48 protein-coding genes, 1 tRNA gene and 1 pseudogene (1 of these 50 running past the window's edge) are annotated in these 56,723 nt (G+C 62.7%); 31 read left to right on the top strand and 19 right to left on the bottom strand.

The features are described from left to right. The 3 genes from ACVOMF_RS05070 to ykgO form a co-directional block, all read right to left on the bottom strand. Positions 1 to 906, bottom strand: partial view of an agmatine deiminase family protein gene (locus ACVOMF_RS05070; RefSeq protein WP_481508289.1) — the 5' portion only. 132 nt of this gene lie to the left of the window's left edge; 906 of the gene's 1,038 nt are visible here — the first part of the coding sequence; it begins with the start codon at positions 904 to 906; its stop codon lies off the left edge, out of view. Positions 907 to 975: 69 nt separating this feature from the next. Further along, positions 976 to 1,305, bottom strand: coding sequence for a hypothetical protein (locus tag ACVOMF_RS05065; RefSeq protein WP_481508288.1), 330 nt, complete (start codon positions 1,303 to 1,305; stop codon positions 976 to 978). A gap of 197 nt (positions 1,306 to 1,502) precedes the next feature. Further along, on the bottom strand, positions 1,503 to 1,628 hold the full coding sequence (ykgO, locus tag ACVOMF_RS05060; RefSeq protein ID WP_057628212.1) for a type B 50S ribosomal protein L36: 126 nt from the start codon (positions 1,626 to 1,628) through the stop codon (positions 1,503 to 1,505). A gap of 191 nt (positions 1,629 to 1,819) precedes the next feature. Between ykgO and cmk the strand changes: the two genes are divergently transcribed. The 8 genes from cmk to galU all read left to right on the top strand — a co-directional run bounded on the left by cmk (position 1,820) and on the right by galU (position 10,131). Next, positions 1,820 to 2,494, top strand: coding sequence for a (d)CMP kinase (cmk, locus tag ACVOMF_RS05055; protein ID WP_481508287.1), 675 nt, complete (start codon positions 1,820 to 1,822; stop codon positions 2,492 to 2,494). Between the two features lie 193 nt (positions 2,495 to 2,687). Beyond that, positions 2,688 to 4,373 (top strand): 30S ribosomal protein S1, encoded by a 1,686-nt coding sequence (rpsA, locus tag ACVOMF_RS05050; RefSeq protein ID WP_481508286.1) that lies wholly within the window; start codon positions 2,688 to 2,690, stop codon positions 4,371 to 4,373. 87 nt (positions 4,374 to 4,460) lie between these two features. Beyond that, the gene (locus tag ACVOMF_RS05045) at positions 4,461 to 4,766 is read left to right on the top strand and encodes an integration host factor subunit beta (RefSeq protein ID WP_057628209.1); all 306 of its coding nucleotides are present in this window, start codon (positions 4,461 to 4,463) and stop codon (positions 4,764 to 4,766) included. Positions 4,767 to 4,862: 96 nt separating this feature from the next. Next, a complete protein-coding gene (locus ACVOMF_RS05040) occupies positions 4,863 to 5,162 on the top strand; it encodes a lipopolysaccharide assembly protein LapA domain-containing protein (protein ID WP_481508285.1) in 300 nt (99 codons plus the stop codon). Between the two features lie 6 nt (positions 5,163 to 5,168). Further along, positions 5,169 to 6,347, top strand: coding sequence for a lipopolysaccharide assembly protein LapB (gene lapB / locus ACVOMF_RS05035; RefSeq protein ID WP_481508284.1), 1,179 nt, complete (start codon positions 5,169 to 5,171; stop codon positions 6,345 to 6,347). Beyond that, complete coding sequence (locus ACVOMF_RS05030) at positions 6,348 to 7,322, top strand: MraY family glycosyltransferase (RefSeq protein ID WP_481508283.1); 975 nt, start codon at positions 6,348 to 6,350, stop codon at positions 7,320 to 7,322. A gap of 14 nt (positions 7,323 to 7,336) precedes the next feature. Further along, positions 7,337 to 9,253, top strand: a complete 1,917-nt coding sequence (locus ACVOMF_RS05025) for a polysaccharide biosynthesis protein (RefSeq protein ID WP_481508282.1) — start codon at positions 7,337 to 7,339, stop codon at positions 9,251 to 9,253. Then, complete coding sequence (galU, locus tag ACVOMF_RS05020; RefSeq protein WP_481508281.1) at positions 9,253 to 10,131, top strand: UTP--glucose-1-phosphate uridylyltransferase GalU; 879 nt, start codon at positions 9,253 to 9,255, stop codon at positions 10,129 to 10,131. The genes ACVOMF_RS05025 and galU overlap by 1 nt, the downstream gene beginning before the upstream one ends. Before the next feature lie 309 nt (positions 10,132 to 10,440). On the opposite strand, the gene ACVOMF_RS05015 is transcribed toward galU, so the two are convergent. The 3 genes from ACVOMF_RS05015 to ACVOMF_RS05005 form a co-directional block, all read right to left on the bottom strand. Continuing rightward, positions 10,441 to 11,649, bottom strand: coding sequence for an acetyl-CoA C-acyltransferase (locus tag ACVOMF_RS05015; RefSeq protein ID WP_481508280.1), 1,209 nt, complete (start codon positions 11,647 to 11,649; stop codon positions 10,441 to 10,443). A gap of 79 nt (positions 11,650 to 11,728) precedes the next feature. Beyond that, positions 11,729 to 14,101 carry a 3-hydroxyacyl-CoA dehydrogenase/enoyl-CoA hydratase family protein gene (locus ACVOMF_RS05010; protein ID WP_481508279.1) on the bottom strand — a complete coding sequence of 791 codons (2,373 nt, stop codon included), beginning with the start codon at positions 14,099 to 14,101 and terminating at the stop codon, positions 11,729 to 11,731. Between the two features lie 34 nt (positions 14,102 to 14,135). Next, positions 14,136 to 14,789, bottom strand: coding sequence for a TetR/AcrR family transcriptional regulator (locus tag ACVOMF_RS05005; protein ID WP_282267645.1), 654 nt, complete (start codon positions 14,787 to 14,789; stop codon positions 14,136 to 14,138). Between the two features lie 209 nt (positions 14,790 to 14,998). Between ACVOMF_RS05005 and ndk the strand changes: the two genes are divergently transcribed. From ndk to guaA, 12 genes and pseudogenes are all read left to right on the top strand, one after another. Further along, on the top strand, positions 14,999 to 15,424 hold the full coding sequence (gene ndk, locus ACVOMF_RS05000; protein ID WP_481508278.1) for a nucleoside-diphosphate kinase: 426 nt from the start codon (positions 14,999 to 15,001) through the stop codon (positions 15,422 to 15,424). Positions 15,425 to 15,439: 15 nt separating this feature from the next. Further along, on the top strand, positions 15,440 to 16,645 hold the full coding sequence (rlmN, locus tag ACVOMF_RS04995) for a dual-specificity RNA methyltransferase RlmN (protein ID WP_481508277.1): 1,206 nt from the start codon (positions 15,440 to 15,442) through the stop codon (positions 16,643 to 16,645). 7 nt (positions 16,646 to 16,652) lie between these two features. Further along, on the top strand, positions 16,653 to 17,423 hold the full coding sequence (gene pilW, locus ACVOMF_RS04990; protein ID WP_481508295.1) for a type IV pilus biogenesis/stability protein PilW: 771 nt from the start codon (positions 16,653 to 16,655) through the stop codon (positions 17,421 to 17,423). A gap of 6 nt (positions 17,424 to 17,429) precedes the next feature. After that, positions 17,430 to 18,269 carry a helix-turn-helix domain-containing protein gene (locus ACVOMF_RS04985; protein ID WP_481508276.1) on the top strand — a complete coding sequence of 280 codons (840 nt, stop codon included), beginning with the start codon at positions 17,430 to 17,432 and terminating at the stop codon, positions 18,267 to 18,269. A gap of 55 nt (positions 18,270 to 18,324) precedes the next feature. Then, positions 18,325 to 18,966 carry a YfgM family protein gene (locus ACVOMF_RS04980; protein ID WP_481508275.1) on the top strand — a complete coding sequence of 214 codons (642 nt, stop codon included), beginning with the start codon at positions 18,325 to 18,327 and terminating at the stop codon, positions 18,964 to 18,966. Further along, positions 18,966 to 20,162, top strand: a complete 1,197-nt coding sequence (gene bamB, locus ACVOMF_RS04975; RefSeq protein ID WP_481508274.1) for an outer membrane protein assembly factor BamB — start codon at positions 18,966 to 18,968, stop codon at positions 20,160 to 20,162. The genes ACVOMF_RS04980 and bamB overlap by 1 nt, the downstream gene beginning before the upstream one ends. Before the next feature lie 12 nt (positions 20,163 to 20,174). Continuing rightward, entirely contained in the window at positions 20,175 to 21,575 is a 1,401-nt protein-coding gene (gene der, locus ACVOMF_RS04970; RefSeq protein ID WP_481508273.1) for a ribosome biogenesis GTPase Der, read from the top strand. Between the two features lie 216 nt (positions 21,576 to 21,791). Continuing rightward, the gene (gene moeB, locus ACVOMF_RS04965) at positions 21,792 to 22,931 is read left to right on the top strand and encodes a molybdopterin-synthase adenylyltransferase MoeB (RefSeq protein ID WP_481508272.1); all 1,140 of its coding nucleotides are present in this window, start codon (positions 21,792 to 21,794) and stop codon (positions 22,929 to 22,931) included. 80 nt (positions 22,932 to 23,011) lie between these two features. Continuing rightward, a complete protein-coding gene (locus ACVOMF_RS04960; RefSeq protein ID WP_481508271.1) occupies positions 23,012 to 24,871 on the top strand; it encodes a monovalent cation:proton antiporter-2 (CPA2) family protein in 1,860 nt (619 codons plus the stop codon). A 62-nt stretch (positions 24,872 to 24,933) separates the two neighbouring features. After that, positions 24,934 to 25,833, top strand: a pseudogene (gene folD, locus ACVOMF_RS04955) (bifunctional methylenetetrahydrofolate dehydrogenase/methenyltetrahydrofolate cyclohydrolase FolD). Between the two features lie 241 nt (positions 25,834 to 26,074). Beyond that, positions 26,075 to 27,532, top strand: coding sequence for an IMP dehydrogenase (guaB, locus tag ACVOMF_RS04950; protein WP_481508270.1), 1,458 nt, complete (start codon positions 26,075 to 26,077; stop codon positions 27,530 to 27,532). A gap of 104 nt (positions 27,533 to 27,636) precedes the next feature. Then, the gene (guaA, locus tag ACVOMF_RS04945; RefSeq protein WP_282272199.1) at positions 27,637 to 29,202 is read left to right on the top strand and encodes a glutamine-hydrolyzing GMP synthase; all 1,566 of its coding nucleotides are present in this window, start codon (positions 27,637 to 27,639) and stop codon (positions 29,200 to 29,202) included. A gap of 277 nt (positions 29,203 to 29,479) precedes the next feature. Here guaA and ACVOMF_RS04940 read toward each other — a convergent pair whose 3' ends face one another. Next, positions 29,480 to 30,283, bottom strand: a complete 804-nt coding sequence (locus ACVOMF_RS04940) for a class I SAM-dependent methyltransferase (protein ID WP_481508269.1) — start codon at positions 30,281 to 30,283, stop codon at positions 29,480 to 29,482. Between the two features lies 1 nt (position 30,284). After that, entirely contained in the window at positions 30,285 to 30,776 is a 492-nt protein-coding gene (locus ACVOMF_RS04935; RefSeq protein WP_481508268.1) for a DUF2938 domain-containing protein, read from the bottom strand. 78 nt (positions 30,777 to 30,854) lie between these two features. Here ACVOMF_RS04935 and ACVOMF_RS04930 point away from each other — a divergent pair, with 78 nt between their 5' ends. Beyond that, the gene (locus ACVOMF_RS04930; RefSeq protein WP_481508267.1) at positions 30,855 to 31,298 is read left to right on the top strand and encodes a helix-turn-helix domain-containing protein; all 444 of its coding nucleotides are present in this window, start codon (positions 30,855 to 30,857) and stop codon (positions 31,296 to 31,298) included. A gap of 192 nt (positions 31,299 to 31,490) precedes the next feature. Here the strand turns inward: ACVOMF_RS04930 and ACVOMF_RS04925 are convergent, their stop codons facing one another. From ACVOMF_RS04925 to ACVOMF_RS04910, 4 genes are all read right to left on the bottom strand, one after another. Beyond that, positions 31,491 to 32,552 (bottom strand): fimbrial protein, encoded by a 1,062-nt coding sequence (locus ACVOMF_RS04925; RefSeq protein ID WP_481508266.1) that lies wholly within the window; start codon positions 32,550 to 32,552, stop codon positions 31,491 to 31,493. A gap of 8 nt (positions 32,553 to 32,560) precedes the next feature. Beyond that, the gene (locus tag ACVOMF_RS04920; RefSeq protein WP_481508265.1) at positions 32,561 to 35,053 is read right to left on the bottom strand and encodes a fimbria/pilus outer membrane usher protein; all 2,493 of its coding nucleotides are present in this window, start codon (positions 35,051 to 35,053) and stop codon (positions 32,561 to 32,563) included. Positions 35,054 to 35,205: 152 nt separating this feature from the next. Further along, complete coding sequence (locus ACVOMF_RS04915) at positions 35,206 to 35,883, bottom strand: fimbrial biogenesis chaperone (RefSeq protein ID WP_481508294.1); 678 nt, start codon at positions 35,881 to 35,883, stop codon at positions 35,206 to 35,208. A 152-nt stretch (positions 35,884 to 36,035) separates the two neighbouring features. Further along, entirely contained in the window at positions 36,036 to 36,566 is a 531-nt protein-coding gene (locus tag ACVOMF_RS04910) for a fimbrial protein (protein WP_481508264.1), read from the bottom strand. A 1,215-nt stretch (positions 36,567 to 37,781) separates the two neighbouring features. On the opposite strand from ACVOMF_RS04910, the gene ACVOMF_RS04905 reads away from it, so the two are divergent. Next, the gene (locus tag ACVOMF_RS04905; RefSeq protein ID WP_481508263.1) at positions 37,782 to 39,887 is read left to right on the top strand and encodes a putative bifunctional diguanylate cyclase/phosphodiesterase; all 2,106 of its coding nucleotides are present in this window, start codon (positions 37,782 to 37,784) and stop codon (positions 39,885 to 39,887) included. Positions 39,888 to 39,890: 3 nt separating this feature from the next. Here the strand turns inward: ACVOMF_RS04905 and ACVOMF_RS04900 are convergent, their stop codons facing one another. Continuing rightward, positions 39,891 to 40,778 carry a LysR family transcriptional regulator gene (locus ACVOMF_RS04900; RefSeq protein ID WP_481508262.1) on the bottom strand — a complete coding sequence of 296 codons (888 nt, stop codon included), beginning with the start codon at positions 40,776 to 40,778 and terminating at the stop codon, positions 39,891 to 39,893. Between the two features lie 82 nt (positions 40,779 to 40,860). Here ACVOMF_RS04900 and ACVOMF_RS04895 point away from each other — a divergent pair, with 82 nt between their 5' ends. Both ACVOMF_RS04895 and ACVOMF_RS04890 read left to right on the top strand, forming a co-directional pair. Then, entirely contained in the window at positions 40,861 to 41,268 is a 408-nt protein-coding gene (locus ACVOMF_RS04895; RefSeq protein WP_481508261.1) for a CidA/LrgA family protein, read from the top strand. Next, positions 41,258 to 41,977: an LrgB family protein gene (locus tag ACVOMF_RS04890; RefSeq protein WP_481508260.1), complete on the top strand. Its 720-nt coding sequence runs from the start codon at positions 41,258 to 41,260 to the stop codon at positions 41,975 to 41,977. The genes ACVOMF_RS04895 and ACVOMF_RS04890 overlap by 11 nt, the downstream gene beginning before the upstream one ends. A gap of 17 nt (positions 41,978 to 41,994) precedes the next feature. Here the strand turns inward: ACVOMF_RS04890 and ACVOMF_RS04885 are convergent, their stop codons facing one another. The 6 genes from ACVOMF_RS04885 to amaB all read right to left on the bottom strand — a co-directional run bounded on the left by ACVOMF_RS04885 (position 41,995) and on the right by amaB (position 47,748). Continuing rightward, entirely contained in the window at positions 41,995 to 42,882 is an 888-nt protein-coding gene (locus ACVOMF_RS04885) for a DMT family transporter (protein WP_481508293.1), read from the bottom strand. A gap of 32 nt (positions 42,883 to 42,914) precedes the next feature. Then, entirely contained in the window at positions 42,915 to 43,958 is a 1,044-nt protein-coding gene (murB, locus tag ACVOMF_RS04880; RefSeq protein ID WP_481508259.1) for a UDP-N-acetylmuramate dehydrogenase, read from the bottom strand. Next, positions 43,955 to 45,010, bottom strand: coding sequence for a quinone-dependent dihydroorotate dehydrogenase (locus ACVOMF_RS04875; RefSeq protein WP_481508258.1), 1,056 nt, complete (start codon positions 45,008 to 45,010; stop codon positions 43,955 to 43,957). The genes murB and ACVOMF_RS04875 overlap by 4 nt, the downstream gene beginning before the upstream one ends. 4 nt (positions 45,011 to 45,014) lie before the next feature. Then, complete coding sequence (locus ACVOMF_RS04870) at positions 45,015 to 45,785, bottom strand: class I SAM-dependent methyltransferase (protein ID WP_481508257.1); 771 nt, start codon at positions 45,783 to 45,785, stop codon at positions 45,015 to 45,017. Positions 45,786 to 45,792: 7 nt separating this feature from the next. Beyond that, positions 45,793 to 46,089 carry a DUF4190 domain-containing protein gene (locus ACVOMF_RS04865; RefSeq protein WP_282269011.1) on the bottom strand — a complete coding sequence of 99 codons (297 nt, stop codon included), beginning with the start codon at positions 46,087 to 46,089 and terminating at the stop codon, positions 45,793 to 45,795. 126 nt (positions 46,090 to 46,215) lie between these two features. Beyond that, the gene (gene amaB / locus ACVOMF_RS04860; protein ID WP_296250624.1) at positions 46,216 to 47,748 is read right to left on the bottom strand and encodes an L-piperidine-6-carboxylate dehydrogenase; all 1,533 of its coding nucleotides are present in this window, start codon (positions 47,746 to 47,748) and stop codon (positions 46,216 to 46,218) included. Positions 47,749 to 48,013: 265 nt separating this feature from the next. Between amaB and kdsA the strand changes: the two genes are divergently transcribed. The 7 genes from kdsA (at position 48,014) to thrC (ending at position 56,508) form a co-directional block, all read left to right on the top strand. Then, positions 48,014 to 48,859: a 3-deoxy-8-phosphooctulonate synthase gene (kdsA, locus tag ACVOMF_RS04855; protein ID WP_481508256.1), complete on the top strand. Its 846-nt coding sequence runs from the start codon at positions 48,014 to 48,016 to the stop codon at positions 48,857 to 48,859. A gap of 397 nt (positions 48,860 to 49,256) precedes the next feature. Beyond that, positions 49,257 to 49,333, top strand: a tRNA-Arg gene (locus tag ACVOMF_RS04850). A gap of 59 nt (positions 49,334 to 49,392) precedes the next feature. Next, positions 49,393 to 50,139: an AraC family transcriptional regulator gene (locus ACVOMF_RS04845; protein WP_481508255.1), complete on the top strand. Its 747-nt coding sequence runs from the start codon at positions 49,393 to 49,395 to the stop codon at positions 50,137 to 50,139. A gap of 87 nt (positions 50,140 to 50,226) precedes the next feature. After that, positions 50,227 to 51,171, top strand: coding sequence for a DMT family transporter (locus ACVOMF_RS04840; protein ID WP_481508254.1), 945 nt, complete (start codon positions 50,227 to 50,229; stop codon positions 51,169 to 51,171). A gap of 492 nt (positions 51,172 to 51,663) precedes the next feature. Next, entirely contained in the window at positions 51,664 to 54,168 is a 2,505-nt protein-coding gene (gene thrA, locus ACVOMF_RS04835; RefSeq protein WP_481508253.1) for a bifunctional aspartate kinase/homoserine dehydrogenase I, read from the top strand. Further along, on the top strand, positions 54,165 to 55,109 hold the full coding sequence (locus ACVOMF_RS04830) for a homoserine kinase (protein WP_481508252.1): 945 nt from the start codon (positions 54,165 to 54,167) through the stop codon (positions 55,107 to 55,109). Before thrA ends, ACVOMF_RS04830 begins: the two co-directional genes overlap by 4 nt. A 103-nt stretch (positions 55,110 to 55,212) precedes the next feature. Next, positions 55,213 to 56,508, top strand: a complete 1,296-nt coding sequence (gene thrC, locus ACVOMF_RS04825; protein WP_481508251.1) for a threonine synthase — start codon at positions 55,213 to 55,215, stop codon at positions 56,506 to 56,508. Positions 56,509 to 56,723: the final 215 nt, after the last annotated feature.

Here is a 56,723-nt window from a genome sequence, read left to right as displayed (position 1 = left end):
GGCATCATCGGCGGCGTCGCCATAGGCCGGCATCAGTACCGCGCCATTGATGATCAGGAAATTGGCGTACGAGGCTGCCAGGCGGCGGCCTTCGTCCAGAACCGGCTCGGCCCAGGGCAGCGGGAACAGGCGGTAAGGCTTGCCGTCGCTGGTGCGCAGTGCGGCCAGTTCGGCGCCCATGGCCTGCAGTTCGGCGTAATGCGAGTCCTGCGGATCGTCGCAGTTCTGGTAAACGATGCTGTCGGCCGAGGCAAAGCGGGCGAGGGTATCGATGTGCGCGTCGGTGTCGTCGCCTTCCAGGTAGCCGTGGTCCAGCCACAGCACGCGGTCCTGCTGCATCCAGCTGGCCATGTCGGCGCTGAGCGAATCGCGCTCGCGTTCCGGGTGGCGTTCGTGCAGGCACTTCCAGGTGGTCAGCAAGGTGCCGGCGCCGTCGGTGTCAATGGCACCGCCTTCCAGTGCGAACGGACTGCTGCGGACCTGCGCGTTGTTGAACACCTGCGCCTGGTCGAGCACCCCGACCAGTTGGTCATCGAGGCTGGCCTCGAACTTGCCACCCCAGCCAGTGAAACGGAAGTCCAGCAGCTGGAAGCTGCCGTCGGCGCGCTTGAGGGTGATCGGGCCGGAGTCGCGCAGCCAGGTGTCGTCGTAAGGCGCGGTGACGAACTGCACGCGATCCATGTCCACGCGGTTGGAGCGCAGGCGCATTTCCGCGTAGGTCTCGATGTCGTCATCGGCCACGCAGATCAGCACCGGCTGGTAGCGGGTGATGGCGCTGACCAGCGCGATGTAGGTTTCCTCGACTTCGGCCAGGCGCTCGGCCCAGTCGGTGTCGGCGTTCGGCCAGGCGATCAATACGCCGGACTGGGTTTCCCATTCGGCTGGAAAGCGGAGCGTTTCGTTCATTCTTCTCGGATACATTCGGCCCGTTAGGGCGTTGGTGCAGCAGGCCGGGGCCTGCTGCCTGGAAAGGGTTCAGCGGATCGGTGGCTTGGGCCCGACTTCATCCGGGCTGGCCTGGCGGGCCACCACATCGATCACGCGCTGCTTTTCGAAGTACACGGTAAACGCCGGGTAGACCCAGCGGTTGATGGTCGGCCATTGACGCTTCTGGCCGCCGCGCGGGTCCATACGTTCGCTGGGCGCGCCGAAGCGGGCTTCTACCTCGGCCATGCTCTGGCCGCGGGCCGGAATGGCCTGGGCTGGCTTTTCCTGTGCGCGTTCAATCAACAAGGTGTCAGCGTGCACCGCCGGTGCGGCAGCCAGTACGGCGATCAGGCTCAAAATCTTGAATGCGTGCTTCATGGTCACATCTCCCCAGAGGACAGGCTGCGATTACAGCAAAAAATGGCGACGAAAGTGCAGTCCTGCGCCGTTATTGCTGCACGCAGTCAGCAATGCATCATTACGGCACTTGGCCCGGTACGCAAAAAGCCGCCCAAGGGCGGCTTTTTGGCGTTGCTCGATCCTTGCGGACCAAGCGCTGGCTTGCGCCAGTTGGCTCAGCGCTGGCGAGCCTTGAAGCGCGGGTTCGACTTGCAGATCACGAAGATCTTGCCGCGACGGCGCACAACTTTGCAATCACGGTGACGGGTCTTCGCCGACTTCAGGGAGGACAGAACTTTCATGGCATACCTCGGCGGATACTGGTAAGGAGATCTTAGGAGCGTGGCCGCGGATATGCAGGATAACGCCCGTTCAAGCCCGCCATTCTACTGGGTATTTCTGCGCCAGTTCAAGTGTTTGCATGCAAACGGGTGCAGGCAGGGCGGTGCGGGGCGTTAGAATAGCCCGATTCTCGTTCCAGACAGGCCTTTAAATGAGCCAGCTGCCCCCCGTTCTTACCATTGATGGCCCGTCCGGGGCCGGCAAGGGTACCGTCAGTCGCATCGTTGCCCGCCAGCTGGGCTGGCATTACCTGGACTCCGGTGCGCTGTATCGCGCGGTGGGTGTAGCTGCCAGTTGGGCTGACATCGATACCTCCGACGCCTCGGCGCTGGTGCGCTGCACCTTTGATACCAAGGTGCAGTTCGTGGAGCAAGGCGAAAGTCTGCGGGTACTGGTCAATGGCAGCGATGCCACCGACGAGCTGCGCCTGGAGACCACTGGTGCCCTGGCCTCGGCCATTGCGGCCATTCCCGAGGTACGGGCTGCGCTGAAGGAGCGTCAGCGCGCATTCAGGATTTTGCCCGGATTGGTGGCCGATGGTCGCGACATGGGGACCGTCATCTTCCCGGACGCCCCATTCAAGGTTTTCCTGACTGCGAGTGCTGAGGAGCGGGCCGAGCGGCGGCATAAACAGTTGAAAGAAAAAGGGGTTTCGGTTAACTTTGAAGACCTCCTGCGTGAGATCATGGCCCGCGACGCCCGTGATGCACAGCGCGCAGTGGCGCCCCTGAGGCCGGCCGATGACGCCATCCTCATCGACACCAGCGGTATTGGCATCGACGACGTCGTTGCCAAGGTGCTGGGTCTGGTTTCCAAGGAAGCCTGATCCTCGCAGCGTTGAGTGCGATCAGTTGATCGATCGCAGTCGTAGCAAAGATGTTGCAACAACCCGCTGCGCAATGGTGCGTGGTGGGCTTTTTCATTCACATTCGGCCGCTGTCATGGGGTCGTCCAACAGGCTGGACAGTACGGGTTTTCGCAACAGATCCGCTGTCCATATGTTCAACTGAGTAAATCTAATGACCGAATCATTTGCAGAACTGTTTGAAGCCAGTCAGGCCAATCTGGCCAAGCTGAAGCCCGGTGCCATCGTTATCGGTACCGTCGTTGAAGTCCGCGGCGACGTGGTCGTGATCAACGCCGGCCTGAAGTCCGAAGGCATCGTGCCGATCGAACAGTTCCGTAACGACGCTGGTGAAATCGATGTGGGCGTGGGCGACCAGGTAAAGGTTGCACTGGACTCGATCGAAAACGGCTTCGGCGAAACCATCCTGTCGCGCGAGAAGGCAAAGCGCGCCATGGTGTGGGACGAGCTGGAAGAAGCGTTGGAAAAGAACGAAACCATCACCGGCCGCATCAGCGGCAAGGTCAAGGGTGGTTTCACCGTGGACATCAAGGATGTCCGCGCATTCCTGCCTGGTTCGCTGGTCGATGTGCGCCCCGTGCGCGACCCGGCCTACCTGGAAGGCAAGGAGCTGGAGTTCAAGCTCATCAAGCTGGACCGCAAGCGTAACAACGTGGTCGTGTCGCGTCGTGCAGTTGTCGAGAGCGAGCACTCGGAAGAGCGCGAGCAGCTGATGGACAAGCTGCAGGAAGGCGCAATCCTGAAGGGTGTCGTCAAGAACCTGACCGATTACGGCGCATTCGTGGACCTGGGCGGTATCGACGGCCTGCTGCACATCACCGACATGGCATGGAAGCGCGTGCGCCATCCGTCCGAAGTCGTGAATGTCGGCGACGAGCTGGACGTGCGCGTGCTGAAGTTCGACCGCGAGCGCAACCGCGTTTCGCTGGGCCTGAAGCAGCTGGGCGAGGATCCGTGGGACAACATCGCACGTCGTTACCCGGCCAACAGCCGCGTGTTCGGCAAGGTCTCCAACGTGACCGATTACGGCGCGTTCGTTGAGATCGAGCCGGGCGTCGAAGGCCTGGTGCACGTGTCCGAGATGGATTGGACCAACAAGAACGTCAACCCGTCCAAGGTTGTCCAGGTTGGTGATGAAGTCGAAGTGATGGTGCTGGACGTTGATGAAGAGCGTCGTCGTATCTCGCTGGGCATGAAGCAGGTTGCTGCCAACCCGTGGGAAACCTTCGCCGCCATCTTCAAGAAGGGCGACAAGGTTTCCGGCCAGATCAAGTCGATCACCGATTTCGGTATCTTCATCGGTCTGGACGGCGGCATCGACGGCCTGGTTCACCTGTCGGACATCAGCTGGAACACCACCGGCGAAGACGTGGTTCGCAACTTCAAGAAGGGCGACACCCTGGACGCAGTGGTCCTGGCCGTCGATCCGGAGCGCGAGCGCATCTCGCTGGGCGTCAAGCAGCTTGAGCAGGACCCGTTCGGTCAGTACATGGCTGCCAACCCGAAGGGTTCGAAGGTTGAAGGCGTCGTGAAGGAAGTTGATGCCAAGGGCGCAACCATCGAGCTGGCTGACGGCATCGAAGGCTACGTTTCGGCACGTGACGTTGCCAACGAGCGCGTCGACGACGCGACCCAGTTCCTGAAGGTCGGCGACAAGGTCGAAGCCAAGTTCGTGGGCATGGACCGCAAGGGCCGTACCCTGCAGCTGTCGATCAAGGCCAAGGATGATGCCGAAATGCGCGAAGTGCTGGAGGAATACCAGTCCTCTTCGGCTTCCAGCGGCACCACCCAGCTGGGCGCGCTGCTGCGTGCACAGCTGAACGGCAACAAGTCCGAGTAATCGGCTTCCTGTTGTATATTTGACCTGGCGGCCCGGACTTCAGTCGGGGCCGTTTCAGGGTAAGACCCTGCCATTGACGAGTACGCAATGACCAAATCCGAATTGATCGAAATCCTCGCGCGCCACCAGGCGCACCTGAAGGCTGATGATGTCGATCTGGCGGTGAAGTCGTTGCTGGAAATGATGGGTGGGGCGCTGTCCTCCGGTGACCGCATCGAGATCCGCGGTTTCGGTAGTTTTTCCCTGCATTACCGCCCGCCGCGCCTGGGCCGTAACCCGAAGACGGGCGAGTCGGTTGCGCTGCCGGGCAAGCATGTGCCGCATTTCAAGCCGGGCAAGGAGCTGCGCGAACGCGTGAGCTCGGTGGTCCCGTTGGAAAGCGATCCTGCCTGAGTGATCCATGCTGGGTGTTGCGCAGCAGATTGACTGCTGCCATTTTTTCCGCCGAACGGTAAGCTACGGGCTCTTGTAACAGGAGTAAGCCGGCGCATGAAGACCGTTCGATTAGTGATTCTGCTGGCGGTGTTGATAGGTGGCCTGGTGATCGGCTCGCTCAACTCGCAGCCCATCGAAATCAGCCTTGCGTTCTGGGTGCTCAAGACCACCTCGGGGATCGCAATCATTGCATCGCTGTTGCTCGGCGCCCTGGTGGGCGGTGGCATGGTGATGGCAGCTCTTGTGGTACCGATGTACACCAAGCTGCGCCGCGCCAATAAAGCGGCCGCCGTAACGGCATCCGAGCCTGCTGCGCCTGTCGCGCAGACGCCTTCTCCTTTTGACGGACGCTGAGCAACGATGGACTTCATCAGTGAGTGGTTCTGGTTTTTCCTGTGCCTGCCGGTTGCCGCGATCGCCGGCTGGGTGATTGGTCGCCGCAGTGGCCAGCGCCACAGCGAGAATCAGGTCACTCGACTTTCCAGTACCTATTTCCGTGGCTTGAACTATCTGCTCAACGAGCAGCCGGACAAGGCCATCGAGTTGTTCCTGCACATTGCAGAGCTGGACAAGGAAACCTTCGAAACCCAGGTTGCGTTGGGACATCTGTTCCGCCGCCGTGGCGAAGTGGATCGTGCGATCCGCCTGCATCAAGGGCTGGTCAACCGCAATGATCTGAGTGATACGCAGCGCGTGCAGGCATTGCTTGCGCTCGGCGAGGACTATATGAAGTCCGGCCTGCTGGATCGCGCCGAAACCGTATTCACCGAGTTGGCGCAGCTCGATCAGCGTGCCCCGCAGGCCTTGAAGCATCTGATCGGCATCTATCAGGCCGAGCGCGATTGGGAAAAGGCCATCGAGAACGCAACCCGCTATGAAGCGGTTACCGACGAGCCGATGGGCAAGCTGATCGGGCAGTTTGAATGCGAACTGGCCGAGCGCTACCGCGCGGCCGGGCGGCTGGATGATGCACGTGCGGCGATCAATCGGGCCAATGTCGCTGATGCGATGAGCGTGCGCGCCGGCATCATCGAAGGTCGTCTGGAAAGTGATTTTGGCAATGACGAGGCGGCGGTGCGCGCGTTTGAGCGGGCGGCACGCAATGACCCGGACTACCTGCCCGAGATCCTGCCACAGCTGCTGAAGAACTACCGCAATGTTGGTGATCTCGCCGGCGCCCGCGCGTTCCTGGCGGAGATGACCGAGCACTATCGCGGCATCGCACCGGTACTGGCGCTGACCCGCTTGATGGAGGAGCAGGAAGGGCCGGCGCCTGCGCGTGCCTACCTCGGGCGCCAGCTCAAGGATCGGCCATCGGTGCGGGGCGAGTCCGCCTTGATCGACCTGACCTTGGCCGAAGGTGCTGATCCGGTCGCGACGTTGCAGGATCTGAAGCACATTACCGATCAATTGCTGGTCCGCAACCCGGCCTATCGTTGCACGCGCTGCGGCTTTGGTGCGCGTACGCACCACTGGCAATGTCCCAGTTGCAAGGAGTGGGGTACGGTCAAGCCGCTATTGAACTTTGCGGTGCTCTGAGTGCTGGAACCGCATTACTGGGTGGTACTGCTGGTATTGCTTATAGCAGCGGCGGTGACTTGGCTGGCGATCCGCTACGCGCGTTGGCGGCAATTGATTGATCAGCCCGGTGAGCGGCGCAGTCACAACGTGTCGACCCCACGTGGTGGTGGTGTCGGCATTGTGGTTTCGCAGTTGCTGGCCTGTGTTCTGGGTGCGCTGTTGTTGCCTGGTCATGCGCTTGTTCTGCTGGTGTACGCGCTGGGCCTGTTGATGGTGGCAGGGATTGGCTGGTGGGACGATCACCGTTCGCTGCCTGCGTTGCCGCGTTTGTGCGTCCATCTATTGGCCGGGTTGATACTCGCGGTCTTGGTCTGGTTGGGCACCGGTAGTCTGCTGAAAGCGGTGTTCTGTTTTGGGCTGGCTGTGTCGCTGGTGAACATCTGGAACTTCATGGATGGCATCAATGGCTTGGCCACTACCCAGGCCATTCTGGTCGGGCTGGGCTCGGCGTGGTTGCTGCCTGTGCCCTATGCGTTGGCCGGCTGGGTACTGGCAGCTGGCTGTGCGGGGTTCTTGCCGTTCAACTTCCCGCGGGCTCGGATCTTCATGGGCGACGTTGGCAGTGGCGCGCTCGGCTATCTGGTGGCGGGTCTGCTGGCGCTTGGGCTGAGTGTTACCGACGCAGCGCCGGTACTGTGGCTGATGCTGCCAGCGGCATTTCTGGCTGATTCGGGCTTCACTCTGTTGTCACGCATGCTGAAAGGCGAGCCTTGGATGCAGCCGCACACCCAGCATCTTTATCAGCGCTTCGTGAAACGTGAATACAGTCACGCAGCTGTTACGCTGGGCTATTCGCTCTTCAGTGTTGTGGGGCTTACACTTGCAGCGGAATTTTCAAGGCTTCCCCTAGGTTGGGGGTGGGCAGGGGGTGTTGCCTGGCTGGTTGCTACGGCACTGGCATGGGCGTTCCTGCGTGCTAAGGCACTTAATTAAGGACAGAGTTTTCTATGGCGTCTTGGTTCGAGCGCTTTGTAGGCGGTGGTCCACGCTACGCGGTGATGCTGCACGACCTGGTCATGGTGTGGGTGTGCTGGCAGTTGCTGCTGATGGCGCGCTTTGCCTTGCTGGATGCCGGTCCTGTGCATCCGTGGTTCTCGCTTGATGTTGCGGCAGTCATTGCGATCCAGGCGGTCGCCTTCTGGAGGGTTGGGCTGTACCGAGGCCTGTGGCGATTTGCGTCGGTTGCCGATCTGATCAACATCTTCAAGGCCAGTTTCATCGGGCTGTTGGCGATAGTTGTGGTGTTCTCCTACCGTCGTTTGGAAGGCATTCCCATTTCTGTCTTGGTGGTCTACCCGTTCGCGTTGTCTGCGATGTTGGGTGGGCCTCGTCTGCTTTACCGTGCCTGGAAGGATTATCAGGCGCAGCATTCGGATGCTCGTGCACGGCGCGTGCTGGTGCTGGGGGCCGGCCAGGCAGCTGAATCATTGATCAAGGACCTGCGTCGTTCTGGCGACTATGAACCGGTGGGTTTGCTGGATGACTCGCCCCATCTACAGGGAGCCTGGTTGCACGGCGCGGCAATTCTCGGCACCTTGGACGAGGTTGCGGTGGTTGCCAGGGAGACCAGCGCCAAACTTCTGGTTATTGCTATTCCAACGCTTGATGCGGCAGGTATGCAGCGCGTGGTTGCGCTTTGCGAAAGTACCGGCTTGCCGTTCCGCACGGTTCCGCGTTTGACCGATATTCTGGAAGGCAGCTCGCTGCCGGGCCAGCTCAAAGAAGTCGCCATCGAGGATCTGCTTGGGCGCAAGCCCATCCTGCCGGACTGGGAGCTGTTGCGCAGTTGGCTGCGCGGACGTACGGTGTTGGTGACTGGCGGCGGCGGCTCGATTGGTTCGGAACTTTGTCGCCAATGTGCGCGGCACGGTGTATCGCGCATCGTGGTCCTGGAAATCAGCGAATTGCTGATGATCAACATCCAGGCGGAACTGAACAGGAGCTTCCCGGATATGGAGGTCCATGGCGTGCTCGGCGATTGCGGTGATCCTGCAGTCATCCGGCACGCGCTGCGCAGTTACAATCCGGATACCGTGTTCCATGCAGCGGCTTACAAGCAGGTGCCCCTGCTGGAGGCACAGTTGCGTGAAGCTGTGCGCAACAACACCCTGTCGACCGAGTGTGTTGCAACCGCCTGTATTGAGTCGCGGGTTGAGAACTTCGTGTTCATTTCCACCGACAAGGCGGTTGATCCGGCCAATGCGCTGGGTGCAACCAAGCGCTACGCCGAGATGATCTGCCAAAGCTTGAATCGGCGCAGTGCCCACACCCGCTTCGTCACCGTCCGCTTTGGCAATGTGCTGGGCTCGGTGGGGAGCGTGGTGCCGATGTTCCGTGAGCAGATCCGCAAGGGCGGCCCGATTACTGTCACTCATCCCGACGTAAGTCGTTATTTCATGACGATTCCGGAGGCCTGTCTGCTGATTCTGCAGGCGGCGGCATCGTCTTCACGCGGTGCGATCTATATGTTGGACATGGGCGAGCCCGTGTTCATCCGCCACCTTGCCGAACAGATGATCCGGCTGGCGGGCAAGCAGCCTGGGATCGATATTCCGATCCTCTACACCGGTTTGCGCCCAGGTGAGAAGCTGCATGAGAGCTTGTTCTACGCCGACGAAAATTGCCAGCCGACGGCGCACCCGAAAGTATTGGCTGCCGGGGTGCGCGAGTTCTCTCCCGAGCTGGTGTTGAACAACGTGACGGCGCTAAGGAAGGCGGTTGCGGCCTATGACATCGAGGCGATGCGTAATATCCTTGCGACAACCATTCCCGAATTCATGTCTGCGGAAGACGCAGCGGGGCAGACGGGCAGAGCCAACATCGTTCCGTTTCCCAACCCAAAAGAGGCTGGAAGAAGTCACTGATGCAAGCTCGAATTAGGAAAGCAGTGTTTCCCGTTGCTGGCCTTGGAACGAGGTTCCTGCCAGCCACAAAAACCGTGCCGAAGGAAATGCTTCCGATCATCGATAGGCCACTGATCCAGTACGCGGTGGATGAGGCGATTGAGGCCGGTTGCGATACGCTGATCTTCGTCACCAACCGCTACAAGCATGCGGTGGCCGACTACTTCGACAAGGCTTACGAGCTGGAACAGAAGCTCGAACGTGCAGGCAAGCAGGAGCAGTTGGAACTGATCCGCCACGTACTGCCCAAGGGCGTGCGTGCGGTGTTCGTGACCCAGACTGAGGCCTTGGGGCTCGGTCATGCTGTGCTTTGTGCCAAGGCAATTGTCGGTGACGAGCCGTTCGCCGTGCTGCTGCCTGACGACCTGATCTGGAATCGCGGCGAAGGCGCGCTCAAGCAGATGGCTGACCTCAACGAAGCCAGCGGTGCCAGTGTCATTGCGGTGGAAGACGTGCCGCATGACAAAACCGGTAGCTACGGCATCGTTGCGACTGATAAATTCGATGGTCGCAAAGGGCATATCACCCAGATCGTCGAGAAGCCCAAGCCGGAAGATGCGCCGAGCGACCTGGCGGTTGTTGGCCGCTATGTGCTCAGCCCGAAGATCTTTGAGTTGCTTGAAGCTACCGGTACTGGTGCCGGTGGCGAGATCCAGCTGACCGATGCGATTGCACAGCTGCTCAAGATCGAGCAGGTGGATGCGTACCGCTTTGAGGGTACGCGTTTTGACTGCGGTACCCATCTGGGCCTGATTGAGGCGACCGTGCGTTTTGCGCTGGAGAATGAAAAGCTGGCTGGGCCGGCACGCGCGGCGATGCAGAAGATGCTGGCGGAGTAAGCGGCGGGAATAATCTGGAGGCTGACGTCTTCTGTCAGTCGGGTGGAGTGGAGAAGCAGCCGCAAGGCTGCTTTTCTGTTTCTGGCGCAGGGCTGCTGCACGCAAGGTCCGCGCGAAGAGCTGCCCCTCTCCCCACCCCCTCTCCCGCAGGGGGAGAGGGGCTTGAATCGCTGCGAGCGCGGGCATTCCCGGCAACTGCAGCTGTAGCGCCTCTCCCCCTGCGGGAGAGGGGGTGGGCTTCGCGATGAACTACCCAAAAAGAAGGCGGCCTGAAGACCGCCTTCTTCAATCAACAGCGCAGAAAATCGCTTACAGCGATTCAAAGATACCCGCAGCGCCCATGCCTGTACCGATACACATGGTCACCATGCCGTACTTCTGCTGGCGACGGCGCAGGCCATGCAGCAGGGTGGCGGTACGGATCGCGCCGGTGGCACCCAGCGGGTGACCCAGGGCGATGGCGCCGCCCAGCGGATTGACCTTGGACGGGTCCAGGCCGCAATCGCGGATGACCGCCAGCGACTGCGCGGCGAAGGCTTCGTTGAGCTCGATCCAGTCCAGCTGGTCCTGACTCAGGCCGGCCTGCTTCAATGCCTTCGGGATCGCCGCGATCGGGCCGATGCCCATCACTTCCGGGCGCACGCCGGCGACCGAGAAGCTGACGAAGCGGGCAAGCGGGGTCAGGCCGTAGTCCTTGATCGCCTGCTCCGAGGCCAGCAGCACCGCACCGGCACCGTCGCTCATCTGCGAGGAGTTGCCAGCGGTGACCGAACCGCCGAACTGGCCGTTGCGGAACACCGGACGCAGTTTGGCCAGCCCTTCCGCGGACGAATCCAGGCGCGGGCCTTCGTCGGTATCGGCAATCTTGTTGCGGGTGATGATGCGCTTGCCGTCGGCCAGATCAGGCAGGTGCGAGACGATGTCGTAGGGGCTGATCTCGTCCTTGAACTCGCCGTTCTGGATCGCGGCGATGGCCTTCTGGTGCGAGGCCAGGGCGAACGCGTCCTGCTCTTCGCGCGAGACCTTCCATTCCTCGGCGACCTTCTCGGCAGTGATGCCCATGCCGTAGGCAATGGCGACGTGGTCGTTGTCGAACACGCTCGGTGCCATCGCGATCTTGTTGCCCATCATCGGCACCATCGACATCGACTCGGTGCCGCCGGCCAACATCAGGTCGCTGTTGCCCAGACGGATCTGGTCGGCGGCCATCGCAACGGCCTGCAGGCCGGACGAGCAGAAACGGTTCACCGTCTGCGCGGCAATGGTGTTGGGCAGGCCGGCCAGCAGCACGCCGATGCGCGCCACGTTCATGCCTTGCTCGGCTTCAGGCATGGCGCAGCCGATGATGGCGTCGTCGATGCGGTTGACGTCCACGCCCGGGGCCTGTGCGACCACGGAGCGGAGCACGTGGGCGAGCATGTCGTCCGGACGGGTGTTGCGGAACATGCCCTTGGGCGCCTTGCCAACCGGGGTGCGGGTGGCGGCGACGATGTAGGCGTCCTGGATTTGCTTGGTCATTGCAGTGATCTCTTCAATAGGTGTGAGCGTGAGGGCGGGCGAGGGCAGCGCTGGCAGCACCGCCCCGAGGCACGCTCACTCAGTTCCGCAGCGGCTTGCCGGTGGTCAGCATGTGCGCGATGCGGGCCTGGGTCTTTTCCTGCTGGGCCAGTTCGACGAAGTGCTTGCGCTCCAGGGTCAGCAGCCACTCTTCGTCGACCACGGTATTGCGGTCGACCTTGCCGCCGCACAACACGGTGGCGATGCGCTCGGCGATCTCGTAGTCGTAGGGGCTGATGAAGCGGCCTTCCAGCATGTTGACCAGCATCATCTTGAAGGTGGCGATGCCGACGTCACCGGCCACGCGGATGCGGCGTGCCGGCATCGGCGGACGGTAGCCGCCTTCGGCCAGCGCGGTGACTTCGGCCTTGGCGATGTGCAGCAGCTCGAAGCTGTTGAACACCACCTTGTCGGTGCCGCGCATCAGGCCCAGTTCCTTGGCGTTGACTGCCGAGTTGGAGACCTTGGCCATGGCGACGGTTTCGAAGGTCTTCTTCAGCTCGGCGAACACGTCGCCGTCCGGGCCGGCCGCCTGCGAGGCACGCACGGCGATTTCCTTCAGGCCGCCACCGGCCGGCAGCAAGCCAACGCCGGCCTCCACCAGGCCGATGTAGCTCTCCAGCGCCGCAACCGACTTGGCAGCATGCATCTGGAATTCGCAGCCGCCGCCCAGCGCCAGGCCACGCACTGCAGTGACTACCGGCACGGTGGCGTACTTGATGCGCTGGCTGGTGCGCTGGAAGTTGGCCACCATTGCCTCGAACTCGGCGAACTTGCCGGCCTTCAAGGCGCCCAGTGCGCCGGACAGATCGGCACCGGCGGAGAAGGGCTCCTTGTTCTGCCAGATCACCACGCCCTTGAACTGCTTCTCGGACAAGGCAATCGCGTGCTGGATGCCGTCCAGGACCTGGTCGGAGACGGTGTTCATCTTGGTCTTGAAGCTGATGACGCCGATGCCGTCGCCGTCGGTCCACAGGCGGATGCCGTCGTTCTCGAACACGGTTTCGCCCTGCGCGAACTTCTCGCCCAGCAGCGCATCCGGGAAGCGCTGGCGCTGGTACACCGGCAGCGACGAGCGCGGCACCAGTGCATTCTGCGACGGGCTGTAGCTGCCTTCTGCGGCATGCACGCCGTCACGGCCGTCCAGCACCCAGGCCGGCAGCGGGGCATTGCTCATGCTCTTGCCGGCCGCGATGTCGTCGGCGATCCACTGCGCCACCTGCTTCCAACCGGCAGCCTGCCAGGTCTCGAACGGGCCCAAGGACCAGCCGTAACCCCAGCGGATCGCCAGGTCGACGTCGCGCGCGGTTTCGGCGATGTCGGCCAGGTGGTAGGCGCTGTAGTGGAACAGGTCGCGGAACGTCGCCCACAGGAACTGCGCGTGCGGGTGCTGGCTCTCGCGCAGCTTGGCGAACTTCTCGGCCGGGTTCTTGATCTTCAGGATCTCGACCACTTCCGGTGCGGCCGCGCGATCGGCCGGACGGTAGTCCTGCTTCTCAAGGTCGACGACCATGATGTCCTTGCCGACCTTGCGGAAGATGCCGGCGCCGGCCTTCTGGCCCAGTGCACCCTTGCCGATCAGCGCGCCCAGCCATGCCGGCGCGTTGAAGTACTTGTGCCACGGGTCGTCGGGCAGGGTGTCGCCCATGGTCTTGATGACGTGGGCCATGGTGTCCAGGCCGACCACGTCGGAGGTGCGATACGTAGCCGACTTCGGGCGGCCCACCAGCGGCCCGGTCAGGCCGTCCACTTCGTCAAAGCCCAGGCCGAACTGCTGGGTGTGGTGGATGGTCGACAGGATCGAGAACACGCCGATGCGGTTGCCGATGAAGTTCGGGGTGTCCTTGGCGTAGACCACGCCCTTGCCCAAATTGGTGGTCAGGAAGGTTTCCAGGCCTTCCAGCACCGACTTGTCGGTGGTCTTGGCCGGGATCAGCTCGGCCAGGTGCATGTAGCGCGGCGGGTTGAAGAAATGCACGCCGCTGAAGCGGTGGCGCAGTTCTTCCGGCAGCACGTCGGCCAGCTTGTTGATGCCCAGCCCCGAGGTGTTGGAGGCCAGCACCGCGTGCTCGTTCACGAACGGCGCGATCTTCTTGTACAGGTCCTGCTTCCAGTCCATCCGTTCAGCGATGGCTTCGATGATCAGGTCGCAGTCGCGCAGCTGTTCCAAGCCGGAGTCGTAATTGGCCGGAGTGATGGCTTCAGCCAGCGCCTTGCTGGCCAGCGGGGCTGGGCTCAGCTTGCCGAGGTTGGCAATGGCCTTGAGCACGATGCCGTCGGCAGGACCTTCCTTGGCGGCCAGGTCGAACAGCACGGTGTCGACGCCGGCATTGGTCAGGTGGGCGGCGATCTGCGCACCCATGACGCCTGCGCCAAGAACGGCGGCGCGGCGGACAAGCAGGGAATTGGACATATCGATAAACCTTTGGTCTGCGATGACGGTTGGATCAGGGAACGACGGGGGAGGTCGGATTACGCACGCTGGCGCGGAACCCGGCTTCGGCGAAATGGATCAATTCCTGCGCGGCCTTGCTGCGGTGCTCGGCCTCGCTGATGTTGTGGGGGCGCTTGATGAGCCCGAAATCGGCCATGGCATAGGTCAGCGAACCGGCCAGGAAGTCCAGGCGCCAGTACAGCTCTTCCTTGCTCAGGCCCGGGATGCAGGCGTCGATGGCTTTGCCGAACTCGCGCAGCACATGGCCGTAGTGGTCGGACAGAAACTTGCGCAGGTTGTCGTTCTTCTCCGCATAGGCGCGGGCGATGACGCGGACGAAGGCACCGCCGCTCTGGCGGTCCTGGGCCAGGGCCAGCGCCGGTTCGACGAAGGCTGCCAATACCGCGCGCAGGTCGCCGGGCTGGCTGCTGCGTGCCAACTGCAGTTGGCCCAGGCGGGCGGCGGTCATCTCGTCCATGCGGCGGCGGAAAACTTCATTGACCAGGTTGTCCTTGGACCCGAAGTGGTAGTTGACCGCAGCAATGTTTACATCGGCGTGACTGGTCACCTGACGCAGGGAGGTGCCGGCAAAGCCGTACTGGGCGAACAGTTCCTCGGCCGCGCCGAGGATGCGGTCCTTGGTGGAGAAGCTGGCGGGTTTGCCCATGGCTGGCTCAATCAATCAAACGATTGTTTGGATCCTACGCTCGGCCGCCCGCTCGGGTCATGCTGCGTCGCAGCATCGTTCATCTGCCGCTGTGCAAACGCCGGGGTCACCCGGTAGAATTAGCCACCGCAATTCAGGCTAAGCCCGCGTCCGCACGCGGGTTTTTTCATGTACCCTCGGGCCGACCGGCCCACTACCGGAGAATTTCCATGGCGCTCGAGCGCACTCTTTCCATCATCAAGCCCGACGCCGTTGCCAAGAACGTGATCGGTGAAATCTACGCCCGCTTCGAAAAGGCCGGCCTGAAGGTTGTCGCTGCAAAGTACAAGCAGCTGTCGCGCCGTGAAGCCGAAGGCTTCTACGCCGTGCACCGCGAGCGTCCGTTCTTCAACGCGCTGGTCGAGTTCATGATCTCCGGCCCGGTGATGATCCAGGCCCTGGAAGGCGAGAACGCCGTCCTGGCCCACCGCGACCTGCTGGGCGCCACCAACCCGAAGGACGCAGCGCCGGGCACCATCCGCGCTGATTTCGCTGATTCGATCGACGCCAACGCCGCCCACGGTTCGGATTCGGTCGAGAACGCAGCCAACGAAGTGGCTTACTTCTTTGCTGTCACCGAAGTGGTTTCGCGTTAATCAGAGGTTGAAGTCGTGAACGAGGTCGTACAGACACCCGCCATCCAGCCGTTGCCGAAAACGGCAGCCACCGCTGGCAAGCAGAACCTGCTCGACCTTGATCGCGCGGGCCTGGAAAAGTTCTTCGTCGAAACCCTCGGCGAGCAGAAGTTCCGTGCCCACCAGGTGATGAAGTGGATCCACCATCGCTACGTCACCGATTTCGATCAGATGACCGACCTCGGCAAGTCGCTGCGCGCCAAGCTGCAGCAGCATGCCGAGGTCGTCGTCCCGAACATCGTGTTCGACAAACCCTCCGCCGACGGCACCCACAAGTGGTTGCTGGCGATGGGCGTGGATGGCAAGAACGCCATCGAAACCGTCTACATCCCGGATAAGACCCGCGGCACGCTGTGCGTGTCCTCGCAGGTTGGCTGTGGTTTGAACTGCACCTTCTGTTCGACTGCTACCCAGGGCTTCAACCGCAACCTGACCACCGCCGAAATCATCGGCCAGGTGTGGGTTGCCGCACGCCACCTGGGCAACGTGCCGCACCAGATGCGTCGTCTCACCAATGTGGTGATGATGGGCATGGGCGAGCCTTTGATGAATTTTGACAACGTCATCCGCGCAATGAGCATCATGCGCGATGATCTGGGTTACGGCCTGGCCAACAAGCGCGTGACCCTGTCGACCTCGGGCCTGGTGCCGCAGATCGATCGCCTCTCGGTCGAGAGCGATGTGTCGCTGGCCGTGTCGCTGCATGCGCCTAACGACGAACTGCGCGAGACGCTGGTGCCGCTCAACAAGAAATACCCGATTGCCGAGCTGATGGCTTCCTGCGCGCGCTACCTGCGCGGCAACAAGAAGCGCGATTCGGTGACCTTCGAATACACCCTCATGAAGGGCATCAACGACCAGCCTGAGCATGCCCGCCAGCTGGCGCGGCTGATGCGCCAGTTTGACAACGCGGTGCAGGCCAAGGACTCGGGCAAGGTCAACCTGATTCCGTTCAACCCGTTCCCGGGCACGCGCTATGAGCGCTCGGACGAAGAGCAGATCCGGGCGTTCCAGAAGATCCTGCTGGATTCACAGGTGCTGACCATGGTGCGGCGTACGCGTGGCGACGACATCGATGCTGCCTGCGGCCAGCTCAAGGGCCAGGTCATGGATCGTACCCGTCGCCAGGCCGAGTTCAATCGTCTGCTGCAGGAACAGGAAGGCGGGGATGCGGTCGCCTGATCGCTGGTTGTTGCTGTTGGCGCTGGTTGCGCTCATTGCAGCGTGCGGGCGGGGTAATCTCAAAATTACCGGCGCCGAATCGGTAGCGCCGGACTACAGCATCAAGCAGGACAAGGGCGCGAACAAGCGGATGCGGTATCAGGAATTCCTGAGGTTGTCCGGCGACCGTTTTGGCCGTGGCCAGCTGGAGGAAGCGCTGCAGTTCGCGCGCTCAGCACAGAAGCTGGAGCCTGGATTGCCTGACGCCTACACCATGCAGGCGGTGGTCGAGGGGCAGAAGGGTAACGCCGAGGCTGCGGGTGCGCTGTACCGCAAGGCGGCCGAACTGGGCCCGCAGCAGGGCGATGTACTCAATAATTACGGGGCTTGGCTGTGTGGTAGCGGCCACCCGGCAGAGGCCTTGGTCTGGTTTGATCGGGCCTTGGCTGATCCGAACTATGGCGGGCGCGCAGACGCCTTGGCCAATGCTGGCGGCTGCGCACTGGATGCTGGGCAGCGCGAACGGGCCGAGGACAATCTTCGCCAGGCACTGGCGTTGGCACCGGATAATGCTTATGCGCTTGAGGCCATGACCCGCAATGAAGTGCTGCACGGTCGCTATTTTGAGGCCAGGGCCTTCTACCAGCGGCGTTTGGCGGCTGCGCCAGCCACGGTTTCCGTGTTACAACTTGCCATTCAGATTGAAGAGCGACTCGGCGACAGGACGGCTGCCGGTCGGTTCCAGCAGCGGTTGCGCGAAGAGTTTCCTTCGCCAGCAACCTCGAATCCCCAAGGCTGATGCATTGTGATCAATGATCCGGGTGTAAATGCTTTAGATGGTGTAGTGGGTTGTGGTGAGCAGCTGCGCAGGGCGCGAGAGGCTGCCGGCTTGTCCTTGGATCAGGTTGCTGCCCAGCTGCGCATGCCTCAGCAGGTAGTTGCCGCGCTGGAGGATGAGCAATGGTCGCGTTTGGGTGCATCGGTATTCGTGCGCGGTCAGCTGCGTAGTTACGCGCGCTTGCTGAAGGTTGATCTGGGGGGCTTGCTGGAACAGGCGCGGATCGCACCGATCGAGCCGCCCAAGCTGGTCAGTCATACGCATACCCCGCGACTGCGGCGGGCGGCCGAGAGTATCGGGCGCCGAGCGGTTTATGTGGTGATCACGGCAGTGCTGGCGGTGCCGGTCTGGTATGTGATCAGCGGCAATTCCAATAGCGCCCCGCCCAGTACGGCTTCGTTGGACGTGGTGCCATCACCGGCGGCAGCGGTTGCCGGGCAGTCGGTCGCGCCTGTTCAGGCTGCAGCTGCAGTGCCGGCGCCCGATACTGGCCCCTACATTGCCTCGATGGCTCCCATGGCGCGTCCCGTCACTACCGCTCCGTCGGCATTGACCCTGAGTTTCAAGGGTGACAGCTGGGTGGATATCACCGCTCCAGATGGCACGACCGTCGAAAAAGCCCTGATACGCGCCGGTGAAAGTCGTAGCTTCGCAGCAGGTCAGGTGGGGCGCATGGTGCTGGGCAATGCAGCCGAGGTTGAGGTTCAGCAGGCGGCGGGTAACGTCGACCTGGCTCCTTACAAGCGCGGCAATGTGGCCCGCTTTACGGTATCCTCTGAAGGCTCCGTGGCGCCGGTTTCACACTGAAACCAGGCGTCTGACAAAACAACAAGGCTCCCCGCCAGGGTGAGCGAGAGTACGCATGGCGATTGACGACCTGCTCGACGAGCACGAACAAAGCGAACGTGTCCGCACGTGGCTGCGCAAGAATGGCGCCGGAATTCTCGGCGGAGTAGTTCTCGGCATTGGCGCTATTGCCGGTTGGCAGTGGTGGCAGAAAGAACAGGTCGGCAAGCTTGCCGAGGCCAACGTCCGTTACGAAGCTGTCTCCCGCAGCCTGCAGTCCAAGAATCTGGACGAGGCGGCCAAGGAGGTCGCGGCACTGGGTGGCAGCAAGGCCAGCATCTATGCCGATCTGGCATCGCTGGAACTGGCCAAGGCCCAGGTTGAAGCGGGCAAGTACGAGGACGCGATCAAGACCTTGCGTGCGCTCAAGACCGAGGGCGAGTTCAAGGCCTTGATCGACCAGCGCATTGCGCGTCTGCTGATTGAAACCGGTAAGCCGCAGGACGCTGCCGCCTTGTTGGGCAAGGCCGACGACAGTGCGGGTCTGGAGATCCGTGCCGACGCCCTGATGGCGCAGAGCAAGCGTGATGAAGCGCGCGAGCTGTACACCCAAGCGCTGGCCAAGCTGGACGTGGCTGCACCGCAGCGCCGCTTGCTGGAAACCAAATTGATGGACGCCGGCGGCACCGTGGCTGATCCTGCAGCGGAGAAGAATTGATGAAGTTCAAGCAAGTTGCAGGCATTGCCTTGATGGCAGTGGCATTGACCGGCTGTTCCACCGTCAAGGGTTGGTTCGCAGGCAAGGACGCGGCGGCCAAGAAGGCGCTGGAGCCGGCTGAACTGACCAAGTTCGAGCCGACTGCCAAGGTCAACAAGATCTGGTCGGCAAACGTTGGCAAGGGCGAAGGCCGTATCGGTCTGCGTCAGGCGCCGATCGTGGCCGATGGTCGCGTATATGCGGCAGCGGTGCAGGGCGGCGTGCATGCGCTGGACCTGCAGACTGGCAAGGAAATCTGGGAATACAGCCCGGCCAAGGAAAAGAAGAAGCCCAAGCTGCGTCTTTCCGGTGGTCCGGGCGTTGGCGATGGCTTGGTGGTGATCGGTACGCTGGACGGGCAGGTGATTGCGCTGGACGCGGCCAATGGCAGTGAAAAGTGGAAGTCCAAGGTCACCGGCGAAGTGATTGCCGCTCCAGCCGTTGCCCAGGGCCTGGTGTTCGTGCGCAGCAACGATGGCCGCACCACCGCACTTGATGCGGCAACGGGCGAGCAGCGCTGGTTCAACTCGCAGGAACTGCCGTCCTTGACCGTGCGTGGCAACGCGCCGGTCGTGGCTGGTCCGGGTGTATTGTTTATCGGCAACGACGACGGCACCGTCGCCGCGTTGGCAATGCAGGATGGCCGCCCGTTGTGGGAACAGATGGTGGGTACGCCGGAAGGCCGTACCGAACTGGAGCGCATGGCTGACATTGATGGCGCGCCGGTTCTGGAAGGCAACACGCTGTACGTGACCAGCTTCAAGAACGAAACCATGGCCATTGAAGGCCCGACCGGTCGTCCCATGTGGTCGCGTGACCACGGCGGTGGCGGTGGTGTTGCGGTGTCCTCGGGCAATGTCGTGGTCACCGATGGCAAGGGTGTGGTGTACGGGCTGGACAAGACCTCCGGCTCGGCAATGTGGTCACAGCAGGCGCTGGCGCGCCGCTCGCTGACCGGTGCCGCCATCCAGGGCGACTATGCCGTGGTGGGGGACTACAAGGGATATCTGCATTGGCTGCGGTTGAGCGATGGCGAGTTGGCAGCGCGTGAGAAGAGCGGTGGTGATGCTCTGCTGGCGCAGCCGGTCGTCGCTGACGGCATCCTGCTGGTGCAGAACGTTGATGGAAAGCTGACCGCATTCCGGTTGGCCCAATAAGGAGTCATAGCGATGCTGCCTTTGGTCGCCCTGGTTGGACGACCGAACGTCGGTAAGTCCACCATTTTCAATCTGTTGACCCGTACGCGCGATGCGCTGGTGCATGACCAGCCGGGTGTTACCCGCGATCGCAATTACGGTGTTTGCCGTCTAGATGAGGACAATCCCTTCCTGATCGTCGATACCGGTGGTATCGCCGGTGAAGAGGAAGGGCTGGCTGGCGCCACTGCGCGCCAAGCCCGTGCCGCCGCCGGTGAGGCGGATCTGATCGTATTTGTTGTTGACGCGCGTGATGGCACGTCGGCCCTGGATGACGAGATCCTGTCTTGGCTGCGCAAGCTTGCGCGGCCTACCTTGCTGTTGATCAACAAGATCGACGGTACGGACGAACATGCCGTTCGTTCGGAGTTTTCCCGTTATGGCTTCAGCGAGATGTTGACTGTCTCTGCCGCGCATCGGCAGGGCATCGATGATCTGGTTGAAGAGGTTGTCGGACGCCTGCCGGAAGAAGGCACGGCCGAGACCCTGGATAACGATCCGAACCGCATCCGCATTGCTTTCGTTGGCCGCCCCAATGTGGGCAAGTCGACGCTGGTGAACCGCATCCTCGGTGAGGAGCGGATGATCGCCTCGGAAGTGCCCGGTACCACCCGCGATTCGATCGCGGTTGATCTGGAGCGCGACGATCAGCTGTACCGTTTGATCGACACCGCCGGTTTGCGTCGCAAGTCGCGCGTGGACGAAGTGGTCGAGAAGTTCAGCGTGGTCAAAACGCTGCGCTCGATCGAGCAATGCCAGGTGGCGGTGCTGTTGCTGGACGCCCACGAAGGCGTGACCGACCAGGACGCCAGCGTGCTGGGTGCGGTGTTGGACGCTGGCCGTGCCCTGGTCATTGCGATCAACAAGTGGGACGGCCTGAGCGAGTATGACAAGCAGCAGGCTGAAACCCTGTTGTCGCTGAAGCTGGGCTTCGTGCCGTGGGCCGAGAACGTGCGGATTTCCGCGCTGCATGGCTCGGGCCTGCGCGAGTTGTTCAAGGCGATTCACCGGGCACATGCCTCCGCAACGCACGAGTTCAGCACGGCCGAGGTCAACAAGGCGCTGGAAATCGCCTATGAGACCAATCCGCCGCCGAGCATCCGTGGTCATGTCTCCAAGCTGCGTTATGTGCACCCGGGTGGCAGCAATCCGCCGACCTTCATCGTGCACGGTACGCGCCTGAAGGAGCTGCCGGATTCGTATAAGCGCTATCTGGAAAACTTCTTCCGCAAGCGTTTCAAGCTGGTGGGTACGCCGGTGACCTTCCTGTTCCGTGAGGGTGCCAACCCGTACGAGGGCAAGAAGAACGTGTTGACGGACCGTCAGGTCAAGGCCAAGCGGCGTCTGATGAAGCACGTCAAGGGCAGGAAGTGATTCAGGCCCGGAGCGCGGTTCAAGCGTACTGAGTGATGTAGACAAAAGCGGCCGAAAGGCCGCTTTTGGTTTTGGCGCGGGGTAAGGTGCTCGGTTTGGTCGAAGTCGCCGAGCAAGGGTTCTGCCATTCCCGCTTGCGCGGGAATGACGAGCTCAAGAAGCCCAAAGCTCAAAGACACTTCTGTCGTCCACCCCTGTTTGGCCGATAATCCAGCCATGAGCATCCGCGAACTGACCCCGGAACAGGCCCGTGCCCGCCACGCAGATGGCGCATTGCTGATCGACGTGCGCGAGGTGCACGAGCGGGCAGGCGGCATGGCCGAAGGCGCAATCGGCATTGCAAAGGCAGCGCTGCTGGCCAGTCCTGCGTTGCACCTGCCAGCCCCCGAGCGCGAGATCCTGCTGATCTGCCAGAGCGGCAAGCGCTCGGCCGACGCCGCGCTGGCGCTGCAGGACGCCGGCTACACCGATCTGTCTTCGGTGAGTGGAGGCACGGTTGCGTGGCGGACTGCGGGTTTGCCCTTGGTCCAGCCGATGCTGGATGCCGGCGAGCGCGACTTCTACGACCGTTACTCGCGGCACCTGCTGCTGCCGCAGGTAGGCGAAGCTGGCCAGCGCCGTTTGCAACAATCCAGGGTGCTGGTGCTGGGTGCGGGTGGGCTTGGCGCTCCGGCGGCGTTCTATCTCGCCGCAGCAGGGGTGGGCAGGCTGCGTATCGTCGACGACGACGTGGTCGAGCGCAGCAACCTGCAGCGGCAGATCATCCACACCGAAGCGGCCTTGGGTACAGCCAAGGTAGACTCCGCACGGCAGCGCCTGTTGGCCTTGAATCCGCACATCGGCGTCGAGGCGATCACCGAGCGTGTCACCTCGGCCAATATCGATGCCCTGCTGCAGGACGTGGACGTGGTGCTGGATGGCTCGGACAACTTTCCGCTGCGCTACCTGCTCAACGATGCTTGCATCAAGCACGCCAAGCCCTTGGTCTACGCCGCCATCGAGCGCTTTGACGGGCAGGTGAGCGTGTTCGATGCCGGTCGCCAGCGCGGTGTTGCACCGTGCTACCGCTGCCTGTTCCCGGAGCCGCCACCGCCTGAATTCGCCCCCAACTGTTCCGAGGCCGGCGTGCTGGGCGTGTTGCCGGGGCTGGCGGGGGTGATGCAGGCAACCGAGGTGTTGAAGCTGCTGCTGGATATTGGCGAACCGTTGACCGGGCGTCTGCTGCGCTTCGATGCCCTGCAGATGCGCTTCCGCGAAACCCGCGTGCATGCCGACCCGGCCTGTCCGTTGTGTGCCCCTGGCGTGCCATTCCCCGGATATATCGACTACGCAGCGTTCTGTTCGCATTCGCCATGAGGTGAAATGCCGTAGGCGCTGATCGGTTCTGCAGCTTTTTTGCTTTATCGTTCACCTGGGCGATTACAAGGTAATGTGGCATGGCAGCGGAATCCTCGCAGGAATTGGTAAAGGTAGTTGCCCTGTTGGGCGCTGCGGTGGTGGCTGTGCCCTTGTTCAGGCGCCTCGGCCTGGGCTCGGTGCTGGGCTACTTCGTTGCCGGCCTGGCCATTGGCCCGTTTGGATTTGGCTGGTTCTCTGATCCACAGGCCATCCTGCATGTGGCCGAGTTGGGCGTGGTGATGTTCCTGTTCGTGATCGGCCTGGAAATGCGGCCGTCACATCTTTGGAGCCTGCGTGGCGAGATCTTTGGTCTGGGCACGGCGCAGATCGTGACCTGTGCGCTGGTGCTGACCGGCGTCGCGATCCTGTTCGGCTACCGCCCGCAGATCGCCTTCATCGCTGCCGCTGGTTTCGTGCTGACCTCCACTGCGGTGGTGATGCAGCTGTTGGGGGAGCGCGGTGACCTGACCCTGCCATCCGGGCAGAAGATTGTTTCCATCCTGCTGTTTGAAGACCTGTTGATCGTGCCGCTGCTGGCCGTGGTTGCGTGGATGGCACCGGCGCAGATCGGGGCGCACGAAGGTTCGCGTTGGGCAAGCATCGCCATCGGTGCGGGCGCCATTGTTGGTCTGGTGCTGGTAGGGCGCTATCTGCTCAACCCCTTGTTCCGCATCCTGGCTGCTGCCAAGGCGCGTGAGGTGATGACGGCGGCGGCGTTGCTGGTTGTGCTGGGTGCGGCACTGTTGATGCAGCTCGGCGGGCTGTCGATGGCGATGGGGGCGTTCCTGGCCGGCGTGCTGCTGTCCGAATCCACCTTCCGGCATCAGATCGAAGCGGATATCGAGCCGTTCCGCGGCATCCTGCTTGGCCTGTTCTTCCTCAGCGTTGGCATGGCCCTGGACCTGTCGGTGGTGGCGGCCAACTGGAAGGTGATCGCGTTGCTGGTGCCGGCGATGATGCTGGCCAAGGCGATCTGCATCTACGGCGTGGCGCGGGTGATGGGCAGTGATCATCGGCAGGCCTTGGACCGTGGCGTGTTGATGGCGCAGGGCGGCGAGTTCGCCTTCGTTCTGTTTGCCGCCGCCGCGACTACCGGCGTGATCGATGCCAAGGTCAATGCCAACCTCACCGCGGTGGTGGTGCTGTCGATGGCGCTGACGCCGCTGTGCATGCTGGTCTATCGGCTGCTGGTAAAGGAAGGGCAGGTCTCCGTCGACGATGTGGATGCGGCCGACGGGCTCACGGGCAGCGTGCTGGTGATCGGTTTCGGGCGCTTCGGCCAGGTGTCCAGCCAATCGCTGCTGGCGCGCGATGTGGACGTGACCATCATCGACAACGATATCGACATGATCCGCAGCGCTACGCGGTTCGGATTCAAGATCTACTACGGCGATGGCACTCGCTTGGATGTGCTGCGCGCCTCCGGTGCCGAGACCGCTCGCGCAATCGCGGTCTGCGTGGATGACCGCGCAGCTGCGGATCGCATCGTCGAGCTGGTGCGACATGAGTTCCCGCTGGCCAAGCTGCTGGTGCGCTCGTTCGACCGCGAGCATTCGCTGTCATTGATTCATGCCGGCGTGGATTTCCAGATCCGTGAAACCTTCGAGTCGGCGGTGGAGTTTGGTCGCGCGGCGCTGATGCAGCTGGGTGTGGATGAGGACGAGGCTGATGTGGTCGCGCGCGAAATCCGCCGACGCGATGCCGAACGTTTTGAGCTGGAAATGGCCGGCGGCGGGCTGCAGGCTGACACCGGGCTGATGTACCGCAATACGCCCGGAGCACCGACGCCGACGCCGTTCACCCCGCCGCGGCGTGAAGCGCGTCCGCTCAATCCTGACGCCATTGCCGGGGCAGGGGAGCCGGTCGCCGCCGATTCAGGCGGGGCGACAGGGCCATGACAAGGTGTGGCGGTGGCCGGAATCAGGGACAATAGCCGCCCCCGTGTTCACCGCCATACCCCATGACTGTCCTCGCCGACGCCTCCACGCAGACCTCCCGCATCCTTGATGGCCGCCGCATCGCCGAGGAACTGCTCGACGATTTGAAGGTGCGCGTCGACGCCCGCCTGGCCGCTGGTGGCGCCCGGCCCGGTCTGGCGGTGGTGTTGGTGGGCGGTGACCCGGCGTCTTCGGTGTATGTGCGCAACAAGCGTCGCGCGGCCGAAAAGGTCGGCATCGAAGCCTTCGACTACGATCTGCCGGAAGGTACCAGTTAGGCCCAGTTGCTGGAGCTGATCGATCAGCTCAACGCTGATCCCAAGATCCACGGCATCCTGATCCAGCTGCCGCTGCCGGGCATCCCCGATGCCAACCGCCTGATCCAGCGCATCGATCCGCGCAAGGACGTGGATGGTTTCCACCCGCAGAACGTGGGTCACCTGGTGCTGCGCGAGTTCGGCCTGCGCCCGTGCACGCCGCGCGGCATCACCACGCTGCTCGGCCATACCGACCAACCGGTGCGTGGCCGCAATGCCACCATCGTTGGTGTCAGCAACCATGTCGGCCGGCCGATGGGGCTGGAGCTGCTGATCGCCGGTTGCACGGTGACCAGCTGCCACAAGTTCACCCCCAAGGACGTGCTGGAACAGGCCGTGCGCAACGCTGACATCCTGGTCGTCGCAGTAGGCATCCCGCAGTTGATTCCGGGTGAATGGGTGAAGCCGGGCGCGGTGGTGATCGATGTCGGCATCAACCGCCTGGACGATGGCCGCCTGGTCGGCGATGTCGGCTTTGAAGCGGCAGCGCAGCGCGCCAGTTGGATCACCCCGGTGCCGGGCGGTGTTGGCCCGATGACGGTGGCCACGCTGATGCAGAACACGATCGAGGCGGCCGAGGCCAGCGCCGAGGGGTTGAAGTTCTAAGCTCCTGTAGTGCCGAGCCGTGCTCGGCAGAGGCTTTCCCCGTACAGCATCAGCGTAGTGCCAAGCCATGCTCGGCAAGGGACTTTCGCTGTAACGCTCCTGCCGAGCATGGCTCGGCACTACAGGGCGTGATCCCTGAACACCTCCCCGCCAGCGCGACACTGCGTCGCACTTGCCCCCTGACATCGGCGGGCAAATAAGGGTAAAATGTCGCGCTTCCCCACATCTACCGGGCACGCCGATGCTGCGCATCCAGGCTGAAGCACTAACGTACGATGACGTTTCCCTCGTCCCCGCTCACTCCATCGTTCTGCCTAAGGACGTTGACCTCGGCACGCGGCTGACGCGCGACCTGCGGTTGAAGTTGCCGATTGTCTCGGCCGCCATGGATACCGTCACTGAAGCTCGCTTGGCCATCGCCATGGCCCAGATCGGCGGCATCGGCATCCTGCACAAGAACCTGACCGTCGAGCAGCAAGCTGCCGAAGTGGCCAAGGTCAAGAAGTTCGAATCCGGCGTCATCCGCGACCCGATCACCGTTGGTCCGGAAACCACGATCCGTGACGTGTTGGCCCTGACCCAGGCGCACAACATCTCCGGCGTGCCGGTGGTTGGCAGCGATGGCCTGCTGGCCGGCATCGTCACCCACCGTGACATGCGCTTTGAAACCGAGCTGGACGATCCGGTCCGCCACATCATGACCAAGAAGGATCGCCTGGTCACGGTGAAGGAAGGCGCGGCCTCGGACGAAGTCCTGTCGCTGCTGCACAAGAACCGCATCGAAAAAGTCCTGGTGGTCAACGACGCGTTCGAACTGCGCGGCCTGATCACGGTCAAGGACATCCAGAAGAAGAGCGACAACCCCAACGCTGCCAAGGACGCCGCAACGCGCCTGCTGGTTGGTGCTGCGGTCGGCGTTGGTGGTGACACTGATCGCCGCGTCGAAGCGCTGGTCGCCGCCGGCGTGGACGTGCTGGTGGTCGACACCGCGCACGGCCATTCGCAGGGCGTGCTGGACCGCGTGCGTTGGGTGAAGAAGAACTTCCCGAACGTACAGGTCATCGGCGGCAACATCTGCACCGGCGACGCTGCTCTGGCATTGCTGGATTGTGGCGCCGATGCGGTCAAGGTCGGTATCGGCCCGGGTTCGATCTGCACCACGCGCGTTGTCGCGGGTGTTGGCGTGCCGCAGATCACCGCGATCGACCTGGTTGCCGAAGCGCTGCAGGATCGCATTCCGCTGATCGCCGACGGTGGCATCCGTTACTCCGGCGACATCGGCAAGGCGCTGGCCGCTGGTGCGTCGACGGTGATGATCGGTGGCCTGCTCGCAGGCACCGAGGAATCGCCGGGCGAAACCGAACTGTTCCAGGGCCGCTCCTACAAGAGCTACCGTGGCATGGGGTCGCTGGCTGCGATGGAGAAGGGTTCCAAGGACCGTTACTTCCAGGACGCCGCCACCGCCGACAAGCTGGTGCCGGAAGGCATCGAAGGTCGTGTGCCGTATCGCGGCCCGGTTGGCGGCATCATCCACCAGCTCATCGGTGGCCTGCGTGCGACCATGGGCTATGTGGGCTGCGCCACCATCGAAGAAATGCGCACCAAGCCGAACTTCGTCAAGATCAGCGGTGCCGGCCAACGTGAGAGCCACGTCCACGACGTGCAGATCACCAAAGAGCCGCCGAACTACCGCGCTTGATGCGGTAAGCAGAAGAGGAACGTGGACCTGGTCCCGTTCCTCTTTCTCTATCCGCCATTTGTTTTGCATCGACTCCCGTTTTCATTGATCACTTGCCGGGCTTTATGACCAACATCCATAACGACAAGATCCTCATCCTCGATTTCGGCGCACAGTACACGCAGCTGATCGCGCGCCGCATCCGCGAGTTCGGTGTGTACTGCGAAATCTGGGCATGGGACCACGATCCGGCCGAGATCGCCGCCTTTGGTGCCAAGGGCATCATCCTGTCCGGCGGCCCGGAAACCACCACGCTGCCCGGCGCGCCGGCTGCGCCGCAGGAAGTGTTCGACAGCGGCCTGCCGCTGCTGGGCATCTGCTACGGCCTGCAGACCATGGCCAAGCAGTTGGGCGGTGGCACCGAAGCGGCTGACCAGCGCGAGTTCGGCCATGCAGAGGTCAAGCTGCTCGGCAACGACGCACTGTTGGGTGGCCTGTCCGACCACAACGGCGAGCCGCGCCTGGACGTGTGGATGAGCCACGGCGACCACGTCACCCACGTGCCGCCGGGCTTCGCCATCACTGCCGTGACCGACCGCATCCCGGTGGCCGCGATGGCCAACGAAGACAAGCGTTGGTACGGCGTGCAGTTCCACCCGGAAGTGACCCACACCAAGCAGGGCTCGGCACTGCTGAAGCGCTTCGTCACCGATATCTGCGGCTGCGCCACGCTGTGGACCGCGGCCAACATCATCGACGATCAGATCGCCCGCGTGCGCGAGCAGGTTGGCAGCGATGAAGTGATCCTCGGTCTGTCCGGCGGCGTTGATTCCTCGGTGGTCGCAGCACTGCTGCACAAGGCCATCGGCACCCAGCTGACCTGCGTTTTCGTCGACACCGGCCTGCTGCGCTTCCAGGAAGGCGACCAGGTCATGCAGATGATGGCCGAGAACATGGGCGTCAAGGTCGTGCGCGTGAATGCCGCCGACCGCTACTTCAAGGCACTGGAAGGCGTCAGCGATCCGGAAGCCAAGCGCAAGATCATCGGCAACCTGTTCGTCGAGATCTTCGATGAAGAGTCCAACAAGCTCAGCAACGCCAAGTGGCTGGCGCAGGGCACGATCTATCCGGACGTGATCGAGTCGGCCGGCAGCAAGACCGGCAAGGCACACGTCATCAAGAGCCACCACAACGTGGGCGGCCTGCCGGAAGACATGAAGCTCAAGCTGGTCGAGCCGCTGCGCGAGCTGTTCAAGGACGAAGTGCGCCGCCTCGGCGTCGAACTCGGCCTGCCGCGCGCGATGGTCTACCGCCATCCGTTCCCGGGCCCGGGCCTGGGTGTGCGCATCCTCGGTGAAGTGAAGCGTGAGTACGCCGAGCTGCTGGGCAAGGCCGACGCGATCTTCATCGAAGAGCTGCGTGCCGCCGACCTGTATGACAAGACCAGCCAGGCGTTTGCCGTATTCCTGCCGGTCAAGTCGGTTGGCGTGGTTGGCGATGCACGTGCCTATGAGTGGGTGATCGCACTGCGCGCAGTGGAGACCATCGACTTCATGACCGCGCATTGGGCGCACCTGCCGTACGACTTCCTCGGCCGCGTCTCCAACCGCATCATCAATGAACTGCGTGGCGTCTCGCGCGTGGTATACGACATCTCCGGCAAGCCGCCTGCGACGATCGAGTGGGAATGATGGAGTGCGTGGCACGGCGCGGTAGCAACTGGCGATAACAAGGCAGTTGTTCACATAGTGCGCGGTGCCATCCACTGAGCAACCCGCAATCCGATGCCAGACCTCTGGCATCGGATTTTTCTTTTGTGGGAGCGGCGTAAGCCGCGAAGCAAGCGCATCATCAGATGACACGGGTGCCCGGAGAGATCGAACAGCGTCAGCTTCGCGGCTTACGTCGCTCCCACAGGCCAGCGCTTTGCCTGAGGACAGCTGCATTGAGCGCGATGCGGGAATTGCGTCACCCTGGGTAAGTCTGATCCGGCACTCGACCCTTCACTGCATTGGCGCGAGCATGGCAAGTGATACGCCCTTCGGTGTCCGCTGCTAGACGAGCACTGATCCGATCCTTCAGCAAGGCGTGCTCCCCGGCGCTCATTGCCGCTAGCGTCGAGCCGACGCTGGGCGCACCGAGCGCCGTGGACCAGAAATCCTCGAAGTCGGCGAAGGTGCGGGACACGTCGATTTCGCGGGTTTCAATCGCCTCCAGGCCCGCGTCGCTCCACAACTGCCGCAATACCTCGATCCGCGAAGCCTCAGGACTGGGCGGCGACGGAACGGTATGGCCAAGCCCGCGCATCTCAGCCAGCAACATCTCATAGGGGAATCCGCCACCCGGCATGTCCCAGGCGTATGCGGCGACGCTGCCGCCCGGACGAACCACGCGTGCCATTTCGGCCGCGCCGCGAGCAGGTTCGGGGACAAAGAAAATCACCAACGGCATCACCGCGACATCGAAGGTAGAAGCCGGGTAGGGCAGGGCCATCGCATCACCTTGTTCAAACACTGCTGCCTGCAGCGCTGGCTGGGCTTGCGCATAGGCGAGCTGTTCGCTGGATGGGTCCACACCATGCAGCGACGCCGGCGCGCAGCGTTCGGAGATCATCTCGGTGAAAGCGCCGTTGCCACAGCCGACGTCAAGCCAATGCTGCTGTGGTGCCGGGGCTAGCCAATCGAGAAATACCTCGCCGGCGAGCTGGCTCCAAACACCCATGTAGCGCTCATAAGTAGCGCCATCGCGAAAGCGGATTTCGTTGGTCGTCATATCAGGTCTCAAAGAACACGATCAGCGTAGCTGAAAGATAGAGCCCCAGCCCGAACACCGTATGCGTGGACAAGCTGCGCAGGCAGCTGTTCAGTGGTGTTGGCGTCTTCGATGCCAAGAACCCCGCACCCATCGCAGGCTGCATCACCAGTAACGGTGCCGCTACGGTCGCTGCGCCTACGGCCAAGGCGGGTAGCAGGGTGGGGCGATGCAACCAGGACGGGCCTTGAATCGCCAGCAGCAAGGCTGCGAAAGCGATGCCAACGGCGTAGTGGATGCCCCAGCCAAGCAGCCGCTCGCCGGGTATTGCCGCCGCATGCCTGATGCTGGGATGGGCGAAGGTGCCCTCGCGCAGGTGACCGGCCCAGCGCCCGAGCAGTGCGTAGTCGAGTGTGGCCACGCCCAGTCGTTTGAGCGTCTGGGTCCAGGCATCCATCACGATTGTTGCCCCGATTCCAACCAGTACCATCCGCAGTACATCCATCCACGTCATGTTGGCTCCTCTGCAATGACCCATCTGTCTCCCAAGACATGCTAAAAGTTGAAGTCAACTTCAAGTCAAGGGTCTGCGATGGACATCGCCGAAGTCGCCAGGCGAACGGGGCTGCCGTCCTCCACGCTGCGGTTCTACGAAAACAAGGGACTGATCGTTGCACATCGTGGCGCGGGTGGGCGGCGGCACTTTGCGGCGGACGTGCTTGACCAGTTGGCCTTGATTGCCTTGGGTCAGGCCGGCGGACTGTCGCTGGATGAGATCCACGCCATGCTTTCCCCGCACGGACCTCCGCGGGTTGATCGAGCGTTGCTGCTGACCAAGGCCGACGAGATCGATGCGACCGTAAGGCGCTTGCGGGCGATGAGCGAGGGGTTGCGCCATGCAGCTGCATGCCCTGCAGTGAGTCACGTTGATTGCCCGAGTTTCCGGCGCCTGCTCAAGGCAGCCGCTGCTGGACGACTGAAGCAGGACGTGGCCAAGCCAAAGGCGACAAGACGCAGCCCGGGGGGCGGCAGTTGATTGGTTTGGCGTTTGCTCAGTGCGTGTTGCCCTGAAGGCGGGCACGCTACCGGCAGCATGCGCGACTTCTTCGTCCGGCCGACACTGCTGGTGTTCTTCAACATCGCCAAGCGGTGAGACTGCAGAAGATCCAGGCTGATGTCAGCAGACCTTTCTGTCCGCATTGCAGTCGTTGGTGCTTCCTGTCCGGCTTCAGCGGAAGGTTACATTGACCGTGGCCGTGGCAGAGAACGGCCCTGGCTTTGCGGTGTCGTCGGTCCAGATCAACGAAGCCAGGAAGTCATAGTTCATCAGCGTGTTGTTTACGGGGCCGAGCGGGATGGCTTTCTTCAGCTGGATGAAGTGGCCAGGCGTATCTGCCTGGGATATCGCGATGCCGAAGCCGCCGTTGAGCTTTGGCACGATGATGCTGCCGTCCTTGACGATGTTGAGGGTGCTGATCGAGGCGACCAGCATTCGACTGCTGCATTCATTGCCCGCACCGGGATGGGTCATGTCGACCTGGATTTGGAACGGGACCTGTGACTGGACCTTGCCTTTGTTGATATCCGCAACCGGTATGCGGCCAAAATTCACCATGCTTCCCGAATTCCCGATGATCGTGATGCTCGGATTGCATGCGATGAAGTGGATCTGTCCAAGTCCAGAAACACCTGCGCGGAAGTTCGAGTTGGGTATGGTGTTCAGGCCACCTTCGCCGTCGACCTGGAATAGATCGTAGACCCCCCAGTTGTTGATCTGTCCGCTCTGAGGTGGCGGGCTGCCTGTCGCCTTGATGTAGATGGAGAAGGTAACGTTCAACACCATCGAAGTTGCACATCGCTTTGCCCTGGCGTTGTTCCAATACATCTTGCAGTTCGGGCGGTTGGCTGGTGGCACGGTTCCTCTGCCTGCCAGCATTCTGGGGCCGCCCCCGTTGATGTCGTGGTCGACGTGCTTGATGGTCACGCCAACCTCGATCGAAGGATGGATCTGTGCAACGGTTCTATCCGGGTCCCAGTAGAAGAAAGCGTCCTCCCCTTGCGGTGCGCCTTGCGCGTCCACGCAGCGGAAGCTCACGGTGTAGTCGTCCGAACGCCACAACAGTCGGCCACGAACTGCGTCACCCTTGGAAATAACGATCTCGTCGTGCAGTGTGATGATCTGGTTGAGCGACTGTGTCATGGCTTCCTTGCAGGACAGGGCCCAGGCTGCGTTTGGCAGCGCCAGCAGAAGCATCAATACTGAAAATCCCTTGAGCAGTGCTTTTTTCATCGTGAGTTTCATTGTGATTGGCCTGGCGGAACGCAGCGCAAAGCGATGCGCCGGTAGCCGGGCAGGGTCATGTGGGAAGGGCTTGCCTGAATCTGCTCCGGGCGCATCTCACAGCGCTGATCAGGTCTCGTGCCCCAGCGGACGGAGAGCCGGTCGCCCAGGTGCACGCCACTGACGAAGATCTCGCCATTGGGGCCGGCGATGCCGCGACTCAGGCCATCGTTGCCGAATACCGTGGCGCCGAGGGGGATGCGGATATCCTCGACCAGGATGGGGTGGATCATCAGGCTGATGCCACGACGGGTTTCAAAGTCCACCCGCGTCAAGGCACCGCGGGTTGGAACAATGTTTCTGGAAGTCCTGCTGGCATCGATGTCAGCGCCCAGGTCATCAGTGCGCAGGGCCACCCGATTGCTGCGATAGGCGCTGACACCGCTGACCAGGCCATAGCCCCGCCGGTCCAGCCGGACCCCGGACTGATTCTCCAGGCCAAGGCCTGCTCCGTCCTGGGCGTGCACCAGCACATTGGTACGGTGCAGCGACTGTGCGAAGGTCAGGCCATTGCGGTGCAGAACCCAGCCGCCGCGTATTCCCCAGTTGATCTGGGAGTAGCTGTCAGCTAGCGTGCCGCCGATCGTGGCGATGCCTTTGCTGCCCATGTAACGCAGGTTTGCAGAACCGGTCTTGCCGGTATCGGTTTTACCAATGCTCAGCCCGTATCCCAACCGGTCGCCATCCAGCAGCGAGCCATTCATCCCGGATTGGTAGCTTGCACCGCTATTGCGTGAGTGGCTGTAGGAGGCAGAACTGCTGCTGCGGCGCAGTCCCGGGCGATCAAGCGGCAGTGAAAGCGTCAGCCCGAATGAACGGTCGACGCGGTTGTAGCGTCCTTGGCTGTGCCTGAAGTAGGTGCCAAAGCTGACGGCGCCCAAGCGGCCATTCAATCCCAGCTGCAGCTCGCGCTCTCGTTCACTGGCGCCCCAATAGTCCTGCTTGTTGTAGCTGGCATTGAGCGAGTAGTCGTCCGATATGCGCTGGTTCAGCGCGATCTCCAGGCGGTTGCGTTTGTTGTGGTAGCGCTGGCTTTGGATCAGATGCTGCCGCGGCTGCGTCCACGGCGCTGCGTGATCGGGGTATTCGATCTGCTCGTCGTAGCTGGTTTCATAGTAGCCGTGGCGCCATTGCGCACGCTCCGCAGAGGCATCGCCGAAGTCGTAATAGCCGGAGGTGGAGTAGCGATGACCCACGAGGCGGAACTCGGTGCCGTGTGCATTCAGCGACTTTGAATACAGGAAGCGGTAACTCTGGCCGTTGCTGACCTTGCCCTGGGCAAGCCGGGTGCGGGCGTGGATGACATCGATGGAGGCCGAGCCAAACTTGCCCAGGCTTTGGGCCGCACCAACCGCCAAAGCGCTGTAGTTGGCGGACAACAGCAGGCCGGCATACGGTGTGGTGTCCGATGCCAGTCCGCGTGCTGCGGTAGCCTGCACAAAACGCGGCTGGTAGCGGTCGTAGCCATTGCGCAGTTCGCCGCCGCTGAATTCGTAGTGCACCAGGCCCGGTCGCAGCATGTTTTCGACCGCGGAAAAGGATTGCTTGTAACGTTGCAGCGAACCGTCGGCTTCGACAATGGAGACATCCAGTTCGCCACTCAGACGATTGGGTACGATATCGTCGATCTGGAAGGCACCCGGGGCCACGTTCAATGCATAGATGAGGCTCCCGTCCTGGCGGATTTCCACACGTGCATTACTGGCGGCGATGCCGCGCACCACGGGGGCATAGCTGCGCTGGCTGTAAGGCAGCATCTCATCGTCGTTGGATATCTGTACGCCGCGAAAGCGCACGCTGTCAAAGACCCCATGTGCGGTATAGGTATCACCAAACGTCAACCTGCTGTGCGAGGACCCTAGGTCGGTCTCGGCACGGAAGCCCTGTGTTGTCCAGTGCGTTCGGCTGTCATTGTTTGATCGGTTGGCACTGGCGGTATGGCGGAAGCGCCACATGCCTGCATTGAGCGTGCTGTTGATCGATGCAAAAAAGTAGTCATCGCGGCGCTGCTGCTCGTGGTCGTTGTGCGCGCCATTGAGTGCGTAGTCGACCAGCAGCGCGTTGATACCCTGGTCGCGCAGCGCCTTTGGAATATGTCCGCGCGGCAGGTTGAGCAGGTGCACCTGGGGTACACGTAGATCCAGGCGCTGCTGGTTGCCGTTGTAGCTGACGCGTGCATCAGGAATGGAATGGGCAAGTACAAGGCAGTCAGGTGCGTCGCCTGCATCACTCTCCACATCCTCCAGGCGGATGCCCCACTGCTCGAGGCGGCCGCGCGAAAGGCAGGGTTCGGTCTGGCCGGACGGGGACGCCGCAAACACGATTTCTTCGCGAGCCACCTCATTGCCATTGAGATAGATGGCGAATGGATAGGTGCCGGGCAGGATTGCGCCGGGGCGGGATAGCGCGGCGACATCCGCTTGGCTGCTGCCGGCGCGCAGAAAATCCATGTTGAAGTTTGCTGCAGCAGCTGCACTGCCGATGCTGAATGCATTGAGGGCAACCGCCAGTGGTGCCAAGCGAGGGGCAGCACTTCCCCGCCGCGGCGTTACACGGATTCTGCGAAGCATGAAGGAAATCGCGAAGTGGATCGGAGTTTGGCTCAGGACCGGAATGGCACATCGTTGACGTCGCTGATGCCGCCGTAGTCGTTGATGTAGCCAAAACGCAGCGACTGGGCATTGCCAAGGTCGAGCTTGGACAGCGGCACGGTGAGTGTCTGGCCGGGCGCGATCATGTCCAGCTCGATATCGTTGCCGATGCCCGCGGTTGCCCGGCCTTGCAGATGCGAGAAGGTGATATGCATCGGACTGTTGTTGCGAACCTCCAAGCGTTGGCCGTCGGTGCGCCACTGCAAGCTGCGCGCGGCTTCATCCAGCGACTGGTCGAGGCCAGGCGGTCGATAGAACAGCTTGATGCGAGTGCGGATGGCTACCTGCAGAACATTGTTGGCTTCCGCAGTTGGGGGGATTTCCTGCACGTTGATCCACAACAGCGACTCCTTGTCGGCTGGTAGCCCGCTGCCGGCGTAGATGGTGCGGACGACTGCCTGCTCGCCTGGCGCCAACTGCATCAGTGGAGGTGTGATCACCATTGGCAGGTCGCTTGGGACTGCGGAGTCGTCACCGTCGTCCAGCCAGGTCTGGACCATGTAGGGAAGGCTGCTTTTGTTGGAAAGCGTCATCGCGGCGGAGGCGGACTTTGCGTCATAGATAACGCGCGTGGTCTGCACTTGCACCGCTGCATGAGCAGCATGGGGTGAGGACAGGCAGAGCAGCATGGCAAGGGCGATCCACCACTTCGTCGGCGGGCAGTTGGAGGCGTGCATGAGAATCATCGGGCTTGCTATGGAGTTCACTGTTGGGGCGGGCGCTCACGCGGATAAGCCGCGGGGCTGGCAACGACAACGCGTGATCAGCCCCACGGACAGCATCAGCGGTACTCGATGGAGAACGTCGAGTTCGCGTCGGCGATGCCGGCACCGACGTCCTTCTCGAAGGACTTGTAGCGCGCCTTCAGATTGACGCTTGCCTTGCCGGTGGCAGCAACGGTGACCAGTGCGGGGTCCACCAGGTCCTGATTGATCGGGAATACCTTGTCGTTGTTGTCCAGGATCTCAATGCCAACGCCCGTTGCCTTGCTTACCGCAAGCAGTTCCGGGTGGCCGGCTGGCGTGGTGCCGTCAAAGCGCAGCGTGTAGGTGCCGGCTTCACAGTTTTCCATGTCGATGTTGAAGCTCTTGGGCGCCGACACATCGCCGGCTTCCTTGAACAGGGTGGTCGGGAAAGTACCGATGGTGACGGTCTGGTCCACACTGGCCGTGCTTACGTCGCAGGTGGACTGGACGATCTCGCCCTTGAAGGTGATGGTGCCCGATGCGGCCTGCGCTGCAGGTGCCGCCAGGCAGGAGAATGCAAGCGCCAATACGGCAGTCTTGGCGACGTTGGTGTTGATGAAGTTCATTTGTCTTTCCTGTTTGTTGCGGATGACGTCAACACTGCTCGTGCGTTTGCTGCGGAGTGTTGGTTGACCGTGGTGATGCCTGCAGCGCAATTGGTAGCAGTGGAAAAGAACGCGAGTCGAGGACGGCGATGCGAAGCAGGCTGTACCCGGACGTCGGCGATGCAGGCGCGGGGGTTGGCTCATGCGTTTTTCTGCATGAGTGGTTGGGAGGGGCTCACTCCAGGTGCTGCGAGCAAGCGCGGTGGTGAAACAACTACGTGATGAAGCAAAGACCTGTGTGGGTGGCCACTGTGGGTGGCCACCTCGCCTTTGGCGGACCAGCGCAACGCATCAGGCCCAACCTGCGCTATCGCGCTGATTGGCGATGACATGGATTTTGTTCAGCCAGAGAGCCCGTAGGTTGAGGCGTGGCTGCGGGGAGTTGATCGTCAACTCACGATGGAATTGGACTTGCGCGGGGCATGCTGTTCAGCGCAAATGCTCGGTAATTCGAATGCGCACCTCGTGCGCTTGCGGGCGTCTCGCTGTTACAGAGAGGGGCTGTATGCCTGGCTTGGAGTTGCCAGCGAAGCTGGCAGTGGATACTCCGGCCGTGTATTGAGTGCTTGTGATTGGTGGTGCTGATATGCCTTGAAGCGTGGAACCGAGTCGAAAATATTATGTTTCCCCGCTGATCCAGGCTGTAGGTATTCCCCAGACTGTGGGCGGCGAAAAGTGATGATGCTGCTGGGAATTTGCGCTGATCGCATTCGCAACTGCCCTTGGAATGCTTTTGAATGCCAGTGTTGATCGTGTGGATACGGCAGGGTATTCACGTTCCGGCGCGCGGGAATTGAGAAGCAGACTTGATCGCAGTGCGGCTCGGGGTGCAGATGAATAGGCGCGACAGGGTGTCGGTCCTGGCGTGGAGAGAAGGCTCGGAAGCAAGCTCATCCGCTATGTTGTGGTCGAGTGAGGCGTTGTGCGCTAGCTGTGCAGTTTCCAGCTGTCGTGTGCCTGCTCGTATGGGGTTGGGTCGGATTGTGATCTCGGTCGGCGGAAATGCGCTTGCGCTTCTGTGCGCCACCGGATGTTGGACACCATCGGAATGTGTCACTGCGCTGTAATCGTTATCCTTCGCTACCGCGTACACACGGTTTTCACTTCAGCCACGCCTGCTGTACTGCATGATGTTGCTGCGTGATCGGTGGAGGCAATGCATCAGGGGGAAGTGCAATGCTTTGGGACGAGGGTGTCGGGCCGTCACCAGGGAGGGCGCGATTGGCGGATCTATATGTGCAGTTGCAGGCTGTGTTGGACGCACTGCCGCAGATGGCTGCGATGGTTCACGATGGCGTGCCCGTGCAGGCCAATCTGCGTTGGCGTGAGTTCTTCGGCAATGATGCGGCGCTGGGAAGTTCACGTGATTGGCTTGAGCGTGTGCATGCCGATGAGCGTGCGCTGGCGATAGCAGGCTGGCGCGAGTTCCTGCTGCATGGGCATGCGCCCGCATTTGAATGTCGTCTGCAGGATGAGGCCGGCATCGAACACTGGTTTGAGGTGCGCCTGGGGAGCCCCGCAGCGGAGGTTCCGTTGCAGGCGGTAACAATGACGGATATCAGTGCCAGGCGTCGCCTGCGCCATTCTCTGGAGCAGAGCCTGGATCTGCAGGACCGGATGCTGGATGCCAGCATGGACTGCATCCAGGTGATAAACAGCGACGGCACGGTGCGGCACATGAATCGCTCTGGCTGCGTGGCGTTCGGGCTGCCGCAGGACGAGCGCACGTTCGGAATGCAGTGGGCCGATCTGTTGCCTGCGGCTTTTCGCAACAAGGGACGGCGAGCGTTGGCGCAGGCCGCGGGTGGTCGGGCGGCGCGCTTTGCAGGCCAGACCGGCAGCGAAGGCGCGCTTACGCAGTTCTGGGACAACGTCCTCACCCCGATGTTTGACGGGCAGGGACAGGTGAGCGGCATCCTGTGTGTCTCGCGTGATGTCAGCCGGCAGCAGCACGCCGAGCGGCGCCTGCGGATCGCCTGCGAAATCGATGAGTTGACCGGCTTGCCAAATCGGCGCTCGTTCAATCGCAGGCTGCGGTTGAGCTTGCAGCGCCAACGTGAGTGCAATGGAACCCTTGGGTTGATGATCATCGACCTGGATCACTTCAAGCACGTCAACGACACGTTGGGGCATTCGGCTGGTGATCACCTGCTGCGGGTGCTGGCCAGGCGGGTTGCGGCGCACGTTTCCGACACGACCCTGGTCACGCGCCTGGGTGGTGATGAGTTCGCGGTGGTGCTGGAGGAGATTGCCGGTGAGGCGGAGTTGCTGCGGGTTGCCGAGGGCATCAGTTTGCTGGCGGAAAGCTCGGTGACCTATGCCGGGCAGGTGATCAATACCGGGATGAGTATTGGCTGCGCCATGTATCCACGCGATGCCTGTGATCCGGCGGAGCTGTTGAAAGCCGCCGATACCGCATTGAATGATCTCAAGGCCAATGGACGGGGCGGTGTGCGTTTGTACAGCCGTCGGTTGATGGCCATTGCCGAGCTGGCGGCGAACCAACGGCTGATGGCGCGACAATTGGTGCGCGATGGTGGCGTGGTGCCGCACTACCAGCCGAAGGTGAATCTGCAGGACGGCCGCGTGGTGGGATATGAGGCGTTGCTGCGTTGGCCTTGCGCCGAAGACCAGGGCATGGGCGACGATTGCCAGCTGGACGAGGCATTTCGCGACTACGACTTGGCATCGCGCTTGGCAGAGTCCATGCATCTGCAGGTATTGACGGATATCTGTGCCTGGCAGGCGCAGGGTCTGGTGGTGCCACCTATCGCGATCAATGCCGCACCGGTGGAGTTTTTGCGTGATGACTTTGCCGAGATCCTGCTGGAGAAGCTACAACGCTTCGATGTTGACCCGATGTTGATCGAGTTGGAGGTCACCGAGCAGGTGCTGACCGACCGCGGCTCCGCTTTTGTCGCCCGTGCATTGGGCTTGTTGAAAGACGCAGGCATGCGAATCGCACTGGACGATTTTGGTACCGGGCACTCCTCATTGGCGCATTTGCGCGACTACCCGATTGATGTGCTCAAGATCGATCGCAGCTTCGTGGCACGCATGGTGGATGAGCCATCGATCCGCGCGATAGTCGAAGCGGTCGGCAAACTTGGGCCGAGCCTGCGTCTTGATCTGGTGGCCGAGGGGGTGGAGAACGCCAGCCAACGGCAGATCCTGATCGAAGCTGGTTACCGGATTGGCCAGGGTTTCCTGTACGACCGCGCGGTCGATGCTGCGCAGGTGGCGCAGCGCTTGCAGGGGCCGCGGAAGATGTCGACGGCCTGAGGTTCAATCGGCTTGGTTGTGCTGCGCTTCCACCAGCCGCAGCCAGGCCTGCGCCGCAGCAGACAGATAGCCGCCGCGACGCCAGGCCAGCACCATTTTCCAGTCCAGTTCCGGCTCCTCCAGCGGCACGATCACCACATCCGCACGTGGGCGTGCGTTGGCGATCATGCGCGGCAGCAGGGCCACGCCCAAGCCGGCTGCGACCAGCGCGACGATGAAGTCCGGTTGCCCACTGCGCGTGACCTCGCGCGGGCTGAAGCCACGGGCCTGACAGGCCTGGATGATGTGCCGGTTCAGCAGGAAGCCCTTCTCGAACAGCACGAATGGGACGTCAGCCAGGTCCTGCAGCTGCAGGCTGGCCGAACCGGCCAATGGATGCTGGCGGGGCAGCAGCGCTACCAGCGGCTCGGTGCGGACCGGTTGCCAGTCCAGATCATCGGCGACCGGCAACAGACTTGCAGCTAGCTCGATTTCACCGGCACGCAGGCTCTCCTCAAGTGCCTCGCTGCCGCGTTCGAGCACGCGCAAGTCGATCTGCGGGTAGAGCTGGCGGAAGCGGGCAAATACCGGTGCGAACAGGATGTCGCTGCCGAGCGAAGCCAGCCCCAGGTGCAGCTCGCCGCGATGCAGATCGCGCAGTTCTTCCAGTTCGCGCAGCATGTCTTCGCGCTCACCGAGCAGGGCCAGGGCGCGTCGATAGACGATCTGTCCAGCCGGCGTCAGCCGTACCCCGTTTCGGGAGCGCTGCAGCAGTACCTCACCCAGTTCATCCTCCAGCTGGCGGATCGCCTTGCTGATGGTTGGCTGGGTCGCGAACACGGCCTCGGCTGCCGCCGAGAAGCCGTCATGGCGGACAACTTCCACCAACATGCGTAGCTGTCTGATATCCATTCTCAAATGGAATCCTGTGGATTCAATCAATTCATTTTATTTATGGATAGGCCCGGCGTACATAGGAGGAATGGAAACCTTGATGTCGTCATTGCGTCGCGGCCAACTCGGACTGCGACGTGGGTTGCGCCGTAGCGCCGGCTTGCAGATCGGCGTGCTGGTGGTGATCTGGCTGCTGGCGCAGGCGCTGATGCAGCGCCTGGGCGTGCCGGTACCCGCCGGCATCGTTGGCTTGTTGGTGCTGCTGCTGGCCTTCGCGATGCGCTGGTTGTCACCGCGCTCGTTCGCGCGTGGTGCGCAGTGGCTGCTGGCGGAAATGCTGTTGTTCTTCGTGCCGGCGGCAATGATCCTGCTCGACAACAGGCAGATGTTTGGTTGGCTTGGGTTGAAACTGTTGGTGGTTGTGGTGGGCGGCACCTTGCTGGTGATGGCAAGCACGGCGGTGACCGTCGAACTGTTGCTGCGGTGGAGCCTGCGCCATGAAGCTTGAGGCGCTGATCCAACATCCGGGGCAATTACTGTGGCCGGTGTTCTGGGCCGTGCTGACGGTGGCGGTCTACCTGCTGGCCAAACAGTTGTATCTGCGCAGCGGCAAGGCCTGGGCGTCACCGTTGATCACTGCGCCATTGGTCCTGCTGGGTCTTGCGTTGGTGTTGCACGCCAACTATCACGACTACCTGCGTGGCACGCATTGGCTCGTGGCAATGCTGGGGCCGGCGACCGTTGCGTTCGCGGTGCCCATCCATCAGCAGCGGGCGTTGATTGCGCGGCATTGGAAGGTGCTGGGTGCAGGTGTGCTGGTCGGTAGCGGGGTGGCGATCGTCGCTGCGTGGGCGATGGCCACGGCACTGCATTTGTCGCCGGAGCTGCGCCTGAGCCTGGCGCCGCGCTCGGTCACCACACCGTTTGCGATGGACGTATCCGGGCGCATCGGCGGCATCCCTGAGCTGACGGCTGTGTTTGTGATCATCACCGGTGTCTGCGGTTCGCTGTGCGGGCAGGTGCTGCTCAAACTGCTGCCGGTGCGCAGTGCGATGGCGCGTGGTGCACTGTTTGGCATGGGTGCGCACGGCATGGGCGTGGCCAAGGCGCGCGAGCTGGGGGAGAGCGAGGGTGCGATCGCCGGGCTGGTGATGGTGATGGCCGGTGTGTTGAACGTGGCCGTCGCGCCCTTGCTGGTGATGCTGCTGCAACGCTGACGACGGCTTGGCTCAAGTCAGGCTGGGGTGTCGCCGGCCCGGGCGTTCTGCAGGGCGTCTTGCCGACGCGCCAACACCGCTTCGCGGTGGGCGATGTAAGCGTTGGCACCGAGGATGATCAGGGCGCCGATCACGGTCCAGCGGTCCAGTGTTTCGCCGAATAACAGCCAGCCCATGACTACCACCAAGGGCAGCTGGGTGAAGCTGATCGGGGTCAGTGCGGAAACTTCGCCCAGCTTGAGCGCGCGGGTCCACAGCAGCTGGCCCAGCGTGCCCATCACGCCGGTCGCTACCAGCCAAAGCCAGGCGATGCCGGTCGGCCAGACCCAGACGAACAAAGCTGGGATCAACGACAGCGGTACCCAGAAGACATAGGTGTAGAACACCACGGTATCCGGGCTGTCGACGCGGGTGAGCTGCTTGATCTGGATCGCGACCAGAGCGCTGAGCACGGCGGCCAGCACCGCGATCAGGCTGCCGAGTTCGAAGCTGTGTGCGCCTGGACGGACGATCACCAGTACCCCGATGAAGCCGACGATCACCGCCGCCCAGCGGCGGAAGCGAACCTTCTCACCCAGCCACAGCACGGCGGCGATGGTGACGAACAACGGCGTGGAGTAGGACAGGGAGATGGCCTGCGACAGCGGCAGGTGGCCGATGGCCCAGAAGCCACACAGCATCGAGGCAAGGCCAATTGCGCTGCGCAGGAAGTAGCGCGGCAATTGCTGGGTGCGCAATGGCGCGTGGCCCGGCCGCAGCAGCATTGGCAACAGCGCCAGCAGGCCGAAACTGTTGCGGAAGAACGCCACTTCCTGTGTGGGAACGTAGGCGGTTGCCAGGCGGATGGCGATGGCCATCAGGCCGAAGGCCATGGCGCTGCCGAACATCAGCAGGGCAGCGCGCATTGCGGTGGAGCGGGGTGCAGCCAAGGCAGTATTCACCAGCGGGCGCCAACCAGCCTTGGCTCGGGTTCAATCGGTACGCCGAACTTCTCCAGCACGGCTGCGGATACACGTCGGGCAAACGCCAGCAGCTCGGCGCCGGTGGCGCTGCCGTGGTTGACCAGCACCAGGGCGTGGTTGGGCGAGACACCGGCATCGCCGTCACGTTTGCCCTTGAAGCCGGCCTGCTCGATCATCCATGCCGCCGATACCTTGCGGTTGCTGACATCGTTGCCGGGGAACACCGGCAGCGCCGGGTAGTGCTGCAGCAGCACGTCGATCTGTTCCAACGGCAGGATCGGGTTCTTGAAAAAGCTGCCGGCATTGCCTAGTACATCCGGGTCAGGCAGCTTGCGTTGGCGGATGGCGATGACGGCATTGGCGACGTCGGCCGAGACCGGGAATTCAATTCCCATGGCCTGCAGCTCCTCGCGGATGCCGGCATAGTCCAGCTGCAGTTCGTGCAGCAGCGGCAGACGGAACTCGACGGCGGTGATCAGGTAGCGATCAGCCTCATGCTTGAACAGGCTGTCGCGGTAGCCGAAGCGGCAGGCTTCCTGGTCCAGGCGCACCCAGACCTGTTCCTGCCGGTCCCAGGCCTCGACGACCTGGATGAACTCACCGACCTGGGCGCCATAGGCTCCGATGTTCTGGATTGGCGCGGCGCCGACGGTGCCGGGGATCAACGCCAGGTTCTCAAGGCCGGACAGGCCTTCGTTCAAAGACCACATCACCAGTTCGTGCCAGATCACGCCAGCGCCTGCGCGGACGATGGTGTGGTCGGCGCGGTGTTCCAGCGCGCTGATCTCGCGATTGTCGAACACCAGCACCACATCTTCTGGATCTGCGGCCAGCAACACGTTGCTGCCGCTGCCAAGCACCAGCAGGTCTGCCGCACCGATGGCGGCCAGCGCTTCAGGCAGGGCGATGGGATCTGCGATACGCAGCATGCGCGGTGCACGGGCGTCGACATGGAAGGTGTTGAGGTGGCGCAGTGGAGCGTTCTCGGTCAGCGACCAAGCTGGGGCGGCATTCGTCATAGCGGAGCGACGGCGCCTCCCGACGGGGATTCACGACGGCGACGAATGGCATTCACACAGTCGCCGATCAGGCTTGGGCCCTGGAAGATCAGCCCGCTATAACACTGCACCAGGGTCGCGCCAGCTGCCATCTTGGCGACAGCATCAGCGCCCGAGCTGATGCCACCGACGCCGATCAACGGTACCGACTCGGGTAGGCGCGCACGCAGGCGCCGCAACACCAGGGTGGATTGACCAAGCAAGGGGGCGCCGGACAGGCCACCGATTTCCTTGGACAGTGGATCCGCTTCGACCGTGGGCCGGCCGATGGTGGTGTTGGTGGCGATGACGCCATCCACGCTCAGCTCGCCGAGTACGCGCGCGGCGGCATCGATGTCGCGGTCACTCAGGTCCGGCGCTACCTTGACCAGCATCGGCACGCGCTTGCCGTGCTTGGCCGCCAGTTGCTCCTGCGCCTCGCGCAGGCCGCCAACCAGCCGCCGCAATGCCTGCTCTTCCTGCAGCTCACGCAGGCCGGCGGTATTGGGCGAGGAGATGTTGACGGTGATGTAGTCGGCCAGCGGATAGACCTTTTCCATGCAGATCAGGTAATCGGACAGCGCGTCCTCGTTGGGCGTGTCCTTGTTCTTGCCGATGTTGATGCCGAGCGGGCCGGGACGGTGCTTGACCGCCTCCACGTTCTTCACCAGTGCATCAACGCCGAGGTTGTTGAAACCCATGCGGTTGATGATGGCGTTGTGCCGAGGTAGCCGGAACAGGCGTGGCTTGGGGCTGCCGGCCTGCGGGCGCGGGGTGATGGTGCCGATCTCGACATAGCCGAAGCCCAATGCAAACAGGGCTTCGATGTGCTCGCCGTTCTTGTCCAGGCCAGCGGCCAGACCAACCGGGTTGGGAAAGCTCAGGCCGAACGCCGGGGTGGGAAGCGGCTTGATGCGGCCGGCAATCAGCGGCGTGGTGCCGGTGCGCCAGGCAAGATCCAGCGCGGACAGGCCCAGGCCGTGCGCGCGCTCGGCATCAAGGGTGAACAGGAAGGGGCGGGCAATGGAATACATAAGCTCAGTTCAGCGTGCCAACAAAGGCGCGGGTTTGGTACTCAAAGGCAACCTTGCCATCGACCGCATGCGCATCAAACAGGCGCTGCAGGGCCTCCAGCATCGGGGAATGACGTTCGTGACCGGCTTGCGGTGCGTACGAGGAAGACAGCAGCCGGCCACGCAGACCGTCGTAGTCCAGGTGCTGCACATTCGGCAGGTGGACCAGGCCGCGCAGCCCATCGCCGAACCAGTCGCGCATGGTCTGGTCGTCCTGGTAGCGCTCGGCGACCTCGGTGTAGTCGGTGCCGTAGTCCAGCAGCAGCTGCTCGTAGCCGGCCAGGAACGGCGAGGCATCGAGCAGGCGTGAGTTCCAGTACACCAGGGCCAGTCCGCCCGGACGCAGGATGCGCATCCATTCGCGACGTACAGCGGCGGTATCGAACCAGTGGAAAGCCTGCGCGGCCGCGACCAGATCAACGCTGTGGTCCGCCAGGGTTGTGGCCTCGGCGGTACCGGCGACGGATTGCAATTGCGGATACCCGGGCAGCAGCCATTGTTCGGCTGCGGCGCGCATTGCGGCATTGGGTTCAACCGCGATCAGCGGATGACCAGCTGCCAGGAACAGCTCGCTGGAAATACCGGTGCCGGCACCGATATCGGCGACCAGGGCAGAGCGGGGCAGGCCGATATCGCGGTGCAGCCATTCCAGCAGCGTTGATGGATAGCCCGGGCGATAGCGCACATAGTCTGCTACCCGGCTGCTGAAACGTTGGGTTGAATCGGATTGCCCCATACCGGCCTCAGGAGTGCATCGCCGCGAGGCCAGCCAGGCCTCCGAAGAACACCAGGATGGCGATGAAGCAGATGATGCCGATCAGCCACAGCGCGGTAGCCAGCCAGCCCAGCACCAGCCCGGCCACGGCCAGGCCATCGCCTTCCAGTTGGCCGTTGCTGCGGCGGATTTCGCCACGTGCCATATGGCCGAAGATGATGGCGCAGATGCTGCCGATGGCGGGCAACAAGGTCCAGCCAAGGATGCCGGCGACCAGGCTGATCACGGCGTAGCTGCTGGTCTGGCGAGGTGCAGGGATGCTCATCGGGAACTCCGTTTCAGCGAATTAAGCCCCTCTCCCGTGCGCGGGAGAGGGGTTGGGGTGAGGGGAAGCTTTTCAGCTATGCACTCTCCCACTTCAACGCCCCGACCAAAGCCAGGGCAGTCACAATCAAAGATCGAACTTGATGCCCTGGGCCAGCGGCAGCGAGTCGGAGTAGTTGATGGTGTTGGTCTGGCGACGCATATAGACCTTCCATGCATCCGAACCGGACTCGCGGCCACCGCCGGTGTCCTTTTCGCCACCGAAGGCGCCACCGATCTCGGCACCGGACGTGCCGATGTTGATGTTGGCGATGCCGCAGTCGCTGCCGGCAGCCGACAGGAACTTCTCGGCGGTCTTCAGGTTCTGGGTGAAGATCGACGAGGACAGGCCCTGCGGCACGCCGTTCTGCATGTCGATGGCTTCATCCAGCGTGCTGTACTTCATCACGTACAGGATCGGGGCGAAGGTCTCGTGCTGGACGATCTCATCGCTGTTCTTCAGGCCGGTGACAATCGCAGGCAGCACGAAGTTGCCAGCGCGGTCGATGGCGGTGCCGCCGGTTTCGACGGTGCCACCGGCAGCCTTGGCCTTGGCGATCGAGGCCAGGAACTGCTGCACGGCTTCCGGGCTGTTCAACGGGCCCATCAGGTTGGCGGCGTCGGTCGGGTCACCGATCTTGCCCTCGACCTGCTTGTAGGCCTTGATCAGCGTAGCCAGCACGTTGTCGTAGATGGATTCATGCACGATCAGGCGGCGGGTGGTGGTGCAGCGCTGGCCGGCAGTACCGACGGCGCCGAACACGATGCCCGGCACGGCCAGCTTCTGGTCGGCGGTCTCGTCCATGATGATGGCGTTGTTGCCGCCCAGTTCCAGCAGGCAGCGACCAAGACGCTGGGCAACCTTCTGGTTGACGGTGCGGCCGACCTGGGTGGAACCGGTGAAGGAAATCAGCGGCACGCGGCGGTCGTCGACCATCTTTTCCGACAGCGCGGTACCGGCATCGTTGATCAGGAAGAACAGGTTCGGGAAGCCGGCACCTTCGAGCGCCTCATTGCAGATCTTCATCGTTGCAATGGCGGTCAGCGGAGTCTTGTTGGACGGCTTCCAGATGCAGATGTCGCCACAGATGGCAGCCAGGAACGCGTTCCAGCTCCACACCGCAACCGGGAAGTTGAAGGCCGAGATGATGCCGACCAGACCCAGCGGGTGGTACTGCTCGTACATGCGGTGACCGGGGCGCTCGGAATGCATGGTGTAGCCGTACAGCATGCGGCTCTGGCCCAGCGCGAAGTCGGCGATGTCGATCATCTCCTGCACTTCACCGTCGCCTTCCGGCTTGGACTTGCCCATTTCCAGCGCGACCAGCGAGCCCAGCGCGTCCTTGTGCTTGCGCAGTGCTTCGCCGCACAGGCGCACGGCTTCGCCGCGGCGCGGTGCCGGGGTGGTGCGCCATACCTTGTAGGCTTCCTGCGCGCGGGCGATGACGGTTTCGTAGTCAGCTTCGGTCGTCGCCTGGACCTCGGCGATCACTTCGCCGGTGGTCGGGTTCTGCGGCTTGAGGACGCCCGCGCCGGTGGCGGCGGACCATTCCCCGTTGCCCATGTAGGTGCCAGCGTTGGTGGCATCCAGCGCCAAGGCCTTGAGCAGCTCGGAAGACATTCAAACTCCTGTTTCTTAACGTGATTTTGGCGCCGTCGGAAACTGCGGGTGGGGGCGACGGAGTGAGTACCACATAGTATCAGAGTGAACCGATTGGCCCCGTACCACTTGGTCTGGCCAATGGGACAGGCTGTGTCGGCGCCACGTACTGTGCTGATGGCGGACGTTGCCTCGGCTTTGACGGCAAACCCTGTCACTGGCGGCCGTTTTCAGCCATATTCGCCACCCTTGATAGGGGTTTCCCCGGCTTGAACAGGATAGACAGATGAACGTGACGATTTCGGACGGGGTAGTGGTTGGCAACAAGCTGCCCTTCGTGCTGTTTGGGGGGCTGAATGTGCTGGAGGACCTGGATTCCACCCTCTACGCCGCCGAGCGCTACGTGGAGGTCACCCGCAAGCTGGGCATCCCGTACGTATTCAAGGCTTCCTTCGACAAGGCCAACCGCTCCTCGATCACCTCCTTCCGTGGCGTCGGCCTGGAAGAAGGGCTGCGCATCTTCGAGCAGGTCAAACAGCGCTTCGGCGTGCCGGTGATCACCGACGTGCATGAAGTAGCGCAGGCCGCGCCGGTCGCTGAAGTGGTCGACGTGCTGCAGATTCCGGCCTTCCTGGCCCGCCAGACCGATCTGGTCACGGCCATCGCCCGCACCGGCCGCGCGGTCAATATCAAGAAGCCGCAGTTCCTCAGCCCGACCCAGATCAAGCACATCGTCAGCAAGATCCGCGAGGCAGGCAACGAGCAGATCATCCTGTGCGAGCGTGGTGCCCAGTTCGGTTACGACAACCTGGTCGTGGACATGCTTGGCTTCCGCGAGATGATCGAAGCTAGCGGCGGCCTGCCGGCGATCTTCGACGTCACCCACAGCCTGCAGCGCCGTGACGCTGGCAGCGAAGCCTCCGGTGGCCGTCGTCGCCAGGTCGTCGAACTTGCCCGCGCCGGAATGGCAGTCGGCATTGCCGGGCTGTTCCTGGAAGCACATCCGGACCCGGACAACGCGCGCTGTGATGGCCCCAGCGCATTGCCGCTGGACGTGCTGGAGCCGTTCCTGGCACAGATCAAGGCGCTGGATGACATGGTCAAGGCGTTCCCGGTGCTGGACATCGCCTGATCTACAGGAAACAGCTGGCCGGCTGCCAAATCGAGCAGCCGGCATGCGAATCAGCTGGCGATTAAATCGAGGGCAGTTGTCTGGCGTTGACTGCGTACTGCACACCTTCCAGGCGGGGCGGCGCTTGCAGGCCGAACGTAGTGCGGTGGGGATGAGGTGCGTCCGATGGGGATGCACCTTGCCAAGTCCATATCCAGGCTGGGCACCGGCTGCAACGAAGTATCGCAATGCTGTCGAGCGCAAACCGCGGTTGCAAGCAACATCTGTGAGGCAGCGCTCGGTCATCCGTTCGCCAGTGCCGCTGGGCTCGCTCGGAATTGTTTGCGGATACAGCTCCGTTCGGCGGGAAATGCTGGCTGGGGGCGGCGCTTGCCTGTAATCTTGGCCTCCATCTTTTGACTCCGTAGCTCAGCTGGATAGAGCGGTCCCCTCCTAAGGGACAGGTCGCACGTTCGAATCGTGTCGGGGTCACCATCTTCCGCGCAGCTTGTTGCCCCTGCTGCAAGCGCCAGTCAGCCCCGGTACGCATGCCGATGCAATGCGTTGAAACCCTCAATTTCCGTAGTTATGGCCCGGCCGGCCATACGCACAGCCATGACCATTTGCAGCTGGTGTTGCCGCTGCGTGGGAGCCTGGAGCTGGAAATCGACGGGCGCGGCGGGCGCTTGGACACCTTGCACGGCGCCGTGATCGTCCCGAGTGCAGCTCATGTGCAGGCCGGTAGTGGGCACAACCGGTTTCTGATCGTCGACTGTGACAGTGCTCTGTTGCAGCGGTCGCAGCTGGATCAGGGGCGAGGGCGTCCATTTCTGGGGATTTCGGCGGCGACTCGTAGCTTGCTTGAGTTCGTGGACAGTGGTGTTGGTGGATTTCATGCGGTGGCTGAGCCTGTCGCCAGACATGTACTGCCGTTGTTACTGGATAGCTTGTTTGCTGCCCAGCGTCCCTCGGTGGCGGACAATGCCGGGTTGCGGCGGTTGTGCGAGCAGATCCGTGCAGCTCCGGGCCAAGCATGGCCGCTGGCGCGGATGGCGCAGATCGCCGGGATGGGGTTGACCGCACTGCATGGCGCGTTCAAGCGTCAATTCGACCTCACGCCGGGACAGTGGCTGCAGCAGCAGCGTCTGCAGTGGGCTCAGCGTCGGCTGGTTGAGGGCAATCAGTCGGTGGCCCAGATTGCTCAACAAGCCGGTTTCTCCGACCAGAGTGCAATGACCCGTGCCATGCGTCGTTCGCAGGGGATTACCCCGGGCCGCTATCGACGGAGTCTGGACGCGTAGTTTGAGCACAGCGTCGCGCAGCTTGGGACAATACAGCGTAGGCCGGCAGTTGGATGCTGGTGTTGTATCTGACTGTCGGGTGGGTTGATGAAAGAGCGGATGTTGTTTGGCATTGGTAATGGGGTGGCTTCGGGCGCGCTATGGGGCTTGGTGTTCCTGGCACCAGCGGTGTTGGTGGATTTCTCGCCGCTGCAGTTGGCTGCGGCGCGCTATCTGATCTATGGCCTGGTTGCGGTGATCCTGCTGGTGCCGCGCTGGCCGGCGTTGCGGGCGCATATCGGCAAGGCGGACTGGAAGGCCCTGACCTTGTTGAGCCTGCTCGGCAATCTGATCTACTTCGTGCTGCTGTCCATCTGCGTGCAGTGGAGCGGTGGCGGTGCTGCGGCCCTGATAGTCGGCATGGTGCCGGTGCTGGTGGCTGTGGTTGGCGCACGTGAGCCGGGGGCGGTGCCGCTGTCACGGCTCGCACCAGCGTTGTTGCTGTGTGTGGCGGGCGTGGTCCTGATGGGCTACGAGGCCATCGCCTCGACACATGTGCAAACCACCACCACGCAGCGATTGATCGGCTTGCTGTGCGGGGTTGGTGCACTGGTGTCCTGGACCGCTTATTCGGTGGGCAATACCCGTTGGCTGGCCAAGGTGCCCAATGTGTCCGGACATGACTGGTCGTTGCTGACCGGTGTGGCAACCGGCGGTCTGGCCTTGCTGCTGGTGCCGGTCGCCTTTGCCGATGGCGGTGCAGGGCATACGGCGCGCGAATGGGCGGGCTTTTGGGCTATGGCTGCCGCGGTGGCGGTATTTGCCTCCATTCTGGGCAACGCCTGCTGGAACCGTGCAAGCCGCGCCCTGCCGCTGACCTTGGGCGGGCAGATGATTGTGTTCGAGACTTTGTTCGGGTTGGTCTATGGCTTCCTGTGGCAGCAGCGCTGGCCGGTGATGATCGAAGTTGTTGCTGCGCTGTGTCTGCTGGCGGGCGTCATCTGGAGCGCTGCGGCGCACCGGTTGAAGGCGCCGGCGGCGGCATCGGCCTGATGATTCTGCGCAGTCAGGTGGCGAAAGCCTGACTGCGGCGGTTCTTTCGATTGTTTGCGGGCGGTAGTTTGCGGCGATGGGCCAAAGGCATGCCGCGCCGCCTCGAGCCAGGTATTGCATGCTGCTTGGCAGTTAGATGCACGACGTTCGTGCTTGATGACATTTGCAACTTTTAGCGGCAGGTTTGGCGACGTTGCCTTTATCTGTGTTCTTGCAACGCAGCACTTGACAGCCTGATCCCGGCTGTTGTCTCTTGAGGGCCATGAACAGCCCGCAGCCCCTCGTCATCACCTCGCAGTCGCCCTCTGGCGGCCGGGTGAGTGCGCCCGGGTTCGGCGGCGCCATTACCACCACCACTATTACCGTCACCATTAGCCCGGTGCGGCCCGTCGTCTTCGCGTAATTTCCGAAAACCACGGCCCCGCACCCGGATCAGGATGCGGGGGAACCCCATCCAGATGCGTGTCGGGGCCTCCAGCCGAGGTTCTTCCGATGTCGTCAGTTGCTGTTTCACCCGCCGATCCTGCCGCGAATGCTGCCGTTCGCACCGTCGTGCACAAATTCGGCGGTACTTCCGTCGCCGATGCCGAGCGTTACCGTCATGTGGCGCAGCTGTTGCTGGCCCGCGACGAGACCGTGCAGGTGACCGTGGTATCGGCGATGAAGGGAGTGACCGACGCGTTGATCAGCCTGGCCAAGGCTGCGGCAGCAGCGGACCCGGCCTGGGATGAACGCTGGCATGAGTTGCGGGCGCGCCATCGTGGTGCCGCCGTGGCCTTGCTGGGTGAGCACTCCGGGCTGACGATCGAATGGCTGGATGCGCGTTTCGAGCGTCTGCGCGAGATTCTGGCGGCGTTGGCCGTGATTGGCGAGCTGCCGCAGGAAGTGCTCGACCGCGTGCAGGGCCTGGGTGAAGTGTTCTCGGCCCATCTGTTGGGTCATCACTTGCAGGCCTTGGGCGAAGACGCCGATATCCTGGATGCGCGCGACGTTCTGGTGGTAAACCATGGCGAGCTCGGCGTTGATGTCGATTGGAAGTCCAGCGCCGCCAAGCTGGCGCTGTGGCGCGAATCACATCCGGCACAGCGGCTGGTGGTTACCGGCTTTGTTGCCCGTGACCGCAAGGGCAATATCACCACCTTGGGGCGCAATGGCAGTGATTTCTCCGGCGCCATCTTTGCCGCCTTGTTTGCCGCCGACGAACTGCATATCTGGACCGACGTCGATGGCGTGCTCTCGGCTGACCCGCGGGTGGTTCCGGAAGCGGTGCAGCTGGACGCACTGAGCTACGACGAAGCCTGCGAGCTGGCCTACTTCGGTGCCAAGGTGGTACATCCGCAGACCATGTCCCCCGCCATCGAGCGCGGTCTGCCGATCATCATCCGCAACACCTTCCATCCGGATCATCCAGGTACCCGCATCACCGCTGATAGCTCCAGCAGTGGTCCGATCAAGGGTCTGACCCTGAGCGCGGACCTTGCGGTATTGAATGTCGAAGGCACCGGCCTGATCGGTGTGCCCGGTACCGCCGAGCGTGTGTTCTCGGCGCTGCGCAACGCGCATGTGTCGGTGGTGATGATCTCGCAGGGTTCCTCGGAGCATTCGATCTGCTGCGTTGTGAAACAGGCCGAGGCAGAGTTCGCCCGTGACGCACTGACCCAAGCGTTCTCGCACGAGTTGGCAGCAGGCCAGGTGCAGCGCGTGCAGCTCACCAGCGGGGTGAGCGTGCTTGCAGCGGTGGGTGATGGCATGGCTGGCCAGCCCGGTGTTGCAGCGCGTCTGTTCGAATCGTTGGGCCGCGCGCAGGTCAATATCCTGGCCATCGCGCAGGGCTCGTCCGAGCGCAACATCTCGGTCGCGATCGAAGCCTGCGATGCCACCAAGGCGCTGCGTGCCGCGCACGCCGGTTTCTGGTTGTCGCCGCAGACCTTCTCGGTCGGTGTGATCGGGCCGGGCAATGTCGGTGCAGCCCTGCTTGAGCAGTTGTATGCGTCCGAGGCGGCGCTGCTGGCCCGGGCCAAGCTGGATCTGCGCCTGCGTGCGGTCGCTTCGCGCAATCGCATGGTGCTCGACCAGCGTGGCATGCACGGCAACTGGAAGGCTGCATTCGACTCGGCAGCGTTGCCGAATGATCTTGATCTGTTCACCGAGCATCTGTTGTCGGCGCGTCTGCCGCATACGCTGATCATCGATTGCAGTGGCAGTGCCGAAGTCGCTGATCGCTATGCCGGTTGGTTGGCCGCCGGCATCCATGTGGTCACCCCGAACAAGCAGGCAGGCTCCGGTCCGCTGGCACGTTATCAGGCGATCCGCGAGGCGGCGGCGTCCACCGGCGCACGCTTCCGCTATGAAGCCACGGTGGGCGCGGGTCTGCCGGTGATCACCACACTGCGCGATCTGGTCGATACCGGTGATGATGTGACAGCGATCGCCGGCATTTTCTCCGGCACACTGGCCTGGTTGTTCAACAAATACGATGGCAGCGTGCCGTTCTCCGAATTGGTCACGCAGGCGCGTGGCATGGGCTACACCGAGCCGGACCCGCGTGATGACCTGTCCGGCGTGGATGTGGCCCGCAAGCTGGTGATCCTCGCCCGCGAAGCCGGGTATGAGTTGAGCCTGGAAGACGTGGCAGTGGAAAGTCTGGTGCCGGCTGCATTGCAGGGCGCGAGCGTCGACGATTTCATGGCACGCCTGCATGAAGTGGACACGGGCTTTGCGCAACGCCTGGCCGATGCGCGTGCGCGCGGCAATGTGCTGCGCTATGTCGCCCAGTTCAAGCCAGGGCAGCAGCCCAGCGTCGGCCTTGTGGAGTTGCCCGGTGAGCATGCTTTCGCAAACCTGCGCCTGACCGACAACGTGGTGCAGTTCACCACCCGTCGTTACTGCGACAACCCCCTGGTGGTGCAGGGCCCGGGTGCTGGCCCGGAAGTGACGGCGGCCGGTGTGTTTGCCGACGTGCTGCGAGTGGCGGCGGGCGAGGGAGCGCGATTGTGAGTGATGTGTTGAATAGTTCGGCAGGACGACAGGCGCGGGCGTTTTCGCCAGCGTCGGTGGCTAATGTGGCAGTGGGTTTTGATCTGCTCGGTTATGCGGTACCGGATGTTGGCGACACGGTGACAGTGCGTCGCATTGATGCGCCGGAAGTGCGCATCGTCGCCATTCGCGGCGCTGCGGTGGAGCTGCCGCTGGATGCGCCCAGCAATACCGCAGGTGCGGCGCTGATTGCCCTGCGCGAGGCGCTGGCGCTGCCGTTCGGTTTCGAAATGGAGATCGACAAGGGCATACCGCTGAGCTCAGGCATGGGCGGCTCGGCTGCGTCCTGTGTGGCGGCCTTGGTCGCTGCCAATGCCTTGCTCGATGTGCCGCTGAGCCGCGAGCAGCTTTACCGGTACTCATTGGAAGGCGAAGCGGTGGCCAGTGGTAGCCGCCACGGCGACAATCTTGGCCCGATGTTCCTCGGTGGTTTGGTGCTCTCCACACTGGAGCGATTGGTGCCGGTGCCGGTGCCCGCGCATTGGCATAGCCTGCTGGTGCACCCGGATGCGTTGCTGGAAACGCGGCGCGCACGGGAAGCGTTGCAGGGCAGCTATGCATTGAAGGAATTTGTCGCGCAGAGCAGCAATCTGGCCCTGGTACTGGCCGGATGTCATGCCGGCGATGCGGGCCTGGTGCGGGCGGGCTTGGCCGATGTTCTGGTCGAGCCGCGGCGTGCGCCCCTGATTGTCGGCTTCGACGCGGCCAAGGCCGCCGCACTGGCGGCAGGCGCGATGGGTGCAAGCATCTCCGGCGCAGGCCCCAGTGTCTTTGCCTGGTTTGAAGACCGGGACGCTGCATTGGCTGCCGCGCCCAAGGTGCAAGCGGCCTTCGCAGCGGCAGGTTTCGATAGCCAAAGCTGGGTAAGCCCGATCAACAGCCCCGGCGCCAGACTGCTCTAAGCCTGATAGCCCCTCTCCCATCGGGAGAGGGGTTGGGGTGAGGGGGATCTTTGCGCGGGTCTCAAGTCCAGAGCAGAACACCAACCATTTTCCGGATCTCCGAATGAATTTCATCTCCACACGCAATGCTTCTCCCGCCGCCACGCTGAGCCAGGCCATTGCCGCCGGCTTGGCACCCGATGGTGGACTGTACGTACCCGAGCAGATGCCGGCGGCACGCAATCTGCAGCCTGGATATACGCTCGCCGCGACCGCTGCCGGATTGCTGCAGCCCTTCTTCGCTGACGACGCCCTGGCTTCCGAATTACCGACGATCTGCAGCGAAGCCTTCGACTTCCCGGCGCCACTGCAGGCCTTGGCGACCCGCAACGATCATGTGCTGGAGCTGTTCCACGGTCCCACTGCGGCGTTCAAGGATTTCGGTGCGCGCTTCCTCGCTGCCAGCCTGTCGCGTTTGCGTGCAGGGCAGGAGCGTCCGCTGACCATCGTGGTCGCAACGTCTGGCGACACCGGTGCTGCTGTCGCTGCAGCCTTCCACAATCAGCCCAACCTTCAAGTCGTGGTGCTGTACCCGGATGGGCGCGTATCGCCGCGTCAGGCGCACCAGCTTGGCTGCCTGGGTGGCAATATCCGCGCGCTGCGCGTGGCTGGGTCGTTCGATGATTGCCAGGCCATGGCCAAGCAGGCGCTGGGCGATACCGATCTGCAGGCGCAGGTGCCATTGAGCTCGGCCAACAGCATCAGCCTCGGCCGCTTGTTGCCGCAGATGAGCTATTACGCACACGCGGCGCTGAGCCATCAGGCCGCGCACGGCTCGCTGCTGAATTTCGTCATCCCCACCGGCAATCTTGGCAACGCAATGGCAGCAGTGATGGCGCGGGCGCTGGGTGTGCCGTTGGGGCGTATCGTGCTGGCGACCAATGCCAACCGGGTATTGCCTGAGTACTTCAATGGCGCTGACTACGCGCCGAAGGCCAGTGTCGCCACGCTTGCCAATGCGATGGACGTGGGTGCCCCGAGTAATTTCGAACGACTGCGTTGGCTGTACCAGGGCGATGATGCAGCACTGCGCGCTGCCTTCACCTCGCAGGCGGTGGACGATGCCACCATCCGCGATACCATCGCTCGCCGCTATAGTGCCTATGGCGAAGTGTTCTGTCCGCATACCGTCACGGCGGTGCACGTTCTGGAGCAGCTGCGTGCCAATGGCAGTGCAGCGTCGGATCAGCATTGGGCGGTGGCAGCGACCGCACACCCGGCCAAATTCGAGTCGGTGGTCGAGCCGCTGATCGGTCGTGAAGTCGAAGTGCCGCCCGCGCTGGCCGAGCTGTTGAAGCGTCCAGCCCACGCCGAACCCTGCCCGCCGGATTACCCGGCCCTGCGCGAAAAGCTGCTTTAGCAGGTAGTGCCGAGCCATGCTCGGCAAGGGCTTCGCAAGTAGCGCTCCAGCCGAGCATGGCCCGGCCTTACAGGTGGCGTTTCTGATGATTTCCGTCACCCGGAAATGTACGAGCTTCGCGGCTGACGCCGCTCCCACAATACGGGGGGGGCTGTTCATGTAGTGCCGCCCCCAAGAGCGGACACGGATTTAAAAGATGGCCCCCGCCCCCGAAA

Source organism: Stenotrophomonas sp. STEN022, from assembly GCF_056760155.1.
This window is presented reverse-complemented; position numbering and strand designations above follow the sequence as displayed.

Excerpts from the sequence above, each read along its gene's own strand:
- ACVOMF_RS05065 (WP_481508288.1), bottom strand. The coding sequence starts at position 1,305 with ATGAAGCACGCATTCAAGATTTTGAGCCTGATCGCCGTACTGGCTGCC.
- ykgO (WP_057628212.1), bottom strand. The coding sequence starts at position 1,628 with ATGAAAGTTCTGTCCTCCCTGAAGTCGGCGAAGACCCGTCACCGTGAT.
- cmk (WP_481508287.1), top strand. The coding sequence starts at position 1,820 with ATGAGCCAGCTGCCCCCCGTTCTTACCATTGATGGCCCGTCCGGGGCC.
- rpsA (WP_481508286.1), top strand. The coding sequence starts at position 2,688 with ATGACCGAATCATTTGCAGAACTGTTTGAAGCCAGTCAGGCCAATCTG.
- ACVOMF_RS05045 (WP_057628209.1), top strand. The coding sequence starts at position 4,461 with ATGACCAAATCCGAATTGATCGAAATCCTCGCGCGCCACCAGGCGCAC.
- ACVOMF_RS05040 (WP_481508285.1), top strand. The coding sequence starts at position 4,863 with ATGAAGACCGTTCGATTAGTGATTCTGCTGGCGGTGTTGATAGGTGGC.
- lapB (WP_481508284.1), top strand. The coding sequence starts at position 5,169 with ATGGACTTCATCAGTGAGTGGTTCTGGTTTTTCCTGTGCCTGCCGGTT.
- ACVOMF_RS05025 (WP_481508282.1), top strand. The coding sequence starts at position 7,337 with ATGGCGTCTTGGTTCGAGCGCTTTGTAGGCGGTGGTCCACGCTACGCG.
- galU (WP_481508281.1), top strand. The coding sequence starts at position 9,253 with ATGCAAGCTCGAATTAGGAAAGCAGTGTTTCCCGTTGCTGGCCTTGGA.
- ACVOMF_RS05015 (WP_481508280.1), bottom strand. The coding sequence starts at position 11,649 with ATGACCAAGCAAATCCAGGACGCCTACATCGTCGCCGCCACCCGCACC.
- ACVOMF_RS05010 (WP_481508279.1), bottom strand. The coding sequence starts at position 14,101 with ATGTCCAATTCCCTGCTTGTCCGCCGCGCCGCCGTTCTTGGCGCAGGC.
- ACVOMF_RS05005 (WP_282267645.1), bottom strand. The coding sequence starts at position 14,789 with ATGGGCAAACCCGCCAGCTTCTCCACCAAGGACCGCATCCTCGGCGCG.
- ndk (WP_481508278.1), top strand. The coding sequence starts at position 14,999 with ATGGCGCTCGAGCGCACTCTTTCCATCATCAAGCCCGACGCCGTTGCC.
- ACVOMF_RS04980 (WP_481508275.1), top strand. The coding sequence starts at position 18,325 with ATGGCGATTGACGACCTGCTCGACGAGCACGAACAAAGCGAACGTGTC.
- bamB (WP_481508274.1), top strand. The coding sequence starts at position 18,966 with ATGAAGTTCAAGCAAGTTGCAGGCATTGCCTTGATGGCAGTGGCATTG.
- der (WP_481508273.1), top strand. The coding sequence starts at position 20,175 with ATGCTGCCTTTGGTCGCCCTGGTTGGACGACCGAACGTCGGTAAGTCC.
- moeB (WP_481508272.1), top strand. The coding sequence starts at position 21,792 with ATGAGCATCCGCGAACTGACCCCGGAACAGGCCCGTGCCCGCCACGCA.
- ACVOMF_RS04960 (WP_481508271.1), top strand. The coding sequence starts at position 23,012 with ATGGCAGCGGAATCCTCGCAGGAATTGGTAAAGGTAGTTGCCCTGTTG.
- guaB (WP_481508270.1), top strand. The coding sequence starts at position 26,075 with ATGCTGCGCATCCAGGCTGAAGCACTAACGTACGATGACGTTTCCCTC.
- guaA (WP_282272199.1), top strand. The coding sequence starts at position 27,637 with ATGACCAACATCCATAACGACAAGATCCTCATCCTCGATTTCGGCGCA.
- ACVOMF_RS04940 (WP_481508269.1), bottom strand. The coding sequence starts at position 30,283 with ATGACGACCAACGAAATCCGCTTTCGCGATGGCGCTACTTATGAGCGC.
- ACVOMF_RS04935 (WP_481508268.1), bottom strand. The coding sequence starts at position 30,776 with ATGACGTGGATGGATGTACTGCGGATGGTACTGGTTGGAATCGGGGCA.
- ACVOMF_RS04930 (WP_481508267.1), top strand. The coding sequence starts at position 30,855 with ATGGACATCGCCGAAGTCGCCAGGCGAACGGGGCTGCCGTCCTCCACG.
- ACVOMF_RS04925 (WP_481508266.1), bottom strand. The coding sequence starts at position 32,552 with ATGAAAAAAGCACTGCTCAAGGGATTTTCAGTATTGATGCTTCTGCTG.
- ACVOMF_RS04920 (WP_481508265.1), bottom strand. The coding sequence starts at position 35,053 with ATGGATTTTCTGCGCGCCGGCAGCAGCCAAGCGGATGTCGCCGCGCTA.
- ACVOMF_RS04915 (WP_481508294.1), bottom strand. The coding sequence starts at position 35,883 with ATGCTGCTCTGCCTGTCCTCACCCCATGCTGCTCATGCAGCGGTGCAA.
- ACVOMF_RS04910 (WP_481508264.1), bottom strand. The coding sequence starts at position 36,566 with ATGAACTTCATCAACACCAACGTCGCCAAGACTGCCGTATTGGCGCTT.
- ACVOMF_RS04905 (WP_481508263.1), top strand. The coding sequence starts at position 37,782 with ATGCTTTGGGACGAGGGTGTCGGGCCGTCACCAGGGAGGGCGCGATTG.
- ACVOMF_RS04900 (WP_481508262.1), bottom strand. The coding sequence starts at position 40,778 with ATGGATATCAGACAGCTACGCATGTTGGTGGAAGTTGTCCGCCATGAC.
- ACVOMF_RS04895 (WP_481508261.1), top strand. The coding sequence starts at position 40,861 with ATGTCGTCATTGCGTCGCGGCCAACTCGGACTGCGACGTGGGTTGCGC.
- ACVOMF_RS04890 (WP_481508260.1), top strand. The coding sequence starts at position 41,258 with ATGAAGCTTGAGGCGCTGATCCAACATCCGGGGCAATTACTGTGGCCG.
- ACVOMF_RS04885 (WP_481508293.1), bottom strand. The coding sequence starts at position 42,882 with ATGCGCGCTGCCCTGCTGATGTTCGGCAGCGCCATGGCCTTCGGCCTG.
- murB (WP_481508259.1), bottom strand. The coding sequence starts at position 43,958 with ATGACGAATGCCGCCCCAGCTTGGTCGCTGACCGAGAACGCTCCACTG.
- ACVOMF_RS04875 (WP_481508258.1), bottom strand. The coding sequence starts at position 45,010 with ATGTATTCCATTGCCCGCCCCTTCCTGTTCACCCTTGATGCCGAGCGC.
- ACVOMF_RS04870 (WP_481508257.1), bottom strand. The coding sequence starts at position 45,785 with ATGGGGCAATCCGATTCAACCCAACGTTTCAGCAGCCGGGTAGCAGAC.
- ACVOMF_RS04865 (WP_282269011.1), bottom strand. The coding sequence starts at position 46,089 with ATGAGCATCCCTGCACCTCGCCAGACCAGCAGCTACGCCGTGATCAGC.
- amaB (WP_296250624.1), bottom strand. The coding sequence starts at position 47,748 with ATGTCTTCCGAGCTGCTCAAGGCCTTGGCGCTGGATGCCACCAACGCT.
- kdsA (WP_481508256.1), top strand. The coding sequence starts at position 48,014 with ATGAACGTGACGATTTCGGACGGGGTAGTGGTTGGCAACAAGCTGCCC.
- ACVOMF_RS04845 (WP_481508255.1), top strand. The coding sequence starts at position 49,393 with ATGCAATGCGTTGAAACCCTCAATTTCCGTAGTTATGGCCCGGCCGGC.
- ACVOMF_RS04840 (WP_481508254.1), top strand. The coding sequence starts at position 50,227 with ATGAAAGAGCGGATGTTGTTTGGCATTGGTAATGGGGTGGCTTCGGGC.
- thrA (WP_481508253.1), top strand. The coding sequence starts at position 51,664 with ATGTCGTCAGTTGCTGTTTCACCCGCCGATCCTGCCGCGAATGCTGCC.
- thrC (WP_481508251.1), top strand. The coding sequence starts at position 55,213 with ATGAATTTCATCTCCACACGCAATGCTTCTCCCGCCGCCACGCTGAGC.